Below are 57,671 nucleotides of genomic sequence, written 5' to 3'. Positions count from 1 at the left end.
CCGGCACCGCGACCTGGTTCGACTTGGCCACAGCGGTTTTCACCGAACTCGGCGCCGATCCGGCCCGGGTGCTGCCCTGCGATTCCAGCGCCTTTCCCAGACCCGCACCCCGCCCGGCGTATTCGGTCCTGTCTCCCGCGGCATGGAACGCGGCCGGTCTCACCCCGCTGCGGCCATGGCGTTGCGCACTCACCGCCACACTGCGCCGCTTGTCCGACTAGGCTCCGCAGTCGTGAACGCAGCCGATGCAGCCGATTCTCTTGCCCCCACCGGCCTCGCCGTCGTCACGGTGACCTATTCGCCGGGCGAGCACCTCGAGCACTTCATCACCACCCTGGCCGACGCCACCAGCGAGAAGCCGCAGGTGATCCTGGCCGACAACGGGTCCACCGACGGTGTGCCCGAGCTGGTGGCCGAGGCGAACTCGCACGTGGAACTGCTGCACACCGGCGGCAACATCGGCTACGGCGGCGCGATCAACCGGGCCGTCGCCGAGATCGACCCCTCGATCGAGTTCGTGATCCTGGCCAACCCGGACATCCGCTGGGGCGTCGACTCCATCGACAAGATGCTCGAAGCCGCCAAGCGCTGGCCGCGCGCGGGCGCGATCGGGCCGATGGTCCGTGAACCCGACGGCAGCGTCTACCCCTCGGCCCGCCGCGTCCCCGGCCTCGCCGACGGCGCCGGACACGCCATCCTCGGCTCGATCTGGCCGAAGAACCCCTGGTCGGTGCGCTACCGCCAGGAGAACGAGGAGATCTCCGAGCGGGTGGTCGGCTGGCTGTCGGGCTCGTGCCTGCTGGTGCGCCGCGCCGCGTTCGACACCATCGACGGCTTCGACTCGCGCTACTTCATGTACATGGAGGACGTGGACTTCGGCGACCGCATGGGCAAGGCGGGCTGGCACAATGTGTTCGTCCCGGACGCCGAGGTCACCCATGCCAAGGGCCACGCCGCGGGCAAGCACCCGGAGATCATGCTGCCCGCCCACCACGCGAGCGCCTACCGGTTCCAGGCCGACCGCCATCCGCACTGGTGGCAGGCCCCGCTGCGGGGCGCGCTGCGCGCCGGACTTGCGGTTCGCTCCAGGATTGCGGTTCGATCGGCGCTGCGCGAGAAAGCGCGCACCGGAGCCTGAGCGCTCCGGGTCACTGTGAACAGGGGAAAAACTCGATGGCAGGCAACTCAGGCACCGACGCGGTCATCCTCGTCGGCGGACAGGGCACGCGGCTGCGTCCGCTCACCCTCTCGGCGCCCAAGCCGATGCTGCCGACGGCCGGGCTGCCGTTCCTGACCCACCTGTTGGCCCGCATCGCCGAGGCCGGGATCACCCACGTGGTGCTCGGCACCTCGTTCAAGGCCGAGGTCTTCGAAGAGCACTTCGGTGACGGCGCCGACCTGGGGCTCGAGCTCGAGTACGTCACCGAGACCGAACCGCTGGGCACCGGCGGCGGCATCCGCAACGTGCTGCCCAAGCTGCGCGCCGACAATGTGATGGTGTTCAACGGTGACGTGCTCGGCGGCACCGACCTGGGTGCGATCCTCGACACCCACGAGTCGACCAACGCCGATGTCACCCTGCACCTGGTCCGGGTCAGCGACCCGCGCGCCTTCGGCTGCGTGCCGACCGACGCCGACGGCCGGGTCACCGCGTTCCTGGAGAAGACCCAGGACCCGCCGACCGACCAGATCAACGCGGGCTGCTACGTGTTCCGCCGCGAGTACATCGAGAAGATCCCGTCCGGTCGCCCGGTCTCGGTCGAGCGCGAGGTCTTCCCCGCCCTGCTGGCCGAGGGCGCCCGCGTACAGGGCCACGTCGACGCCTCCTACTGGCGCGACATGGGCACCCCCGAGGACTTCGTCCGCGGCTCGGCCGACCTGGTCCGCGGCATCGCCCCCTCCCCCGCTCTGCCGGGTCAGCGCGGCGAATCGCTGGTCCACCCCGGCGCCGGCGTCGCGCCTGGCGCGCTGCTCATCGGCGGCACGGTGGTCGGCCGCGGCGCGGAAATCGGCGCGGGCGCCCGCCTGGACGGCGCGGTGATCTTCGACGGTGCCGTCGTCGAAGCGGGCGCGACCGTCGAACGCTCGATCATCGGCTTCGGCGCCCGCATCGGCCCCCGCGCCCTCGTTCGCGACGGCGTCATCGGCGACGGCGCCAACGTCGGCGCCCGCTGCGAACTGCTCCGCGGCGCACGCGTGTGGCCGGGCGTCGTCATCCCCGACGGCGGCATCCGCTTCTCCACCGACGTCTGACCTGCTCGACACGGGCCGCCGCCGAATCCTCGGTGGCGGCCCGGTCGGCCGGATGTCCGGTCAGCCGAAGCCGACGGCCTGGTCGCCCCAGGCGGTGTGCAGGTCGGCGTCGGGGTTGTCGACGACGCGGTCGATGGTGTCGATGAGCAGGGTGGTGCGGTCGGCGGGGCGGTAGTGCGGCCAGTGTTTGGAGCCGTCGAGGGCCGCGGGGACGCCGTGTTCGGCGAAGGCGAGCCAGCGGCGCTGCATGCGGCCCGAGACCGCCACCGAGGCCTTGCGGCCGCCCAGCCAGAAGGTGGGGTCGTGGTTGAGGGTGCCGAAATTGCCGAAGACATACGGCAATTCGGTGGCGTGGCCGGCGCCGACGCGGGCTGCCTTCAACATCGGGGTGGCGTAGTCGAAGCGGTACATCCAGGTCGGCGAGTGCTGGGCGTGTCCCTCGGCGACCCAGGCGGCGGGCATCCGGAACGCGGCATCGGTCGACATGGCCAGCGCGCCACGGGTTTTCGTCAGATCCGGGTAGGCGGAGGTGATCTCGGCGATCCGCTCGGGCGACATCTCCGGATGCGAGGCGGCGACATCGTTGAGCATCGCGTTCACCGCGTCGGGCGTCACCGGCATGATCGGTGAGCGCAGCACCCGGAACAGCGAGGCCTCGTCACGATTGGTGCCGATGAGCAGCGGCACCCGGTGCGAGCGGCCGCGCTGGAATCGGTCGATCGGGTAGCCGGGCAACAGATCACCGTCGACGACCGGCGCCGCGGCCAGCCGACCCGGCTCCTTGGTCGGCACCTCGTCGAGCAGCACCGCGCCGATCTCGACCAGCCGCTCGATCGGCAGCTCGAGCAGTTGCCGGGTGTCTCCGGGCCCGAGTTCGAGCAGTTCCAGATAGCGCTGGGCGACGACCGCGGCCCGCTCCTGCCCGAAAACCGTGGTGGCGGGCGGACTCTGGGTGATGGCCTTGTGGAACAGCCCGGCCGCCGCGGGCGAGGTGAGCAGCGCGGTGACGCAGCCGGCACCCGAGGACTCACCGAACAGCGTGACATTGCCCGGATCACCGCCGAACGCGGCGATGTTGTCGCGCACCCACGCCAGCGCCGCGAGCTGATCGCGCAAGCCGAGGTTGGTGGCGAACCCCGCACCGAAGGAGGACAGGTCGAGGAAGCCGAGCACCCCGATCCGGTAGTTCACCGAGACGACGACCACATCGCCCGCCTCGGCCAGCTTGCGCCCGTCGTAGATGGTCTGCGCGGCGGTGCCGAGGCAGTAGGCACCGCCGTGCAGCCACACCATCACCGGACGCGGTTCGTCGTCGCTGGGTTCCGGGCGCGGCGACCACACATTGACCCACAGACAGTCCTCACCCATCTGCAGGTCCGAGTCGACCGGCACCATGGCGCCCATGGCCTGCGGCGCGATGTCACCGAAGACGACGCATTCACGGGTGCCGTCCCAGGGCTGCGGGGGCCGGGGCGGGGCGAATCGGGCGGGGCCTGCGGCAGCGGCGGCGTAGGGCACGCTGCGCCACACGGCGACCGGCCCGTCCCAGGTACCGCTGACCGTGCCGTACTCGGTACGCGCCAGTGGTTCGGCGGTCGGTGTCCGCGTGCCGGGGTCGAGATCGGGCTGAATGCTCATCGCACACCTCCTAGCCTGCGCGACCCGACGGGTGCCTGTGTATTTGCTCCCGCGGGCCGCAGCACCTGGTGACTTCCTACGAGCGTACGTCGACCGGGGCCGGGCGCGCGTCCAACGCACCATTCCCGCAGGTAACGGTTACTCCCGGGTACAGGAGTGAAGGCCCTCCTCGGCGCGTCGCGGGGCGGTCACGATGTGGATTCGGCCACGTGCGCGCGGCCCCGCGACGGGCCAGAACCCGGCTGTCGGTGGCCACTCGAAGCTCCACGTTCGAGTGGCCACCGCCCCCGCGTCGGTTAGCTGGAAATGCGCTGTGACTCGTCGCCGACGTAGGCCGCCCACAGCCGTCGGTACGCGCCCTCGATGGCCAGCAGTTCGGTGTGGGTGCCGACCTGCACCAGTTTCCCGTCACCGACCACCGCGATCAGATCCGCGTCGGCGGCGGTGGCGAGCCGGTGTGCCACCACGATGGTGGTGCGGCCCGAGGTCAGCACGTCGACCGCGGCGCGCACCCGCGCCTCGGTGGCCAGATCCAGCGAGGCCGTCGCCTCGTCCAGGATGAGGATGTCCGGGTCGATCAGCTGCGCCCGGGCCAGCGCGAGCAACTGCCGCTGTCCGGCCGAGAGGTTGCGGCCGTGCGCGCCGATCGACTGGTAGTACCCGTGTTCGAGCGCGGCGATCATCTCGTGCGCGCCCACGGCCCGCGCCGCCCATTCGATCTCGGCGGGTTCGGCCTCGGGTTTGCCGTAGGCGATGGCCTCGCGCACGGTCTCGCCGAACAGGAACGGTTCCTGCGGGACGACGCCGAGCCGCTTGCGGTAGTCGCGCAACCGGTATCGGCGGATGTCGACCCCGTCGACGAGGACCGTGCCCTCGGTCGGGTCGTAGTACCGGGCGAGCAGCTTGACCAGCGTGGACTTGCCGGCACCGGTCTCCCCGACCAGGGCGACCTTCTGGCCGGGTTCGATGCGCAGGTCCAGCCCGTCGAGCACCGTCTTGGTCCGCGACGCGTAACCGAAACTCACCGAACGCAATTCGATCGCGCCGTCGAGTCCGGTGACCGGCAGCGGGTCGTCGGCCTCGGGAGTGTCGACGGGGGTGCGCAGCAACTCGCTGATCCGGTCGACGCCGACGACCGCCTGCTGGTAGCTGTCGAAGACCTGCGAGAGCTGCTGGATCGGGGCGAACAGCAACTCGATGTAGAGCAGAAACGCGATCAGCGTGCCCGCGGTGAGCAGGTCGTCACGCACCTGGTGCACGCCGACCGCGAGCACCGAGGCGGTGGCGATCACCGACATCAGTTCGATGCACGGGAAGAACACCGCCATCAGCACCTGCGAGCGCAGCCGCGCGTTGCGATAGGCCCAGGAGCGGCGCTCGAACTCGGTCTGGTTCACCGCTTCCCGGCGGAACGCCTGGGTGACGGTGATGTTGTCGACGTTCTCCTGCAGATAGGCGTTGACCGCGCTGACCCGTTCCCTGGCCAGGTTGTAGGCGGGCACCGACGCGCGGCGGAAGGCGACGGTGGCCACGGCGAGAATCGGCAGCAGCGCCAGCACCACCACGGCCAGCCCGGCATCGATCACCAGCAGCGCGGTGACCACGCCCGCGATGGTGACGGTGCTGGTGAGCGCGGTGGCCAGCCCGGTCTGCAGGAAGGCCGACAGACCGTCGATATCGGTGGTCATCCTGGTCATGATCCGGCCGCCGAGTTCGCGCTCGTAGTACTGCAGGCCGAGTCGTTGCAGGTGGGCGAAGGTCTTGATGCGCAGCCCGTAGAGCAGCCGCTCCCCCGCCCGCCCGGTGACGCGCACCTGGGCGACGCTGATCGCCCAGTCCACCACCACGACCACGATCGCCAGCGCGGCCGCGCCGATCACCACATCGCGCGCGCCGTCGAGCACGCCGTGGTCGATGCCGTAGCGCACCAGGAACGGGATCAGCACCTGGGCGATGGCGTCGAGGCCGACCAGGCCGAGCCCGGCCAGCAGCGGCCAGGTGAACGGGCGCAGCAGCCGGGGCAGCGAGAACGCGGTGTCGGGGGTGTGCGAGAAGGACTTGTCGACCTCGGGTTCACCCGAGACCGGGGGCAGGCGGTCGAGCAGGGCCATGACGTCACCGCTGGGCGGCGCGCTCGCCATCATGCCGCCGCCCGCGCCACCGCCACCACCGGCGGGCGCACCGGCCGAGCGGCGTGCGAACGCCTTGGCCAGGTGTTCCATGGTGCGGTCGTCGCTTTCGTCGACCTCCGGCGCCACCCACAGTTCCTCGGTGGCCTCGCGCGCGGTGTCGTGGTGCGGGTCGGCGCCGATACCGACCACTTCCGGCGGCGTGAAAAGCGCGCGGAACAGCTCACCGGAGTGCTGCAGTTCGCGCAGGGTGCCCAGTTCGGCGACCCGGCCGCCGTCGAGCACGGCCACCCGGTCGGCCAGTGCCAGCGTCGAGAGCCGGTGCGCGACAACGATGGTGGTGCGCTTGGTCAGCTCCGCGCCGATGCGCTGGTAGATCAGTTCCTCCACCTGGGCGTCGATGGCCGAGGTGGCATCGTCGAGCACCAGGATGGGCGCGTCCGTGAGCAGGGCACGGGCCAGGGCGATGCGCTGGCGCTGCCCGCCCGAAAGGCGTTGGCCGCGTTCGCCGATTGTGGTGTCGATACCCTGCGGCAGGGCGGTGACGAACTCGTCGGCGGCAGCCAGGTACAGCGCGTGCCAGACCTGTTCGTCGGTGGCCTCGGGCCTGCCGTAGGCGACATTGGCCCGGATCGAGTCGGCCATGAGGTGGGTGTCCTCGAAGACCATCGCCACCTGGGACCGCGGATCAGGCAGCTCACGCAGGTCGATGCCGCCGAATCGCACAGTGCCCGAGTCGGGTTCGAGCAGCGCGGGCAGCAACGACACCAGGATCGTCTTCCCGCTGCCCGCCCCGCCCGCAATGGCGACGGTCTCGCCGGAGTCGATCCGCAGATCGAGCCGGTCGAGAATCGGCGTGGCGTCGAAACCGAAACTGACCGCCTCGAATTCGATCGACGGCGGCTCGGCGACTTCGGTTCCGCGGTCGGCCCCCGACGCGGACTCCCGGGTCACAAGCACTTCGGCACCCCGCTCCTCGGCGTCCGGCGCCTCGATCACCTCGCGCACCCGGTCCAGCGACGCCTTGCCCTGCTGACTCACCGTGAGCAGCATCGAGAACTGGCGCACGGGCCCGACGAAGGCGCTCAGATACGTCATGAACGCGAGAAACGTGCCGAGCGTGAGCGATTGGCTCAGCGCGAGCAACCCGCCGACGATCAGGATCAGCGCCTGCCCCGCCGCGGGCACGGCCTGCACGAGCGGGGTGAACCGGCTGGTGATCCGGGCGACCCGCAACCGCGATCGGTACAGCACGCGCGCGCTGTCACTCAGCTGGTCGAGCTCGTAGCGTTCCTGCCCGAACCCCTTCACCACCCGCACACCCGCCACCGCGGCCTCGACCTGCATCGCCACCTCGGCGGCGCGCGCCTGCGCGTCCCAGTTCGCCGGGAACAGCTGACGCTGGCTGCGCCGGGTGACGATCCACAGGCCGGGCAGCACGAGCAACGCGATCAGGGTCAGCGTCGGCGACATCACCGTCATCAATGCCAGCACCGCCACCAGCAGCGCCACATTGCCCGCGATCATCGGGATGAGCTGCAGGAACATCTGGATCAGCGTGACATCGGTGATGGCCCGGCTCACCACCTGCCCGGTCCGCAACTGCGCCTGCTCACGCCCGTTGAGCCGCAGCAGCGCGGCGAACAGGTCCCGGCGCAGATCGTGCTGCACCCCGAGCGAGAGCTCCGAGGACGCGACTCGGCGCGCGAAGGACGCCCCGAACCGGGCCACGCCGAGCACGAGCAGCAGCGCCACCCACGGCATCACCGACGCCGCCGTGGCGCTGAGGGTGTCGACCACGTGCCGCACCACCAGTGGCAGCGTCGCGGTGAGCAACGCGGCCGCGAGCGCACCGGCGTAACTGATGATCACCAGCCGCCGGTGCTCGAGACAGCGGCGGGTCAGGTAGCGGATCCAGTCCGATCTCATCGGGCGGCCACGAGCGCGTCCGCCTCGTCGAACTGGTTGGCGGGCCGGGCGAGCCCGTAGTGACCACGCAGGGTGGTCTCGGTGTATTCGGTGCGGAACAGGCCGCGCTCCTGCAGGATCGGGACCACCTCGTCGACGAAGCGGTCCAGGCCCGAGGGCAGCACCGCGGGCATGATGTTGAAGCCGTCGGCCGCGCCCTGGCGGAACCAGTCCTCGATGGCGTCGGCCACCTGCACCGCGGTTCCGGCGAAGGTGCGGTGTCCGCGGCCGCCGCCGAGGCGGGCGATGAGCTCGCGCAGGGTGAGCCGTTCGCGGCGGGCCAGGTTCACGATCAGGGTGAAGCGGCTCTTGGCGCCCTCGATCTCGTCCTCGGTGGGCAGGTCCTCGGGCAGTTCGCTGTCCAGGTCGAGTTCGTCGATGGGCAGTTTGAAGCGGTCGGCGAGCTGCTTGCGCGCGTACTCGGGCGAGATCAGCCGGGCCAGTTCGGCGTCCAGGGCACGGGCCTCCTCCTCGGTGTCGCCGATGATCGGGACGATGCCGGGCAGGATCTTGATCGTCTCGGGATCGCGGCCCGCGGCGACCGTGCGCGCCTTGAGATCGGTGTAGAAGGCCTTGGCGTCCTCGAGGGTCTGCTGCGCGGTGAACACGGCCTCGGCGTAGCGGGCGGCGAAATCCTTGCCGTCCTCCGAGGAACCGGCCTGCACCAGCAGCGGATACCCCTGGGGCGAGCGCGGCAGGTTCAGCGGGCCGTCCACCCGGAAGTGCTCGCCGCGGTGCAGGATCTTGCGGACCTTGGACGCGTCGGCGTGGATGCCGAGTTCCTTGTCGGCCAGGACGGCGTCGTCGTCCCAGCTGTCCCACAGTTTCGTCGCCACGTCGACGAATTCGGCGGCCTTCTCGTAGCGCAGCCGGTGCTCGGGGGTGTCGTCGAGGCCGAAGTTGCGCGCGGCGTCGGCGCCCGCGGTGGTGACGATGTTCCAACCCGCGCGGCCGTTGCTCGCCCAGTCCACCGAGGCGAAGCGGCGGGCCAGGTTGTAGGGGTCGTTGTAGCTGGTCGAGGCGGTGGCGATGAGGCCGATCCGGCTGGTCTGCACGGCGACGGCGGTCAGGATCACCGTCGGCTCGAGCTTGCCGCTCGGCCTGCGGCCCGGATCACCCATCAGGACCGGACTGTCGGCGAAGAAGATCGAATCGAGCTTGCCGCGCTCGGCGGTCTGGGCCAGGCGCACGTAGTAGTTGATGTCGGTGTGCGCGTGCGGGTCGCTCTCGGGCAGCCGCCAGGCGGCCTCATGATGGCCGACCGACATCAGGAATGCGTTGAGGTGCAGGTGTTTCGACACTTCGTAACCTTTCAGACCGCGACCGGGGCGACGCCGAGCGCGGTGAGCAGTGTGCGACGGATGTGCTGGAATGCGGGCAGACTCGGATCGCGTTCGCCGGGCAGGTCGACCGGGATGTCCACGGTGAGACGTCCTTCGTCGAGCACGATCACCCGGTCGGCCAGCGCGACGGCCTCGTCGACGTCGTGGGTGACGAGCAGGACGGTCGGCCGGTGCCTGCGGATCAGATCGCGCAGCAGGGCGTGCATCTTGATCCGGGTGAGCGCGTCGAGCGCGCCGAAGGGTTCGTCGGCGAGCAGCAGATCGGGCTCACCGACCAGCGAGCGCGCCAGCGAAACCCGTTGCTGCTCACCACCGGAGAGCTCACCGGGCCAGGCGTTCTCGCGACCGGCCAAGCCGACCTCGGAGAGCACCTTCACCCCGGCGTCGCGGCGCGACCGCGGCTGCCCGTAGAGCACGTTGGCCAGTACCCGCTGCCAGGGCAGCAGTCGCGAATCCTGGAACACCACCGAGGTTTTCGTCGGCACGCGCAACGAGCCCTCGCCCGCCACGTCGTAGTCGAGCCCGGCCAGCGCCCGCAGCAGGGTGCTCTTGCCCGAGCCGCTGCGCCCGAGCAGGGCGACGAACTGGCCGTCCGGAATGGTCAGGTCGATCCCGTCGAGCACGGTGCGCTCACCGAACCGGCGGGTCAGCGCGCGGACCGTGACACCGCTGACCTGGGATTTCACTAGCCCGCGATCGTGCGTCGCCATGACAGCACCTTCCGCTCGAGCAGCCGGATTCCCGAATCCGACAGCAGACCGAAGATGCCGTAGACGGCGAGCCCGACCAGGATCACGTCGGCCTGTCCGTAATTCTGCGCGTTGGACATCATCTTGCCCAGGCCGTCGGTGGCATTGACCGACTCGACGACGATCAGCGCCAGCCAGGCGCCGGTGACCGAGAGCCGCAGGCCCAGGAAGAAGCCGGGCAGCGAACCGGGGATCACCACGCGGCGGATGAAGGTGGCCCGCGAAACCCCTTGCACCTCCGACAGTTCCACCAGTTTCTGATCGATCGTGGTGAGCGAGGCGTGGGTCTGGATGTACATGGTGACGATCGCCCCGAGGGTGATCAGCACGACCTTGAACAGCTCGCCGATACCCAGCCACAGGATCATCAGCGGAATCAGGCCGAGCGTCGGGATGGCGCGCTTGAGCTGCACCGGTCCGTCGACGAGTGCCTCACCGAGGCGCGACAGGCCCGAGACCAGCGCGAGCGCGGTGCCGATGACGACACCGATGACCAGGCCGAGCAGCGCCCGCTGCAGCGAGACACCCAGGTGGTTCAACAGCGGACCGTCGACCAGCAGTTCCCAGCCGGTCTGCACGACGGTCCACGGCGCGGCCAGTTTGCGCTGGTCGAGCAGTCCGGACGCGGCGCCCGCGGCCCAGGCGGCCAGCAGCAGCACCACGCCGAGCAGGCGGGCGGCCGGGATGGCCTTGCGCAGGCCGAGTCTGCGCAGGGCGCGGCGTTCGACGAAGCCGTCGTCGCGCGGGAGGGCGGCGGGTATCGCCGCGCGGGTCAGGGCGATGGTCACTGTGCCCCCTTGGTGCGGTATTCGGCGGGCACCGCTTCGGACGCGAGCTTCTCGAAGCGTCGGTCGAACAGTTCCTCGGCGTCGAACGAGTCACCGAAGAAGCCGGCATCGGTGACCAGGTCGATCGTCTCCTGCTCCCAGGTGATCGCGGCGTCCCAATTATCCGGGAAATACGGCTTTTCCACCGAGGTCAGAATGCGACGCCCATCGGCCTCGGAAACCTCCTGGTCTTTGACGTAATACGCATCGATCCATTCTTCGGGATGTTCCCAGGCCCACACTTCGCCGCGCGCCCAGAATTTCACGAATTCGGCGACCGCGGCGGCTTTGGCATCATCGCGCAGGATGGAGGTGGGCGCCCACAGGACGCTGAGCGCGTCGACGGCGGGAGTGGTCAGCGCTTTGGCGCCCTCGACGGCGTACTTGTCGAGATACTTCGTCACGGTGGGCTCACCCAGCGGGGCCACGTCGATCTGCTTGGCCTGCAGGGCGGTGAGGAACTGCGGGCTGTTGATCTCGACCAGTTCCACCTCGTCGGTGCGGATTCCGGCGTCCTTGAGCGTCCGCAGGATCACCACACCCTGTGCCTGTCCCGGCGAGAAGGCGATCTTCTTGCCCCGCAGGTCATCGAGGCTGTCGATCGCGGTGCCGGGTGCGGTGGCCAGCTTGTAGTGGGGTGACTCGCGGTATTTGACGCCGACGATCTTGGCGTCGAAGCCGGTGGCGTGCGCGTGGATCGGCGGGATACCGGCGTTGGTGGCCAGGTCGAGCGAGCCACCGCGGAAGGCCTGGATGACATCGGGACCGGCCTGCACGGCGGGCCAGGAGGTCACCGCGAACGGCAACTTCGCCAGTTCACCGGAAGCGGTCAACGCCACCTTGGCATTGTTGGCGGAGATGGTGAGCGCAACGCCGGGCGGCACCTCGGTGGGCAGGGCGGCGGTGAGAGCGGCATCGTCCCCGTCGGCGGTGGCGCAGGAAACGGCCAGCAGCGAAGCCGCCGCGGCGAGCAGTGCTATTCGTCGAATACTTTTACGCACGGTGATTTTCCGGATCTGATCGAAGGTGTGTTTCGCGGTGAATTCGAACCGCGACAACACAGCGCGTCCGACGCGCTCCGGACGACGCCGGACTGCATTTTGTTCATAACGACAACTGTCGCTTTCGACCGCCGTTCCGGTCAATATTCGACTGTCTTAAAATAACGGCGAATCAAACCGCGTCCGCAGCGATCGAGGTCAGCGGCTCGCTGAACAATTCGTGCAGCACCACACCGGCGGCCGACATGGCCAGCACCTGGCCGGGAAACGCGGTCTCGAACACCACTTCCGCGGGATCGGCGCCCATCGTTGAGTGAGCGCGCACGGCCTCGGCGTAGGCCTCGCGCACGCCGGGCACGGGGGTGAGGGCACGGTCGACCAGCACCACCGCCTCCGGGTCGATCAGGTCGATCAACGCCGCGGCGACCTCGCCCATCGCCGTGGCGCGTTCCAGGAAGAACTCCCGTTCCGGCCCGCCTGCCGCGGCGGCGGCGTCCAGTTCGGTCATGGTGGTCACCCTGCTGTGGACGCGAGCGCGGCTCAGCAGGGCGAGGTCACCGAACTCGTCGAGCGCCGGACCCGCTGTCGCGCCGAGCAGCCGGGCGATCGAACCCGCGCCGGAGCGTGGACCGTAGTGCACCCGGCCGTGCACCGCGATGGCCGCGTCGATGACATTGCCGACGAACAGCACGATCGAACTGGCGGTGCCGCGCAGGTGGCCGTAGAGCTGCTCGACGTGCGCCACGGCACGGGTGTGGCTGTCGACGCTGGTTGGCAATCCCGTTCGGGCGGCCAGATATTCGCGGACCGGGACATCGCGCCAGCGCAGGTAGGAGTGGTCGACGACCGAGCCGGTGGTGGTGTCGACGCGCCCGCCGACCGCCACCCCGAGGCCACGGATCCGCACCTCGGGCGGCACGGTCGCCGCGACCGCGATGATCCGTTCGACGGCGGTGTCGAGGATGTCGTAGGGCGCGTGGGTGCGGTGGGGCACCTTCTCGCTGTGGTGGATCACGCCCGCGATGTCGACCGCGGCGACAGTGATGTGCGCGGCGGCGATGTGCAGGGCCAGCACCACATTGCCCGCGCTGTCGAGCGCGATCGGACTGTGCGGACGGCCGACACCGGTCGGTCCCGCCGTCTCGGGCAGCTCGACGAGCAGTCCCGCGTCCAGCAGCGCCTTGCTCTGCCAGGTTACCGTCGCGGGCGAGACCCCCGCCCGTTTGGCGATGACGCTGCGCGGCGCCGAACCGAGGTCGAGCACCGCCCGCAACACCGCCCCCGCACTGTTGTTCGTCATGCGCTCACCTCGCCCGTCACCGCTGACCGACACGCTACGGAGCCCGTCGCCGGTGGCGAAGCCTTCGGCGCACCGTGATCACAAGCCCGGCGCCTACACTGTGCCGATGCCGAACTACAGCTTCCGGTGCCGTTCCTGTGGTGACACTTTCGAGGTCAACCGGCCGATGGCCCAGTCGTCGGACCCCGCCACCTGCCCCGGTGGCCACGACGACACCGTCAAACTGCTGACCACCTTCGCGACGGTCGGCCGGGGTGCGGCGCCCACACCTGCCCCCGCCCCGCGCCCGGCCGGCGGCGGTTGCTGCGGTGGCGGCGGTTGCTGCTGACACCGGCGCACTCCAGGTCAGCGAACCCGGGCGATTGCTGCTGACGCCAGCGCACCCCGGGGTCGACTAACCCGGGCGATTGCTGCTGACGCCAGCGCGCTCCAGGTCGGCGAACGTGAGCGGTTGCTGCTGACGCCGGCGCACCCCTGGTCGGCGAACGTGAGCGGTTGCTGCTGACGCCGGCGCACCCCTGGTCGGCAAACGCGGGCGGTCGCTGCTGACACCAGCGCACCCCGGGGTCAGCGGCGGTGCGCTCGCTCAGCGGGCGCGATGCTCCGTAGACGAGGCAGCAGCGCCCGAGGGGGATGCGGTTGCGGACGTCGCCGAGCGGCGGTCACCGGAGCGGCGGTCGCGAGGCGCCGACCATGGGTGGTCAATCGCGTTTGTCGGAGTGGCCCAGGTCGCGGTCGGGGGCGATGCGGTCGCGGACGCGCTGCTTGAGGACGGTGATCTCCGGGAAGCCGCCGTCGGCCTTGCGTTCCCAGAGCTGTTCGCCGTCGAGGGTGATCCGGAAGATCCCGCCCTGGCCGGGGACCAGCGCCACCTCGCCGAGTTCGGTGGCGAAGGTGGTCAGCAGTTCCTGGGCCATCCAGCTCGCGCGCAACAGCCAGCGGCATTGGGTGCAGTATTCGATCGCGATCCGGGGCACCCCCGCAGTATCCACCACCTCAGGCGCGGAACGTGCCGTCGACGTACACCCACGCCCCGTCGACCCGCGCGAAAGTACTCACCTCATGCATCGCGTCGCGCACCCCGTCGAGCTTGTAGTGCGCGATGAACTCCACAGTTCCGCTGTCGTCGAACAGCCCGCCCCGCTCGGTCGCGACGATCTCGAGAAACAACCACCGCTGCGCCGAGTCCAGCACCAAGTCCGCAGGGCGCGTCTCCGGATGCCACGACCGCAGCAGATACTCCGTATCGCCCACCACATAGGCGGTGTACCGCGACCGCATCAACCTCTCCGCCGTCGCCGCCGCCCGCTCCCCCGCCAGAATCGGCCCACAGCACTCCTCGAACGACTCCCCCCGCCGACACGGACACAACTTCACATCACCCATCCGCCCATCCTGCCTCGTCGCGGGACTGGATCGACAGCGTGGTCAGCCGAAGGGCTGGTGTGCCAAGGGGGCGAGTTCGAGCGCGCGGACTAAGTCGGTGGTCTGGTCGCGCCAGCGGCGGAGGTCGGTGACGCTGGGCGCCATCTCGTAGTCGAGGTGGTGGGCGGCACGGGACAGCGCGGCCCACAGCGCGCCCACCTGGCCCGCGGTTTCGGGACCGGCGTACACGCGAAGTGCCAAAAGTTGGGCCCGCATCGGGCAGCGCATCAGCTCCGGTGCGATCTGCGCCCACAGCTCGTCCACCGCCTGCTCCAGCGCGAGCCGCAGTATCCACGCGACCGCACGCGACCACACGCCACCGGCGTCCGAAACTCCCCCGGACAACAAATGATCCGCCGCTTCCAGCCGCTCGGCCACCGTGGGCCGCGGCGTGAACTTCGCCCGCGCCGTCCTACCACGACGACTCACGGTCGCACCGCTGCCGGGTCGTGGTCGCGCAGCCAGGTGATGAATCGTTCGGTGTCGCTGATCAATTCGCGCATGGGGCGGTTGATCGGGACGTGGGCGCCCGCGGTGGCGTCGCGCAGGACGCCGACGAGCCAGCGGCCGCCGACGGCGCTCAGGTGTTTGTTGAGGTCGTCGACGCGGGCGCCGGTGCCCATGATGGCCAGGGTGATCATGGCGCGGGTGGTGTGGGCGTTGCGGACGCGGCGTTCCACCTCGGCGTGGTCGAGGCCGAGGGCGAGCAGCTGCCTGCGCGCCTTGGCCAGCCCGGCGGCCTCGATCGCCGAGCGACAGCAGGTGGCGACCAGTTCGTCGGCGATGGCGGGCGGCAGCTGCGGGGTGCGCAGCAGGGAGCGGGCGTCGTCGAGGTAGCGGCGGACCGGATCGCCGGTGACGCGCACCTCCACCACGGACCGATCGCGGCGCTGCACCTCCAGCACCGTGGCGTCGAGCTGCATGCGGCGTACCGCCTCGGCGAGGCGCTCGTCGTGGGTGAACACCACCACCTGCCGCGAGCGGGCCACCTCGGCGAGCACCCTGGCCAGCCCGTCGACCTTCGCCGGATCCATCGCCTGCACCGGATCGTCGATCATCACGAACCGGAACGGACTGTGCGCCACCGTGGCTCGCGGCAGGAACAGCGACAGCCCCAGCGCGTGCAGCTCCCCCTGACTCATCACCCCGAGCGCGGCACCGTCCACCTCGTCGACGGTGACATCGAGCAGCACCCGCCGCGCCGTCCCCGCGTTCCCCTGCAGCCGGATCGCCCCGAGCTCCACATTGCTCTGCTGCCGCAGCGTGCTCCACACCCACCGCGCGGTCTCCTCCAACGGCCGCATCCGCTCGCCCCGGATCGTCGCCGTCGCCGACTTGAGCCAGTCGGCCGCCTTGCGCACCACCCGCAGCTCGTCGGCGTCGGCCGCCACGGCGCGCGCCGGGTCGAGCCAGGCGAGAATCCGCGGCACCAGCGGCGACCACACCGCATCGAGCCGCTCCAGTTCGCTCCGCGTATCCCGTTGCAGTGCAGCCAGTTCGGCGCTGAGCCCGGCATGGACAGCAGAGATCCGGTCCGGCAGTGTGTCGTCGAACTCGACGGCCGCCAAGGCCACCCACTCCGACCAGAGCCCCCGAACCGTTTCCCGACGCTCGGTCAGCGAATCGGACGACCCGGCGGCACGGTGCGAAGCGGCGATCCGGGCGGTGGGGTCTGCCTGGCCGTGCCGGTCACTCGCGAGTTCGGCGGGCACGGCGGTGGGGAGTGCGCGGGCGGCGGCGAGGGCCGCGTCGAACTCGGCTCGGGCGGCGCGCAATGCCGCGAGCCGACCGCCGCGGTGCGCGATTTCGAGGTCGGCGGCGGTGAGCCAGTCGGTGTCGAGGTCGCCGCGGCCGCAGACCGGGCACGCGCAGGTGCCGGCGAGAGCGACGTGTTCTCTTGCACTGGTGAGCAATTCGAGGACGCGTAAATCCGCCTCGGCGTCGGTCGTGGCGTGGCGGGTGAGGTCGGCGGTCGCGTCGGTGAGCCGATGAGCCGCCGCGGCCACTTCGGCGGCGTCGGGCAGGGTCAGGCGCAGGACGGCACGCAAGGCTTCGGGGCCGTCGGCGCCGACCACCGAACCCGCCACCGCGGCGGCCACGGCGTCGAGGTCCGGTTCCGGTGCGCGCAGCAGCTCGGCGACACGGCGAGCGCGATCGTCGTCGACATCGGCGAGCGCGGTCAGCAGGTCGAGCCGGTCCTGGCGCGAATCCTTCACGGCGCGTTCGAGTTCCAGCTTGCGCAACCGGATCTGCTCGGCGACGCCCGCGAGCTCGTCGAGACCGAGCAGGCGGTGCAGGGCGTCGAACAGGTCGCTGGGCTTTCCGTCGACGAGTGCGCCGAGTTCGCTGTAGGACAGGAACGGGCGGTACAGGTCGAGCCGCTGGCGCCGACCGGCCGCGTCGACCGGGACCGGCGGCGCGGTGCCACGGCGTTCGGTCCAGCGCGCGTCGGTCAGCTCGGCCCGCGAGTCCCAGCGGGTGGAGATCGCGAGATCGGGCTCGGCGCCGGTCGTGAGCAGCTCCACCTCGATACTGGCGAGCTCGGGCTCGTGCAGATTGCGCCACCCCTCGCGCCACGCGGTCGAGCGGCCGTCCCAGCGCCGGTTTCCACCGGTCAGCGCGAATTCGGCGGCCTCGGCGAAGCTCGATTTGCCGCTGCCATTGCGCCCGACCACCAGCGTCAGGCCAGGTCCGGGGTTCAGGCGCAGGGTGGCCTCGGCGCCGATGCCACGAAAGCCCTGCACAGTGATCGACCGCAGGAAGACCCCGGTATCACCGGAATCGATGGCGGCCGAATCACTGTCGACTTCCGTGAGCGCGGACAACACGAACTCGGCCACCCGCTCCTCCACAGCGGGGTCGGCGGCGAGCTCGCGCGCGACCACCTCGGCGATCCGATCCGAGCACACTTGCGACATCCCCCTTCACGCCCGCACCGCGGCCGTGTGCTGGCCGACGACCGGTCGATCCTGCCGGAAACGCTACCCGATCGCCGAGCGTTCGCCCAGGGGATGCGCAGGGCCCCAGCGAATCTGCCCGCGGGAGTGGAATGGCCATCGCGGTGCCGCGGCGGGCCCTCGATGTCCACCCCTCGCCCACCCCGGCGGGCAGCTCGATGAGGTGTTCACACCCGGGCTACGCTGCGTTGAGCGGCCCGGGTGGTCCGGCCGAGCCGAACAGGTCAGAATGCCAGACATCGGCGTTCACGGCAAGCCAGGGAACGTGAATCCGCCCCGGCGCCAGGGTTTTCCAGGCGTTTCGACGCCACGAGCGGCAGTTGTCGGTGGGCTGCGGTAGATATTTCGGCGACAGAGAACGGGGGAACCGATGACCGACCGACAGGCGCCGTGGACCGAGGAGCAGGTTCGTGCTCTCGCGCCGGACGCGAGCTCACTGGCTGCCACACGCAAGCTGGCCGGTCGCTGGCGTGCGACCGGTGCGGCCGCGACGGCGGTGTGGGGTCTGTGCCAGGGCAGCGGCGCCAAGCCGTATCAGACGGTCGTCGACCTGGCCGGGCCCGCGTACAAGTGCTCGTGCCCGAGCCGCAAATTTCCCTGCAAGCACGCCCTGTCGCTGCTGCTCGCCTGGTCCGGCGGTGCGGTGCCGCCGGAGGAGACACCGGCCGATTTCGCGGCGGAGTGGCTGGCCGGGCGCGCGGCGAAGGCGGCGGCTCCGCCGAAGCCCAAGACGTCGAACGCGCCGTCGCAGGCGACCGTCGAGCAACGGCGCGCCAGGGTGACGGCCGGGCTCACCGAGCTGGAGGTCTGGCTCACCGACCAGATCCGGACCGGCCTGGCCCAGACCGACCGCTCCTTCGCCGCCTACGAGACGATCGCGGCGCGCATGGTCGACGCCCAGGCGCCCCGCATCGCCGAAGCCCTGCGCCGCCTGCCCGTCGCGGTGGTGACCACCGAGCACTGGCCCGAACTGCTCCTGCGCGAGTACGCCCGCCTGCATCTGCTGGTACTGGCCCACCGCAGGCTCGACGCGCTGCCCGAACCGCTCCAAGCGGTCATCCGAACCCATGTGGGCTACCCGACGCAGGCCGAGACGGTGCTCGCCGAGCCCGCGGTGCGCGACCACTGGCTGGTGCTCGGCATGCGGGTGAGTGAAGAGGAGCGGCTGCACACCCGGCGCACCTGGCTGCGCGGGCGCCGTACCGGCCGGTGGGCCCTGTTGATCGAGCATTCCTTCGGCACACCGAATTTCACCGGCGAGGTGCCCGCACCGGGCAGCCAGGTGGACGCGGACCTGCACTACTACCCTGGCCCCGCGCCTTTGCGGGCGCACTGGGGTACGCGCCACGGTGCGCCCGAACCGTTCACGACCGTGCCCGCGAACGGCACCATCGACGCGGCACTCGAGGCCTACGCCACCGCGCTGAGCAGCGATCCCTGGTTGCGGGCCTGGCCCGCACTGCTCACCGAGGTCGTCCCGGTGCTCGACGAGCACGGCTGGCAGCTCGTCGATGCCGACGGCACCGCACTACCGCTGGCCGCCGGGGTACGGCCGTGGCGGTTGATCGCCATCGCGGGTGGTCATCCGGTGACCGTCACCGGGGATTGGCGCGCCGACGGCTTCGACCCGGTCTCGGTGTTCAGCGCTGGTGAAGTGAGCGACCTGGAGACCGAGTTCCCGACCGAGACCAGGCCGACTCCCGAACTGGCCGAACTGGTTTCGGTCGCCCTGCTCGGCACCGCACGGCGCAGCATCGACAGCGTGCACCTGCCCGCCGCGGTCGCGACCGCGGCACCACAGCATTCCAGCGAGCCCGCTGTCCGCCTGCTCGAGACCGCCGCGCTGCAGGATCTGTACCTGCGCGGCGGACGACTGCCCAGCAGTGCACCGAAACCAGAACCCGCCGCGGATGATCCCCGCCGTCTGCTGCCTCGTCCCGCCGCCGACCGGCTCGGTCGACTCCTGGCCGACAAGTCACCCTTCCTGCCCGAATGGTTCGCTGCCGCATCCCCCTTCGACTTCCGCCTGCCCGATGTGGCCTGTGTACAAGCACTGTCGGTCGCCGCCTCGGACAACACCCTGCGCCCACACCTGCTCCGCTTGGCGGGACGACGCGGCCGCTGGCTCGCGGCCCGCAACCCCGCGTGGGCCAGGCTGGTCGACGAGTTCCCCGCCGACCGCCTCGGACCGAACACCGCTGATCAGCCGGGCCCATCGAGCGGTGCGAGCGGCCTGCCGGAGGTGCCTGCCGGGGCAGAGCCCAGCGATAGCAGCGTCGAGGTAACCACGGAAACCGCGCTTACACAGGACATCTGGCTGTTCGGTACCGCTGGGGAGCGCAAGGACTGGTTCGCGCAGCGGCGCGCGACCGACCCGGCCGCCGCCCTCGCGGTACTCGATGGGGCGTGGGCCAAGGAGTCGGGCCCGATCAAGGCCGAACTACTGGCGCTCCTGGCCGACGGGCTGAACCCGGACGACGAGGCACTGCTGGAACGTGCCCTCGACGATCGACGCGGCGATGTACGGCGCACGGCGGCGGGACTGTTGGCCAGGCTGCCCGGATCGGCCTTCGGACAGCGCATGGCGGCGCTGCTGACGGCGTGGGTTCGAGTGGGCGCGGACAACTCTCTCGAAGTCGATGTGCCCGTCGAAGTCGATGCGTCCACCCGCCGCGACGGCATCACCGACGGCACCGATCAGCCGAAGATGCGCTGGAACACCGCTGATTCGACCGTGCAGACCCTGCACCAGGTGATCACCGCGGCGCCACTGTCGACCTGGACGACCGTCATGGGCGCGACACCGAGCGACACCGCGGCGGCGGCACTGTCGCTGTCACTACCCGTGCGCTACGCCAAGGCGATCGTCGACGGCTGGGTCGACGCCACCCTCGCCGAACGCGACACCGTCTGGGCCCGTGAACTGTTCGCCCACGCGACACCCACCGAGCAGGCGATCCTGCGTCGCCGCGAACTGTTCACCCTGCTCGACACCGCGGACCGGATCGACCACGTGCTCGACCTCGACGCCCACCAGCTCACCGAACTGCAAGCCATTCTGCCCGGCCTCGACCACCCCTGGCCCGAACCGGTGGCCGCCCACCTGGTGCGCCTGCTGAGCGAGCGCGCCCGCACCACCGCGCGAATGCCACACGCCAGCGCCGGTGCCTATGCCGACCGCGCCCTGCTCACCGCCGCGGGCGTCCATCTACCTTCCGCCCTGGCACCACGCATCACCGCGCTGGCCGACTCCACCGACGACCCCGCCTGGCAACAGGCCTTCCACCGACTCGCCCACGATCTCACCGACCGCGCCACCATGCTCGAGGAGCTGCGATGACCACCACCGAACCGGCAACCACCCTGCTGCGTCCCCATGCCGAACAGGCCTTCGCCGAGGAGCTGGCCGCGCTGGCTCGCGTCGACGACCGCCCGCGCCCGCCGTCCTGGAAACTGTCGCCGTGGGCGGTGGTCACCTATGTCCTCGGCGGCACGCTCGACGACGGGACCGTGATCACGCCCAAGTACGTGGGGCCGCGCAGGCTGATGGAGGTCGCCGTCGCCACGCTGGCCACCGACCGGGCGCTCCTGCTGCTCGGCGTACCCGGCACGGCCAAAACCTGGGTGTCGGAACATCTTTCGGCGGCCGTCAGCGGTGAGTCGACGCTGCTGGTGCAGGGCACCTCCGGCACCGCCGAGGAGGCCATCCGCTACGGCTGGAACTACGCGCGACTGCTCGCCGAAGGGCCGAGCGACGCGGCGCTGGTCGCCTCCCCGGTGATGACCGCCATGCGGACCGGGGCGATCGCCCGGATCGAGGAACTCACCCGCATCCCCTCCGATGTGCAGGACGCGCTGATCACCATCCTGTCCGAGAAGACCCTCCCGGTGCCCGAGCTCGGCGCGGAAGTCCAGGCGGCCAAGGGATTCAACGTGATCGCCACCGCCAACGACCGCGACCGCGGCGTGAACGACCTGTCCTCGGCGCTGCGCCGCCGCTTCAACACCGTGGTGCTGCCGCTGCCCGCCGACGAGGACTCCGAGGTCGCGATCGTCAGCCGCCGGGTCGAACAGCTCGGCGCCGCACTGGAACTGCCCACCGTGCCCGCGGCCGCCGAGGAGGTGCGCCGGGTGGTTCGAGTCTTCCGCGAGCTGCGCTCCGGGATCACCGCCGACGGCCGCACCAAGCTCAAGTCGCCCTCGGGCACGCTGTCCACCGCCGAGGCGATCTCGGTGATCACCAACGGCCTCGCCCTCTCCGCCCACTTCGGCGACGGTGTACTCCGCGCCTCCGACATCGCCGGCGCCGTCCTCGGTTCGGTCATCAAGGACCCGGTAGCCGATTCGGTCATCTGGACCGAATACCTGGAAGCCGTCGTCCGCGAACGCCCCGACTGGTCCGACTTCTACCGCGCCTGCCGCGAAATCGCGGGCTGAGCCCGATCCGACGGGGAGGACGGAACACACCGCACACATGGGGTCTTCGATGAACGAACACACACCGGCCGAAGCCAACTCGACCGAGTCGCCGGTCAGCGCGGGTACGGGTGGAGGTGACGCGGTGACGCGGGTTTTCGGCATCCGTCACCACGGTCCTGGCTCGGCACGGTCGTTGCGGCACGCACTGGAGGAGTTCCGGCCCGACGCCATCCTCATCGAAGGCCCCGCCGATGCCGATCCCCTGGTCGGATTCGTCGCCGCCGACACCATGACCCCGCCGGTCGCGCTCCTGGCCTATGTCCCGGATTCCCCGGCACGCGCGGCCTTCTGGCCGTTCGCCACCTTCTCCCCCGAGTGGCAGGCCATGCGCTACGGCGCCGAACATGCTGTCCCGGTCCGCTTCTGCGACCTCCCCGCCGCCACCGTCCTCGCCGTCGACGACGAATCCCGCGGCGACCGCACCGACCCCCTCGGCACCCTCGCCGCGGCGGCGGGCTACGACGATGCCGAGCGCTGGTGGGATGCCGTCGTCGAATCCGTCCCCGACAGCACCGCTTTCGACGCCATCACCGAAGCGATGGCCGCCCTGCGCGAGGACGCTCCCCACCCGTCCCCAACCTCCGGGTCACACCCCGGGCACCCAACAGCACCGAGCCCGACAACCCTGCCGGGCACAGTCGCGCCACCCGACAACTCGGCAGCAACGCACGACCACACGAACCAGTCCGAGCAGCCCACCGACACGGCCCCGCCGAGCAGCACACCGACACCGGGCGGGCAGCCAGCTGACACGGTCCCGCCGAGAAATACTCCGACACCGGGCGGGCAGCACGAAGCCGACGACACCGGCTCGGCGGATTCCTCGCGGGACCGGGGCGCCGACACGGGCGCGGCGCTGGTCGTCGATGACCACACGCTGCGGCGTGAGGCCCATATGCGGCAGGTGATGCGGCAGGTGCTCAAGGGCGGGGCGAAGCGGCTGGCGGTGGTGTGTGGGGCGTGGCATGCACCCGCACTGACGGGGACATTGGGTCCGGCCGCGCCGGATATGCGGCTGCTCAAGGGCTTGCCGAAGACGAAGGCGGCACTGACCTGGGTGCCGTGGACGCATTCGCGGCTGGCGGCGGGGTCGGGATACGGGGCGGGCGTCACCTCACCGGGCTGGTATCACCACCTGTTCACCGAGACCGAGCGGCCGGTGGCGCGCTGGCTGACCAAGGTCGCCGGGGTGCTGCGGGCGCACGATCTGCCGGTGTCGAGCGCGCACATCATCGAGGCCGTGCGGCTGTCCGACACCCTCGCCGCGCTGCGTGGCCGGCCGCTGGCGGGATTGTCAGAGGTCACCGAGGCCGTGCGGTCGGTGATGTGCGGCGGGGACGAGACCATGCTGCGGCTGGTGATCGACGAACTCGTCGTCGGCGAGACGCTCGGCGCGGTCCCCGAGGACACCCCGACAGTGCCGCTGGCCGCCGACCTGCGTGCCCGGAGCAAGACCCTGCGGCTCAAGCAGGAAGCGCTCGCCCGCAACGTCGACCTGGACCTGCGCAAGGATCGCGACGTCGAACGCTCGCATCTGCTGCACCGGCTGCGGCTGCTCGGCATCGACTGGGGCACGCCGACCACCGGCGAGGTCCGCAGCACCGGCACCTTCCGGGAAACCTGGACCCTGCGCTGGGAACCGGAATTCGAGGTCCGCATCGTCGAGGCCGCGGTGTGGGGGACGACGCTGCGCACCGCCGCGGAGGCGAAGATCCTCGACACCGCGAGCCGCGAGGACATCACGGTCACCGCACTCGCCCATGCGCTCGAGCTGGCTCTGCTCGCCGATCTGGGCGGCGCCACCGACGGCTTGATCACCCGGCTCGAGGACGCCGCCGCCCTCGATCACGACGTCACCCACCTGCTCGGCGCGCTCCCCGGACTGACCCGCACACTGCGCTACGGCGATGTGCGCGGCACCGACACCAAGGCGCTCGCCCATGTGGCCGACGGTCTGCTCGTGCGGATCTGCGCGGGCCTGCCCGGCGCCGTCACCGGCCTCGACACCGATGCCGCCGAGGCCCTGCGCGCCCAGATCGACGCCGCGCACACCGCCATCAGCACCCGCGACGACGAACACGCCAGCACCGAATGGCTGGCGACCCTGCAGCGCATCGCCGACCGTGACGACGTGCACGGCGCGATCGGCGGCCGCGCGGTGCGCCTGCTCTGCGACGCCGAACGCATCGACGACGCCGAGTCCGCCCGCCGCCTGGCCGCTGCCCTGTCCATCGGCAACACCCCCGCCGCCAAGGCCGCCTGGATCGACGGTTTCCTGGGCGGGCGCGGCCTGCTCCTCGTGCACGACCGAGAACTGTTGCGCCGCATCGACGACTGGCTCCGCGACCTCGCCGAGGACCAATTCGTCGCCACCCTCCCTCTGCTCCGCCGCACCTTCGGCTCCTTCGAATCCGGCGAGCGCCGTGCCATCGGCCAGGCCCTGCGCGACACCGGATCGGCACCGACCACCCCGGCCGCGCCGACCGACGTCGACCCCACCCGTGGCCAGCTCGCCCTGCGCGCCGCCACCGCCATCCTGGGAGCTGCCGGATGAACACGCCACCCACCCTTCAGCGTGATGACCAGGAGTGCACGCCATGACCGACGAAACACATTCGCGCCGTTGGCGACTGGTGCTCGGTACCGCCGCCGAGGAACAGCTCGGCGGCCTGTCCTCGGGCGCCGATCAGGCGATGGATCAGGCGCTCGCCGCGCTGTACAACACCGGAGAAGCCGGCGGGTCGACGAAAAGGTCTGGTGGACTGGGCGGTTCGGCACCTCGCGTCGCGCGCTGGCTGGGTGACATCCGCACCTACTTCCCCGCGACCGTGGTCGAGGTGATGCAGCGCGACGCCGTGCAGCGGCTCAACCTGACCCAACTGCTGCTGGAACCGGAACTGCTGGAATCGGTGGAACCCGATGTGCACCTGGTCGGCACGCTGCTCGGCCTGAACCGGGTGATGCCGGAGACCACCAAGGCGACCGCGCGGATGGTGGTCGAGAAGGTGGTGCGCGAGGTCGAGCAGCGCATCGCCGCCAAGACCGTCGCCGCCGTCTCGGGGGCGATCAACCGGGCCGCGCGCACGCACCGGCCGAAACTGCGCGACATCGATTTCAATCGCACCATCCGCAAGAACCTCGCCAACTATCTGCCCGAACACCGCACCGTGGTGCCCGAACGGCTCGTCGGCTACGGGCGCAAGGCGCAGTCGATCCAGCGCGATGTGGTGCTGGCGATCGACCAATCCGGGTCGATGGCGGCCAGCGTCGTCTACGCCTCGGTCTTCGGCGCGGTGCTCGCGTCGATGCGTTCGCTGAAGACCTCGCTGGTCGTGTTCGACACCGAGGTCGTCGACCTCACCGATCAGCTCAGCGACCCGGTCGACGTGCTGTTCGGCACCCAGCTCGGCGGCGGCACCGACATCAATCGCGCCATCGCCTACTCGCAGTCGCTGATCACCCGGCCCACCGACAGCCTGTTCGTGCTCATCTCCGATCTGTACGAGGGCGGCGTGCGCGACGAGATGCTGCGCCGGATGAACGCGATGAAGGAGGCGGGCGTGCAGGTGGTGGTGCTGCTCGCCCTGTCCGACGAGGGCGCACCCGCCTACGACCACGACAACGCCGCCGCCCTGGCAGCCCTCGGCATCCCCGCCTTCGCCTGCACCCCGGACAAGTTCCCCGACCTGCTCGCCACCGCTCTGGACCGCGGTGACATCGCCCGCTGGGCCGACACGAACGCCCCTGCGGTGTAAGGGCCGCCACCCGGTGCGGGGGCGACCGGTTCGGGCGGACTCGAGCGCGCGGCGCCGTGCGGCCAACTAGGCTGCGAACGATCGAGTTCGGTGAACGGGGTGAGGCGATGGTGCGGCAGGGGGAGGTGTTCGCCGGTTTCGTCATCGAGCGGGAACTGGGGCGCGGTGGAATGGGCGCGGTGTTCGCGGCCAGGGACCGGCGGCTGCCCCGGCTGATCGCGTTGAAGGTGATGCACCGTGATCTGTTCGCCGACGGGGAGATCCGGGCCAGGTTCGAGCGTGAGGCCGACCTGATCGCCCAGCTCGACCATCCGAACATCATCACCGTCTACGACCGTGGCGTCGACGAGGAACGGCTCTGGATCGCCATGCAGTTCGTCGACGGTATCGACGCGGCGGCGGTGCCGGTGCCCGAGGTCGGGATCGAACGGATCACCCAGATCGCCACCCAGACCGCGAGCGCCCTTGACTACGCGCACCACAAGGGCGTGCTGCACCGCGACGTGAAACCGGCCAACATCCTGCTCTCCCGCACGGCGGGCGTCGGCGCCGGTTTCGACGAACGCGTCCTGCTCACCGACTTCGGCATCGCGAAACTCCTCGACGACACCGGCGGCCTGACCCGCACCGGCCAGTTCACCGCCACCATCGCCTACGCCTCCCCCGAACAGCTCAGCAGCGCGCCGATGGACCACCGCGGCGACCAGTACTCCCTGGCCTGCACGGTCTTCCGCCTCCTCACCGGCACCGGCCCCTTCGACGCCCCCAACCCCGCCACCGTCATGCTCGGCCACCTCAACGAACCGCCACCCGCGGCGAGCACCCGCCGCACCACCCTGCCCGCCGCCGTGGACGCCGTCCTCACCAAGGCCATGGCCAAGGACCCCACCCACCGCTTCCCCACCTGCACCGACTTCGCCACCGCCCTCACCCAGGCACTACACCACCCCCGATCCGGCGCCGCACCGATCGGCGATCCCCACAGCGCCGCCCCCGCACCGACCGGCGCCCAGCCCGCCATCCAACGAGCCGTCGACACCCCGAACGAACCACATCCTGGTCGACGCCTCGACCCGACCATCCCCGCACCGACCGAGACGCCGCACGCACCCACTCCGCGCCCGGCTTCCAGCCGCGTCGATCCCACCGTGCCCCGCATCGACTCCGCCGACACGCACAGCACCGCGACAACACCGGACCGCCGATCGTCCGCCGATCCCGCACGTCCGACAGCCCAACCACCCGAACCGAACTCCGCGGCGGGCGGCAGCCACCGCACACCGCCCCGTTCGACCGACAACCGTCGAGCAAGCCCATCGCACACCGCTGACCTTCCCCGACCGGCCACACCCGAGCGCGACGCCGCAGCGGAATCATCGCCCCGCCCGCCGATGTCACCAGAGCGCAGGCCCGGCACGCGCACGCCATCGGAGGATTGGCCGATCGTCGCTCGTCGTCGTCCCCAGGACAGCGGCTCGTCGGGGACCGAGTCCGCCAGGGTCAGCCGGGACGCGATCCCGACGGCCGCGCCGGTGTGGTTGAACGCCGTGCACGGTTGCCTGGTCGGCGGGGCGATCGGCGACGCGCTCGGCGCCCCGGTGGAAGACCGGACGCTGCAACAGATTCGAGAACGGTACGGCCCAGCCGGAGTGACCGGAGCGGAGACATTGCGGATCTCGGAGGAGACCCAGCTCTCGGCGTTCACGGTGGAAGCGTTGATCCGGGGATCGGTGCGGGCCAGGGCAAAGGGCATCGGTGGCGCGACGATGGGGCTGCTGCAGCAGGGCATGCTCGTGTGGTTACGCGGGCAGGCCGTCGAGCTACCGGAGCAGCCGTTCGCGCTGCACAGCTCGCTCAGCGCGTATCCCGAATTGATCGAGCAACGAGGCGTGGCAAATTCGGTGTACACGGCCCTCCGGAAGGCCGCCGGACGGCAGGCCCCGACGAACCCGCTCGGTACCCGCGACGCGCCGATCAACAACTCCAAGGGCAGCGGTGCGGTGATGCGGGCCGCCCCGTGCGGATTCGGTTACGCCGCGGATCGTTCCGGCGCGGCCCAGGGCGCGATCTTCGAATTGGGTTGCGATGCCGCCGCACTCACTCACGGCCACCCCAGCGGCTGGCTGCCCGCGGGCACCCTGGCCGCGCTGGTCTACCAGCTGTGCCGGGGCACCGACACCGCGACCGCGCTCGACCGGGCCCGCACCGAACTCGCGAGTTATCCCGGCCACGAGGAGACTTCGGCCGCGCTGGCGGCGGCCAGCAGACTGGCCACGCGCATCGCGAGCACCGGCCGCGCCCCCACCCCGGAGGACCTGGAAACCCTCGGCGCGGGCTGGATCGGCCCGGAGGCACTGTCGATCGCCGTGTTCGCGGTCCTCGCCGCGGAAGCCCTCGGCGGCCCGCCCCACCAGATCGTGCGCACCGGCCTGCTCCTGTCGATCAACCACTCCGGTGACAGCGACGCCACGGGCGCCCTCACCGGCAGCCTCCTCGGCGCCCGCTACGGCCGCACCGCCCTCCCCCGCCGCTGGTCGAACACCGTCGACGCCCGCACGGCGCTGGAAGTGCTCGCCACCGACTACTGCACCGAATTCGGCCTCACCCCACCCCGCGACGACCACGGCCAACCACCCCGAACCTGGTTCGACCGCTACCCAGCCTGACCCCACAGACACCGGTCCAGCGCGCGACGATATTGGACCGTTGATCACCAGGCTCCCAGGTAAGTCTCGGTCGAGAAGCCAACGCCACCAGCGCCTGGTGATCAATCGTCCACATCAGATGCTCCCCAAGAGCGGTGCCCCGGCTGGTAGGCCGGGGCACCGCGGGGCCTAGAGATCAGCGATGGCCGCCAAGGGTGGTGTCCGCGCGGCACGCACACCCGGCCACACCGCCGCCAGCACACCCACCACGCCCGAGGCGATCAGCACCGACACCAGCTGGGTCCACGGGATGGTGATCTGGTCGATCCCCATGTCGCGCAGGGTGCGCAGGAAGCCGACGCCGAGGGCGATGCCGAGGATCAGGCCGATGATGGCGCCGAAGATGGCGATCAGCATGGATTCCAGGTAGATCGTGCGGCGTACCTGGGCACGCTGGGTGCCGACGGCGCGCAGCATGCCGATCTCGCGGCGGCGTTCGACCACCGACAGGGCGAGGGTGTTGATGATGCCGAGCACCGCGATCACCACGGCCAGGGCGAGCAGGCCGTAGAGGATGGCGAGCAGGGTGTTGATCTGCTGGCCCTGCGCCCCCTTGAACTCCTCGTGGTCCTGCACCTGCACCACCACGAACGGTTCGGTGGCCTTCTCCAGATCCGCTCGCATGGCGGTGAGATCGGTCCCCGGCGCGGCCTTGACCAGCACGAAGATATTGGTGCGCAGACTCTGTGGCATCAACTGCTCGTAGACGCTCGGATCCACGACCATCGGGCCGAGCAGCGGTGAATCGGCGTAGATGCCACCGACGGTGAGCTCGAGTTCCTTGCCGTCCAGACTCGTGATCGCGATCGCGTCGCCCAGCTTCCAGCCGCGGTCGGCCGCCTCGGTCTCACCGACGAGCGCGCCGCGTTCAGCGATGGTGCTCGAGCCCTCGAGCATGTTGACGTCCATGACCGGGTCGATCGGACCATCCGGGGACGTGGCGCCGAGCTGGTCGTCACCGACCTTGAAGCCGACGAACCGGATCCCGGTGACATCGCTGGCCTCGGGCACCTGCGTGCGCACCGCGTCGACCGCACCGATCGGCGCGCCGATCATCTGCGGCCCGGCGAGCACGTATTCGGCCTTCACACCCTTGTCGATGAGCACACCGACACTGGTTTTCGCCGAGGCGCCGAGGATGCCGATCGCCGAGACCAGCATCAGTCCGAGGGTGAGCGCGAAGGCGGTGGCGGCGGTGCGGCGCGGGTTGCGCACCGCGTTGTTGCGGGCCATCTGCCCGATCGCGCCGAAGGGCTTGGTGAGCACGCCGAGCACGATCACCATCGGCCGCGACAGTGCGGGCGCGGCCAGCAGCACGGCCAGGATCAGCCCGAGCGCACCGAGCCCGACGGTCACCGCCGAGCCCTTGCCCGTGCCCTGCGCACCGAGGTACACCAGCACACCACCGGCCACGGCGAGCACCGCGCCGGCGATCGTCCGCACTCGCAACGAGTCACCGGCACTGGCGAATTCGGAGCGCATGGCCTCCACCGGCGGCACCTTCGCCGCCCGGCGGGCCGGTGCGTAGGCGCTGGCCACGGTGACGATCAGCCCCACCAGCAGCGCGACGATCGCGGTCCGCGGCAGCACCGTCAGCGAACCGGTGGGCAGGCCGAGGTCGAAGGCATTGAGCGCCGCCGACAACCCGAACGCCAAGCCGATCCCCGCGACCAGCCCGAGCACACTGCCGATCACGCCGATCACGATCGCCTCACCGACCACCGAGCGACCGACCTGCTGGCGACTGGCGCCGATCGCCCGCAGCAGCGCCAGTTCGCGCAGGCGCTGGGCCACGATCATCGAGAAGGTGTTGTAGATGATGAACGTACCGACGATCAGCGCGATGGCGCCGAAGGCGAGCAGGAAGTAGTTGATGAAGGTGAGCGCCTCGGAGATCTCCTTCTTCATGTCCTCGCGGACCTCGTCCGCGTTCTGCACCTTGTAGTTGGGCAGTCCGGCGGCGAGCTGGTCGCGCAGGTCGTCGGCGGCGACGCCGGGCGCGGCGGCGATGTCAGCGTAGGCGACATGCGAGCCGTCGGTGAACAACTGGCGGCCCTGCGGTTCGGTGAACATCACCGCCAGCACGCCACCGCCGTCGGTACCGGGCAGCTCGTAGATGCCGCTCAGGGTCACGTCGAACGGTTCGCCCTTGGACGGGATCAAGACCTTCGTCTTGTCGCCGACCTGCAATCCGGCCCGTTCGGCGCCACCGGTGTTGAGCGCGATCTGCCCCGGCTCGGTCGGCGCATGACCCGCGACGAAGGTCTCCGGATCCTCGACCGACTTCTCCGGCGGCAGATACGACACACCGAAACTCGGCGCGCCGCCGGTCTGCACGGCCTTCTTGCCCTCGGGATCGAGCAGCACCACCGGACCGTTCACCGCCGGTGCGACCCGGTCGACACCCTCGGTCTTGGCGAGCGCGTCCACGATGTTGTTCGGCACGCCGAGCGAGCGCTGGTCCTTCGGACCGACCCGCACGTCGACACCCTGCGCCTGACCCTCGAAGATCCCGTCGAAGGTGCGCTGCAACGTATCGGTGAAAACGAACGACCCGGAGATGAAGGCGGTGCCCAGCACCACCGAGAGCAGGGTCAGCGCCAAACGCACCTTGTGCGCGGCGAGATTGCGCAAGGCCACCTTGCGCATCGGATTACTGCGCCCACCCGTCACCCGGCCGCCACCCCTCATCGAACCGCTTCGCGATGCTGTGTTCACTTGTTTTCCAGCGCCTTCATCCGGTCGAGGATCGAATCCTGCGTCGGATCCCGCAGCTCGTCGACAATGCGCCCGTCGGCCAGGAACACCACGCGGTCCGAATAGGCCGCAGCGCGCGGGTCGTGAGTGACGATGACCACGGTCTGGCCGAACTCGTCGACCGAGGCCCGCAGAATCGACAGCACCTCACCCGAGGAATGCGAGTCCAGGTTGCCGGTGGGCTCGTCGCCGAAGATGATCTCCGGCTTGCCCACCAGCGCGCGGGCACACGCGACGCGCTGCTGCTGACCGCCCGACAGCTCGCTGGGCCGGTGGTCGAGGCGATCACCGAGGCCGAGGCGCTTGACCACGGTGTCGAGCCATTCCTGGTCGGCCTTGCGGCCCGCGATGTCGAGCGGGAGGGTGATGTTCTCCAGCGCGGTGAGCGTCGGGACCAGGTTGAACGCCTGGAAGACGAACCCGATCCGGTCGCGGCGCAGCGCGGTCATCTGCTTGTCCGACAGACCGGTGAGAGCGGTGTCACCGATGCGGACCTCGCCCGTGCTGGCGCTGTCGAGCCCGGCCAGGCAGTGCATCAGCGTCGACTTGCCCGACCCGGAGGGGCCCATGATGGCGGTGAACTCGCCCTTGGCGAAGTCGGCCGACACCCCGTCGAGGGCTTTGACCTGCGTGTCTCCCGATCCGTACAGCTTGACCAGGTCTTGTGCGGCGGCCGCGATCTCGGTGGCGGCCGCCGCGTCGACGTCCTCGGTGCCCATGGCGTGCGAAGTCATGGTGTCCAGTCTGGCGGGCCGTGCCGACCCGCGCCATCCGGGAATCCCCCGATACCTACGTGATGACCCAGTCGAACGCTTCGGCTTTCGAGCGTGCGCCCTCAGCGGTACGGGAGCGATTGGGTTCGCCGAGCTCGGCGAGGAGTTCCTCGGTGAGGCCGACGAGGCTCGCCAGGGTGGCCGGGGTGAACCAGTCGGGGCGGGTGGCGAAGGCGATGTCCTCGGAGGCGGTGTTGCCGCTGGCGCCCGGCGCGAACGGGCAGCCGCCGAGGCCGCCGAGGGCACCGTCGACCATGCCCGCGCCCGCGGCGATGGCGGCCAGGGTGTTGGCCACGCCCATCCCCCAGGTGTCGTGACCGTGGAAGACGATGCGGCGCGGTGGTGTGGTCTCGCGCACGGCGGTGACCAGGGCGCTCACCTGGCCGGGATGGGCCTGGCCGAGGGTGTCGGCCAGGACGATGTCGGTCGCACCCTCGGTGCGGGGATCACGGGCGATGGCGAGCACCCGATGCGGGTCGACCGGGCCGTCGAACGGACAGGTGAAGCTGGTGGCCAGGCACAGCTGGATCGCACCGCCCGCTTCCTCGGCCAGCCGGATCGCCTCGGGCATCGCGGCCACCGAGGTCTCGGTGTCGCGGCCGATATTGGCCTTGTTGTGCGCGTCGGACACCGAGAAGCAGTACTGGAAATTCCGCGCACCGGCCGCGGCGGCCTTCTCGACATGGCGTGGCGTGGCCACCCAGACCCAGCACTTCGCCAGCTCGTCGGGGGTCAGTGCCGCGATCAGTTCGAGCGAGTTGGCCATCGGCGGCACCAGATCCGGGCGCGCCATCGAGCCGATCTCCAGCGCGGGCACGCCGGCGGCCAGCAGCCGCCGGACCACGTCGACCTTCTGTTCGGTCGGCAGCACCTTGCCGGTGAGCTGCAAACCGTCGCGCAGGGTCACATCGCGCAGCAGGGCGGTCATCGCCGCTCCGGCTCCTGCGCGGGCACGCACATCACTCCGCCGCACGGTTTGTCGCCCACGCTGGCCGGGGTCGGGTGCACGGTCGGACGCACATGGCCCGGCCCGCGCGGTTCCCACTTGCTGCGGACCGGCGGGCGTCGCCTGCCGTGTACTCGCCTCGTCATGATGCCTCCAGCGCGTCGATCTCGTCGTCACTCATCCCGAGCAGTCCGCCGAGCACCTCTCTGGTGTGCTCGCCGAGGTCGGGGCCGACATTGCGGATCGGCAGCGACTCGCCCCCGATCACCGGGACGATGCCGGGGAAACCCACCTGTTTGGGTTCGGCCTCGCCCACGTCGACGGGGAACGACTGGATCATATTGCGTGCGCGGTACTGCTCGTCGGCCACGATGTCGGCGGCGGTGTAGATCGGGCCGCACGGGATGGCGGCGTCGTCGAGCAATTTCAGTGCCTCGTCGCGGGTGTAGCGGATCGACCATTCCGCGATGGCGGCGTCGAGGCGCTCGCGATGGCGCCAGCGTCCGGCGTTGTCGGCCAGTTCCGGGTCGGCGGCCAGGTCGGGACGGTCGATGACCCGCATGTATCGCCCGAAGATGGCGTCGCCGTTGCCGCCGATGATGATGCTGTAGCCGTCGCTGGTCGGGTAGGCGTTGCTGGGCGCGATGCCCTCCATCCGCCCGCCGACCCGCTCCCGGTTGATGCCGTAGGCGAGGTGATCGGGGACCAGTGATTCCATCACCGACAGGATCGACTCGTTGAGCGCCACATCGATGATCCGCTCCACCTGCGGCACCGGCCCGCTGACCCGTTCCCGCTGGAACAGCGCCATGACGGTGCCGAACGCGGCGTAGATGCCCGCGATCGAGTCACCGATCGACACCCCGACCCGCACCGGCGGCCGATCCGGATCGCCGACCAGCTCACGCAGGCCACCCACCGCCTCGGCGACCGCCGCGAACCCCGGTCGCGCCGACATCGGTCCCGTCTGGCCGTAGGCGGAGATCCGGGTGATCACCAGATTCGGGTTCACCTGCTCGAGCGCCTCCGGCCCGAGCCCCCACTTCTCCAGCATCCCCGGCCGGAAATTCTCCAGCAGCACATCACAGCGCGCCACCAGATCCAGCACGATCGCCCGCCCCGCCTCGGTCCGCAGGTCGAGCACGATCGACTTCTTGTTGCGGTTGACGGTGCGATACAACATCGAGGTATCGCCCCCGTACAACCGCCAATTCCGTAACTCGTCACCCGTGCCGGGGCGTTCCACCTTGATCACCTCGGCGCCGAAGTCGCCCAGAATACGTCCGGCAGTGGGAGCGGCAACATAGTTGCCGAGTTCCAGGACGCGCACTCCGTCCAGCGGCCGAATACTCATGCGCCCAGTATGGCGGCCGAACCCCCACGCCCGACGTCCCCCCTGGTCCCCAACCCCGCACCCGCGACCCCGAGGAGCGGCGGCCACGCAGTGGCCGGTCGCGGCCGGGTCGCCGGTCAGGCGCCGTTTCGTAGGCGACGAAGGAGCAAGAAACGGCGCCTGACCGGTGGCCCCTCGGGGCCGCGACTCGAGCGCGCCAGCGCTCCAACAAACACTGTCACCCCCGACGGATAAGCTGCGCGCGTGCCCGAACTTCCCCCCGTCGCCGACCTGCTCGCCACCGCCGTGCATGCCCTCGGTGGCAAGGAACGTACCGGCCAGACCACCATGGCGAGCGCCGTCGACCACGCGATCGACACCAAGGAGCACCTAGCGGTCCAGGCGGGCACCGGCACCGGGAAGTCGCTGGCGTATCTGGTTCCGAGCCTGCGGCACGCGGTGCGCACCGGGCGCACGGTGGTGGTCTCCACCGCGACGATCGCGCTGCAACGCCAGCTCGTCGATCGCGACCTGCCGCGCCTGTCCGAGGCGCTGAGCAAGCCGCTCGGCCGCACCCCGCAGTTCGCGATCCTCAAGGGCCGCAACAACTATCTGTGCCTGAACAAGATCAACAGCGTCATCCCGGAGGACACCGGCGAGGCCGAACTGTTCGACGCGTTCGCCATCTCCCGCCTCGGCCGCGAGGTCCAGCGCCTCAACGAATGGGCCTCCGACACCGAGACCGGCGACCGCGACGAGCTCGCGCCGGGCGTCACCGACCGGGCCTGGCGGCAGGTCAGCGTGTCCTCGCGCGAATGCCTCGGCAAGAGCCGCTGCCAGTTCGGCCAGGACTGCTTCGCCGAGAAGGCGCGCACGGAGTCGGCGCAGGCCGACGTGGTGGTCACCAACCACGCGCTGCTGGCCATCGACGCGATCAGCGGGATCCAGGTGCTGCCCGAACACGATGTGGTGGTGATCGACGAGGCGCACGAACTGGTCGACCGGGTCACCGGCGTCGCCACCGCCGAACTGGCCGCCCCGGCGATCACCGCCGCCGCCCGCCGCTGCACCAAACTCATCGACGAGCGCGAGGTCGACCGGCTCGAAGGCGCCGCCGAGGGCTTCCACCAGGCGCTGGAGGAACTGCCGCCCGCCCGCTGGGACCGCCTGCCCGACGGCATCGCCCCGGTCCTGGCCCTGGTCCGCGATGCCGCGTGGAACGCGCGCACCGCGATCGCACCGCAGGGCACCGTGAAGACCCAGGACGATCCCGACAACGCCGCCGCCCGCACGATGGCCGTCGCCGCGCTCGACGACGTGCACGATGCCGCGGTCCGCGCGCTCACCGCCTTCGAGGAGCCCGACCCGGCCGCACGCCGCGATGTCATCTGGCTCGCGGCCGACGAACTGCGCGGCGTCGCCCGCCGCACCCTGCGGATGGCGCCGCTGTCGGTGGGCGGGCTGCTGCGCAGCAGACTGTTCGGCACCGCGACGGTGGTGCTCACCTCGGCGACCCTGCAGATCGGCGGTTCCTTCGACGGGCTGGCGATCACCTGGGGCCTGCCCTCCCAGTCCGGCGGCAAGGTCGACCCGGCGCTGGCCAACGGCGCCACCGCGCCCGCCGACCTGGAATCGGTGCGCTGGAGCTCACTCGATGTCGGCTCCCCGTTCGACCACGCCAAGTCCGGCATCCTCTACGTCGCCAAGCACCTGCCCGCGCCCGGCCGCGACGGTCTCTCCCCCACCTATCTCGACGAGATCGAGCAGCTCATCACCGCGGCGGGCGGCCGGACGCTCGGCCTGTTCTCCTCCATGCGCGCCGCCAAGGCCGCGACCGAGGCACTGCGCGAACGCCTCGACACCCCCGTGCTGTGCCAGGGCGACGATTCGATGGGCGCGCTGGTGCGCAAGTTCGCCGACGATCCGGCCACCTCGCTGTTCGGCACCCTCACCCTCTGGCAGGGTGTCGACGTGCCCGGCCCGTCGCTGAGTCTGGTGATCCTGGACCGCATTCCGTTCCCGCGCCCCGACGATCCGCTGCTCACCGCCCGCCAGCGCGCGGTGGAGTCGCGCGGCGGCAACGGCTTCATGAGCGTGGCCGCCAATCACGCCGCGCTGCTGCTGGCGCAGGGCACCGGCAGGCTACTGCGCAGCGTCGACGATCGCGGTGTCGTCGCCATCCTCGATTCCCGCATCGCGACCGCCCGGTACGGCAGCTACCTGCGCGCTTCGCTGCCGCCGTACTGGGAGACCACCGATCCCGAGGTGGTCGCCAAGGCGTTGCGCAGGCTCACCGCCTCGGCCTGACCCGCCGCGACCTCGCCCGCCGAGTCCTGCAATCGGCATGACCACACCGGTGAATCAACTACCGGGCGAACGCATCTCGTGAGAACGTTTGGTGATGACGCACCACGCCGATGGCGAGGTACTCGACGAATATCTGGTCAGCGCAAGATCTTTGGCCGAGTACCGCGCGATGTTCCATCTGTCCGACGACGATCTCACCGGCCGGAAAATTCTCGACTGTCCCGGCGGCGCAGCGAGTTTCGCGGCCGAGGCCAGCGCACTGGGCGCCGAGGTGACCGCGATCGACCCGATCTACGCCGCCGCCCCCGCCGAACTGGCCGCCAGGGCCACCCCCGAAACCGAACGCGCCGTGGCCTGGGCGCACAAGCACGCCGAGCGCTACCGCTGGGACTGGTACGGCGGCACCGCCGAGCACGCCGCGATCCGCCGGGGCGCGGCCGCCCGCTTCGCCGACGACGTCCGCACCACACCGCACCGCTACCTCGCGGGCGCGCTCCCCTCGCTCCCCTGTCCCGACGACGCGTTCGACCTGGCGCTCAGCTCGCACCTGCTGTTCAGCTACGCCGACCGCCTCGACGCCGACTTCCACCTGGCCGCCCTGGTGGAGTTGTCGCGGGTGACCACGGTCGAGGCCAGGGTCTACCCGCTGCTCGACTACACCGGCGCACCCCTGGACGACCTGATCGATCATCTGCGCACCGAACTGCACGACAAGGGCATCGAGACCTCGCTGTGCCGGACCGGCTATGAGTTCCACCACGGCGCCGACACCATGCTCACGCTGCACGCCGCGGCCTGAGCCCGCCCGCGCCGCGTACCGGTCCGGCCAGATCGGTACGCGGCCAGGCGGACCCGCCTTCATAGGGTTCGTCTACCAAAGGTGAGCCGCCGCCGGGCGCCGTGGCGGCGGCGTTGTAGGTTCTTAGACGTGCATACGATGCGAGCCGGTCGGTAGAACGACCGTGGCGGAGAAATCGCGACGCGCGGGCCTGCCGCGCACGACCTTGACGCTCCTGCTGCTCGTCGGTACCGCCGTCTTCGGCGTGACCCTGCTCTTCACCACCATGGATCCCTGGATGATCAACGGCGGCATCTTCGCCGGTGGCCTCGACGTGCACATCTACCGCGACGGCGGCTGGCGGGTGCTCCACGATCGCGCGCTGTATCTGGAACCGACCCACTACGGCCTGCTCTACACCTACACACCGTTCTCGGCGCTGGCCTTCCTGCCGCTGGTGCTGATTCCGTGGGCACACGTCACCACCACGTGGATGGTGATCAATCTCGTCGTGCTGTTCGGCTGCGTCGTCCAGAGCTGGCGGATGCTCGGCTACCGGGTCACCCCGGCCCTCGCCGCGGCCAGCGCCCTGCTCACGCTGGCCTGCACCTTCGCCGAGCCGGTGCGCACCACCCTCTACTACGGCCAGATCAACCTGGTGCTGATGCTGCTGGTGCTGTGGGACTTCTCGCGCGCCGAGAACAGCCGCCTGCGCGGCCTCGGCGTCGGCATCGCCGCGGGCATCAAGCTCACCCCGCTCTACTTCATCGCCCAGTACCTGGCCCAGCGGCGGTGGCGGGCGGCCTGCACCGCCGCGCTCACCTTCGTCGCCACGATCGGCCTGACCGGCCTGGTCCTGCCGCGCGACTCCTACCAGTACTGGACCTCGACGTTCTTCCAGTCCGGCCGCATCGCCCCCGACGTCCACCCGGCCAACCAGTCACTGCGCGGCGCCGTCGCCCATCTCACCCACGGCCCGGCACCCCTGTGGCTGTGGCTGCTGATCGCGATCCCGCTCACGCTGGCCGCGCTGTGGCTGGCCGCGGTCCTGGTGCGCCGCGACGAACCCCTGCTCTCGGTCACCCTCGGTGGCCTCACCGCGTGCGCGGTGTCCCCGTATTCCTGGGGCCACCACTGGGTCTGGTTCGTTCCGCTGCTGGTCTACCTGATCCACCGGGCCCAGACCCGGCAGCGCTGGTGGTTCGCCGCCGCGGCCCTCTACCTGGCCATCGGCGGCTGGACCTACACCTACACCCCCACCTGGATCAGCATCGGCACCTTCCTGCTGCCGCCGTGGTGGCCGCTGTCGGACGTGCTGATCAACATCTACGTGGTCGTCTACCTGATCACCCTGGCAGGCATCGCGATCCTGATCCGTACCGGGTCACCGCGAAAGCAACCCGCCCCGATCGCACCGATCATCATCAATCCCCCTGCCGCCGAGCCGGATTCGCGCATCACCGAACCCATCGTGGTGCCGCAGCGCCGGGGCGGGGTCGCCGACGGGGCACATCCCGACGACGACCGCCCGGCGATGGTGGACTAGCCGCAGGACCAGTCGAACACGCCCGACTCCAGGTCGAGCTGGGCATTGCCGCCGCCGAAGTTCATCCCGGAGACCTCTTCGATCTCCAGGTAGTACGGCGTGAGCCCCTCCGGCAACGCCTGCACCGGGAACGCCGTGCCACCGAGGTGTGAGCGCCCGAACAGCGGTTCGGCCCAGGAGTTCCAGCCGGAGTCGTCGGTGAGCGGATCCTGGTAGCGGGTGTCCGGATCGTATTCGACCGGCGCGATCCCGACATTCGGATCGGCGACCCGTTCGGCGAGCCAGACACCCACCGTGGGATGCACGTCGTCCCAGGCATTACAGCCCTCGTCACTCGCGGCGGGCGTGCCCGGCAGGCGGACATCGTCCGGCGGTGCCACCGGCCCACCGGCGAATTCCCGCTCGGTCAGCCAGATCAGCGCGAAGGCGCCGCCGATCTCGTCGTGCAGGATCCGCAATTGCGCGTGCAGCTTGGTGCCGACCAGATCGCGGGCGACGGGATCGTCCGAGGCGGCATCGGCGACGACCGGCTCGTTGGCATCGGCGAACTGCCCCTCACCCTGGAAGAACGCGATCGCGGGAAAGCCGGGCCCACGCCGCTGGAAATCCGCCGGCAACCGCAGGGTCAGCGCGTGCATCATCGGCAGCCCGGTGACCGGCCCGCGCGGCCAGGTCGCCGGGTCGATGGCCGGACCCTCGCTCCCGATCCACCCGGAGCGCACCGGCGCGGCGAGCGCCAGCGGTTCCCCGCCGGGCGTCTCGGCCAGCTTGTCCGCCGAATCCCCGAACCCCAGGTCATAAGCCTTCATCCCAGCTCTCCTCTTCGACGCGCGGACGATGCGTGGCGCCGCGTCGACCGGCACCGCCGATGAGGGTAATCGGTGCCGCCGACAGCCAAGGAAAAAGGCGGCGCGGTAGCCGGACTCCGGGCACCGCGCCGCCTTCGCGACGGTTGTCGACTCAGCTCACAGCACCGCTTTGAAGATCAGGGTGATGATGCCGGTGACGATGCCGAGCGCGACCGCGGCGCCGCCCCACACCAGACCCTGACGCGCCCACGGGCGCCCATGGTCCAGTGCGAGCCGTCCAGGCCCGGTGAACGCGAGGGTGATCGCGGGGATCGCGTACAGCAGGGCCAGTTCGTAGCCGCCGCTGCCGAGCAGGCCGTCGTCGAGCTTGATGTAGATCGCGTTGACCATGGTGCCGAGGATCGCGGCCGCCGCCAGCGGGGTGAACAGGCCGAGCAGCAGCGCGAGTCCGCCCACGAACTCGGTGAGACCGGCCAGCGTGCCGAACAGTTCGCCGGGGTTGTAGCCCATGTTGGCGAAGCCGGTGATGGTCGCGTCCAAGCCTTTTCCGCCGAACCACCCGAACAGTTTCTGGGCGCCGTGCACGGCGAAGAGGCCGCCGAAGACGACGCGCAGGACGAGCAGTCCGATGTCGCTGCCGAGTACCTGATCGGCGACGGTGGGAGCGGGCGGGGAAGCGGTGGTGCGGGTAGCGGTATCGGTCATCGTGTCCTCATCTGCGATTCGAAACTTGCCCATGACGAGCGAAGAGGCCGCTCCTCGCGGAGCGGCCTCTTCGCCGGTAGTTCAGACCACCGAGCCATTGCGTCTTGTGAACCTTGGCTAGGCTTGCCTAAGTATAGACACAGGATTCGCGGCCACGGTTACTCCACGAGGAAGAAGAAGTAGGCGAGGAACAGCACCATCAGCGCCCACATCACCGGGTGCACTTCCTTGGCACGGCCCCTGGCCACCATCACGATCGGGTAGAAGATCATGCCCATGGCCAGGCCGTTCGCGATGGAATAGGTCAGCGGCATCATGATCACGGTGATGAACGCGGGCACCGAATATTCCAGCCGCTGCCAGTCGATGTCACCGAGTGCTCGCGCCATCAGCACACCGACCACGATCAGCGCGGCCGAGGTCACCTCGGCCGATCCGGCGATCACCGAGAAGACCGGATAGCAGAACATCGCGAGCAGGAACCAGCCCGCCGTCGCTATCGCCGTGACGCCGGTCCGGCCACCCGCCGACACACCGGCGGTCGACTCCACGTACACGGTGGTGGTCGAGGTGCCGATGATGGCGCCCGCGGTGGTGCCGACCGCATCGGCGGCCATCGCGCTGCGCGCCCGCGGCAGCGTGCCGTCTTTCTTCAGCAGACCCGCCTGGTTCGCGACGCCGATCAGCGTGCCCGAGGCATCGAAGAAGTCGACGAACAGCATGGTGAGCACCACGATGATCATCTGTCCGGTGAAGGCGTCGGGCAGATGGATGATCGCCTGACCGAAGGTCTGATCGAGACCCTTCGGCAGTTCGGCGATCCCGGTCGGCACGCCGACCAGCCCGGTCACCATGCCCAGAATCGTGGTCGAGACGATGCCGTAGAGCACCGCGCCGTGCCAGCCGAGCACCAGGAAGACCACGGTGACGACCAGGCCGAACAGCGCGAGCAGCGTGGTGCCCTTGGTGAAGTCACCGAGGGTGACCAGGGTGGCATCGCTGTTGACGACGATGCCCGCGTTCTTCAAACCGAGGAACGCCACGAACAAGCCGATGCCCGCGCCGACCGCGAATTTCAGCTGCAGCGGAATCGCGTTGAGGATCTTCTCCCGGATCTTGGTGATCGACAGGACGAAGAACAGCACGCCCGAGATGAGGGTGCCCGACAGCGCCACCTGCCAGGGAATCCCCATGCTCAGCACCACGGTGTAGGCGAAGAACGCGTTCAGGCCCATCCCGGGCGCGAGCGCCATCGGGTAGCGCGCCCAGATGCCCATGACCAGCGTGCCGAAGACCGCGGCCACCGCCGTCGCGGTGAACACCGCCTGCATCGGGATGCCCTTGTCGCCCAGCGCGCCCTCGTCGCCGAGGATCGACGGGTTCACCGCAAGCACATACGACATGGCCAGGAACGTGACCGTGCCCGCCATCGCCTCGCGCCGGAAGGTGGACCCGCTCGACGTGACACCGAAGTATCCGTCGATGCGCCCTCGGGCGCGGGTGAGGACATCGCTGGCCATGACTCTCCAGTCCGGGGTTTCAGAGAAGAAGGATGCCCAGGAACGGTAGCGGAAAGTTCACTGAATCGAACAACCCGACCACCGTGTCAGGCCGTCCTGGTCACGCGCCTGCGACGGACACCACACCCAGCTCCGCGTCGCCCGAGAGCAGCGCGTTGTGCGGCAGCACACGAACCGTGTACCCGACCGCACCCGAGAGCGGGACCGGCGCCTGTACGGAGTACAGCTCGGCGCCGTCGTCCGCGCCGGTGTGCGTCATCTCGATGGTGGTGGTGTCGGACAGGTCGTCGGTCGGCGAGACCCGGCCGAGCACCGCCTGCACGACCACGTCCGCGGGGGTGAGGCCGCCCAGTTCGATGCGCGCGTGCAGGGCCAGCTCGGCGCCGATCACCGGGGTGTCGGGCAGCCCCGAACTGTCGACCTGCGCCACCCGCACCGACGGCCAGGCCGCGTCGACCCGGCGCCGGTACTCGGCGACCTGGCGCGCACCGGCGAAGTCGTCGCCCGCCACCCGCCCGAAGGCGGCGGCGGCCGGTCCGTAGTACTGCTCGGCGTAGTCGCGGACCATGCGCGAGGCCAGCACCTTGGGGCTGGTGGTCTGCAGGGTGTGGCGCACCATCTCGGTCCAGCGAACCGGCACCCCGTCGGCGTCGCGGTCGTAGAAGCGGGGCGCGACGGTGCGTTCGACCAGTTCGTACAGCGCCGAGGCCTCGAGATCGTCGCGGCGGTGCTCGTCGCGCACGCCGTCGGCGGTGGGGATGGCCCAGCCGTTCTCGCCGTCGTACATCTCGTCCCACCAGCCGTCGCGGATGGACAGGTTGAGCCCGCCGTTGAGCGCGGACTTCATCCCCGAGGTGCCGCAGGCCTCGAGCGGGCGCAGCGGATTGTTCAGCCACACATCGCAACCCCAGTACAGGTAGCGGGCCATCGACATGTCGTAATCGGGCAGGAAGACGATGCGATGGCGCACCTCGGGGTCGTCGGCGAAGCGCACGACCTGCTGGATGAGCGCCTTGCCGCCGTCGTCGGCGGGGTGGCTCTTGCCCGCGACCACCAGCTGCACCGGCCGCTTCGGGTCGAGCAGCAGCGCGCGCAGGCGTTCGGGGTCGCGCAGCATCAGGGTGAGGCGCTTGTAGGTCGGCACCCGGCGAGCGAAGCCGACGGTGAGCACGTCCGGGTCGAAGACGTCGTCGATCCAGCCCAGTTCGGCCTCGGCGGCGCCGCGTTGCCGCCACGAGTCGCGCAGCCTGCGCCGCACCTCGTCGATGAGCACGCCGCGCAAGGTGTTTCGCGTCGACCACAGCTGCCCGAGGTCGACATCGCTGAGCTTCTCCCAGCCGCGCGCCTCCTCGACCAGCTCGGGCCCGACGAGTTCGCGGGCCTTGTCGATCCATTCGCGCGCGGCCCAGGTCGGCGCGTGCACCCCGTTGGTGACCGAGCCGATCGGCACCTCGGCCGCGTCGAAGCCCGGCCACAGCGCGGCGAACATCTCCCGGCTGACCTCACCGTGCAGCTTCGACACGCCATTGGCGCGCTGCGCCATGCGCAGACCCATGTGCGCCATGTTGAACACCGAGGGGTCGGACTCCCGGCCGAACGCGAGAATCCGGTCGACCGAGAGCCCCGGCAGCAACGCCGATTCGGATTCACCGTGCGCGCCGCCGAAGTACCTGCGCACCAACGGCATCGGGAACCGGTCGATCCCGGCGGGCACCGGGGTGTGCGTGGTGAACACGGTCCCCGCCCGCACCGCCGCGAGCGCGGTGTCGAAATCCAGTCCGCCCGCGACGAATTCGCGAATGCGCTCGACGCCGAGGAAACCGGCGTGGCCCTCGTTCATGTGGAACACATCGGGATCGGGCAGCCCGTTGGCGCGGGTGTAGGCGCGCACCGCGCGAACGCCGCCGATGCCGGCCAGGATCTCCTGCTTGATCCGGTGATCCTGGTCGCCGCCGTAGAGCCGGTCGGTGACCGCGCGCAGTTCCGGATCGTTCTCGGCGATGTCGGAATCGAGCAGCAGCAACGGAATCCGGCCGACCTGCGCGATCCACACCCTGGCCCGCAGCACGCGACCCTCCGGCATGCCCACGTGGATCAGCACCGGCGACCCGTCGCTGGTGAGCAGCCGCAGCGGCAGGCCCTGCGGGTCCAGTGCCGGGTAGTGCTCCATCTGCCAGCCGTCGGCCGACAGTGACTGCCGGAAGTACCCCGAGCGATACAGCAGGCCGACGCCGATCAGCGGCAATCCCAGATCCGAGGCCGCCTTGAGGTGGTCACCGGCCAGGATGCCGAGACCACCGGAGTAGTTGGGCAGCACCTCGGTGACACCGAACTCCATGGAGAAGTAGGCGATCCCGGCGACCTGCGTGCCGGTCTGCTCCTGGAACCAGCGCGGCCGGGCGAGGTAGTCGCGCAGTCCCGCAGCGGCCGCGTCGACGCGCGCGAGGTACCCGGGATCGGTGGCGAGCTCGTCGAGCCGCTCGGCGGGCACCTCCCCCAGCATCCGCACCGGATCCTGACCGACCGTGCGCCACAGCTCCGGGTCGAGCTCGGCGAACAGATCCTGCGTGGGGCCGTGCCACGACCACCGCAGGTTCGTCGAGAGCTCGCCCAGCGCGGCGAGCCGCTCCGGCAGATGGGCACGGACAGTGAACCGACGAAGTGCCTTCACCCGCCGAAGACTAGCTGTTCCGCCTCCCCGCGACCATTGCGGGCCTTCCGGTAGCCCGGCCGTTGGCAGTCGGGCTCGCGTTGGGTCCGGGACAGCTGGGAGGTGGCTGGGGAGTTACCCATGTCCTCGCGTGATCAGGGAGTTGCGGCGGTACCCGGGGCGAACTGCGCGAGGAACTCGGGGCTCGGTGGGATCTCGGTGATGACGTCGATCAGGACGCCCGCGGGATCGGCGACGATGAAGTGGCGCTGACCGAAGTCCTCGCTGCGGATCTCCAGTTCGGCCGCCAGCCCACCGGCCACGACGAGGCGTTCCCATTCGGCGTCGACGTCGTCGACCTCGAAGTTCAGCAGCAGGCCCTGCACCGGCTTGCCGTATCCGGCCGGGATGGTCGGGTGGGTGGGATCGAGCAGGGCGAGCTCGTAGTCGGGAGCGCCGTCGCCGCCCGGTCGTTTCAGGCTGATGTACCAGTCCGCTTCGAACGTGATCTCGAAGCCGAACCAGGACGTGTAGAAGTCGCGCGAGGCGGGGAGGTCGGAGGTGGCGAGGACGGGGTAGAAGCCGCTCAGTTTCATGACGTTCACCTTTCACATACCGTTGGTATGTGTCGTAGAGTAGTTCACATACCACCGGTAGGTCAATGGGAGGAATCCGGATGCCATCGACAGCGCGAGCGCGGCAGCGCGAGGAGACCCGGCGCACCCTGCTGCGCGAGAGCAGGCGCCTGTTCGCCGAGAAGGGCTACGCGGCCGTCGGCCTGGCGGAGATCGTCACCGCGTCCGGCGTCACGAAAGGCGCCCTCTACCACCACTTCGACAGCAAGGCCGACCTGTTCCGCGCCGTCCTCACCGCGCTGCAGCAGGAGGTCGGCGAACAGGTGGCGACCGCCGCGGACGCCGACGCCGACGCGTGGACCCAGCTGACCACCGGATGCGCCGCCTTCCTGCGCGCCACCGCCGACCCCCTGGTCCAGCGGATCATGCTGATCGACGGCCCGTCCGTCCTCGGCTGGCACGAATGGCGAGCTCTGGACGAGGCCAATTCCGCCCGGCACCTCAACGAGGCCCTCCAGGCCCTGATCGACGCGGGCACCCTCCCGCCTCAACCGGTAGCCCCCCTCACCCGCCTGCTGTCGGGCGCGATGAACGAAGCAGCCCTCTGGCTGGCCACCACCCCCGACCCGACCGCCCTGTCCCACACCATCACGGCCCTCGACCGCCTGCTCGCCGGCCTGCGTGCCCAGTGAAGACCCCCGCTTCCGGTCGCTCGAATCCACCGCGGGCCGCATCGCGGCCCGCCCTGCCTGCCCGCGCGCTCGAGCACGCCGGTGCTCCACCCATGCAGTACGTTTGTCCAGTGACCGGCCGGATAGCCATCGACGACATCGCCCCATCCATCCCCGGCGGCCGCCCGGCCAAAGCCGCCGTCGGCGAAGTCTTCCCCGTCCGCGCCGTCGTCTGGCGCGAGGGCCACGACGCGGTAGCCGCCACCCTCGCCGTCCGCGCCCCCGGCTCCTCGCGCATCACCCGCGTCCGCATGACCCCGGACTACGAGCCCGACGTCTTCAACGCCGTCTTCACCCCCAACGTCCCCGGCATCTGGACCTTCCGCATCGAAGGCTGGAGCGACCCGATCGCCACCTGGCGCTCGGCCGTCGAGGCCAAGCTCGCGGTCGGCCAGTCCGCCGCCGATCTGGCCAATGACCTGGAGATCGGCGCCACCCTCTTCGAGAAGGCCGCCCAGGCCGTCCCGAAGAAGCAGTTCGAACGCCTCCGCGCGGCCGCGACGGCCCTGCGCGGTGACGAGCAGCTCCCGGCCCGCGTCGCCCCTGCCTTCAGCGCGGAGGTCGCCGAGATCCTGCGCGCGACCCCCCTGCGCGAGATGGTCACCCGCGGCACCCAGCATTCGGTGCTGGTCGAACGCCGCCGCGCCCTGATCGGTTCCTGGTACGAGTTCTTCCCCCGCTCGACCGGCGGCCGCGACGCCGCCGGCGACCCCGTGCACGGTACCTTCGCCACCGCGGCGAAAGAACTCCCCCGCATCGCGGGCATGGGCTTCGACGTGGTCTACCTGCCGCCGATCCACCCGGTCGGCGAGATCAACCGCAAGGGCCGCAACAACACCCTCACCACCGAGCCGGGCGATGTGGGCTCGCCGTGGGCGATCGGTTCGGCCGAGGGCGGCCACGATGCCGTCCACCCGCTCCTCGGCACCGAGCGGGACTTCGCCGAGTTCGTCACCACGGCAACGGAACTCGGCCTCGAAGTAGCTCTCGACCTGGCCCTGCAGTGCGCCCCCGACCACCCGTGGGTCGCCGCGCACCCGGAATGGTTCACCACCCTCCCCGACGGCACCATCGCCTTCGCCGAGAACCCGCCGAAGAAATACCAGGACATCTACCCGGTCAACTTCGACAACGACCCGGACGGCCTCTACGCCGAGGTCCTGCGGGTGGTCCGGCACTGGATCTCGTTGGGCGTCACCATCTTCCGCGTCGACAACCCGCACACCAAGCCCGCCGACTTCTGGGAGTGGCTGATCACCCAGCTGCGCCGCACCGATCCCGACGTGATCTTCCTGTCCGAGGCGTTCACCCGCCCGGCCCGCCTCTACGGTCTGGCCCGGCGCGGATTCAGCCAGTCCTACACGTATTTCACCTGGCGCGTGCACAAGTGGGAGCTCACCGAGTTCGGCAACGAACTGGCCGCCAAGGCCGACGAGGCCAGGCCCAACCTGTTCGTGAACACCCCCGACATCCTGCACGAGAGCCTGCAGCACGGCGGCCCCGGCATGTTCGCCATCCGCGCCGCCCTCGCGGCCACCCTCGCGCCCACCTGGGGCGTGTACTCCGGTTTCGAGCTGTTCGAGCACGAGGCGGTGCGACCGGGCAGCGAGGAATACCTCGACTCGGAGAAGTACGAACTGCGCCCCCGTGATTTCGCCGGCGCGCTGGCTCGCGGCGAATCGCTGGAGCCGTGGCTGACCAGGCTCAACGAGATCCGGCGCAATCATCCCGCGCTACAACAGTTGCGCTGCATCCACTTCCACCACGTCGACAACGACGCGCTGATCGCCTACTCCAAGTTCGACCCGGTCAGCGGTGACGCCGTCCTGGTGATCATCAACCTGAACCCGTATGCCGCCGAGCAGGGCCACATCTCACTCGACCTGCCCTCGATCGGCCGCGAGTGGCACGATCACCCGGTGGTGTTCGACGAGGTCAGCGGCGAGGAATACCACTGGGCGCAGCGCAATTTCGTCCGCCTCGACCCGGCTCGCGCCGTCGCACACATCCTCGCGCTGCCCGCGATCCCCGCCGCCGCCCGCGCCTCACTGGCCCATCGCAGGACCCTGTGATGAAACGGCGCGACCTGCTGCTCCTGGCGGCGGGCACCCACCCCGACCCGCACACCGTCCTCGGCGCGCACCCGCATGCCGACGGCACCGCGGTGCGCGTGCTGCGCCCGCACGCCGACGCGGTCTCGGTGCTGGTCGGTGACGCCGAGCATCCGCTGAAGTCGCTGGGCCACGGCGTCTTCGCCGCGACCCTGCCGTACCCGCGCATCGACGACTACCGCGTGCGCACCGCCTACCCCGGCGCCCCCACCGTGATCTCCGCCGACGGTTACCGCTTCCTGCCCACCGTCGGCGAGTTCGACCTGCACCTCATCGGCGAGGGCCGCCACACCCGGCTGTGGGAGGTGCTCGGCGCGCATCCACGCCACTACACCACCCTCGACGGCGAGGTCGACGGCACCTCGTTCGCGGTGTGGGCCCCGAATGCCCGCGGGGTCACCGTCTTCGGCGATTTCGACCACTGGGGCGGTACTTCCACGCCGATGCGCGCCCTCGGGACCTCCGGGGTGTGGGAGGTGTTCGTCCCGGGCGTCGGTCCCGGCACGCGCTACAAGTACCGGATCCACGGCGCGGACGGTCGCGTCGTGGATCACGCCGACCCGCTGGCCTTCACCGCCGAGGTCCCGCCCGCCACCGCGTCGGTGGTGGCCCGCGCCGATCACGTGTGGACCGACGGCGACTGGCTCGACCGCCGCGCCCGCACCGACGCCACCCGCTCCCCCATGAGCATCTACGAGGTGCATCTCGCGTCGTGGCGCCCCGGCCTCGGCTATCGCGAAATGGCCGAACAGCTGGCCGATTACGTGCGCACCACCGGCTTCACGCACGTGGAGCTGCTGCCGGTCGCCGAGCATCCGTTCGGCGGTTCCTGGGGCTACCAGGTCACCTCCTATTACGCGCCCACCTCCCGATTCGGCAGCCCCGACGATTTCCGCTTCCTCGTCGACCACCTGCACAACGCCGGAATCGGCGTTTTGCTGGACTGGGTCCCCGCGCACTTCCCGCGCGACGAGTGGGCCCTGGCCCGCTTCGACGGCACCCCGCTCTACGAGCACCCCGATCCGCGCCGCGGCGAGCAACTCGACTGGGGCACCTACGTTTTCGACTTCGGCCGCAACGAGGTGCGCAACTTCCTGGTCGCCAACGCGGCGTTCTGGATCGAGGAGTTCCACATCGACGGCCTGCGCGTCGACGCGGTGGCCTCCATGCTGTACCTGGACTATTCGCGCCCCGACGGCGGCTGGGAACCCAACATCTACGGCGGCAGAGAGAATCTGGAAGCCGTCGACTTCCTGCAGGAACTCAACGACACCGTGCACCGCGCGCACCCCGGTGTCGTCACCATCGCCGAGGAGTCGACCACCTGGCCCGGCGTCACCCGCGGTACCGATGTCGGCGGGCTCGGTTTCACCATGAAGTGGAACATGGGCTGGATGCACGACACCCTCGGCTACCTGGGCCGCGACCCGATCCACCGCTCCTGGCACCACAACGAGATGACCTTCTCGCTGGTCTACGCGTGGAGCGAGAACTACGTCCTGCCGATCAGTCACGACGAGGTGGTGCACGGCAAGGGCACCCTGTGGACCCGCATGCCCGGCGACGACTTCGCCAAGGCGAGCGGCGTGCGCGCCCTCCTGGCCTACATGTGGTCCCACCCCGGCAAACAACTGCTGTTCATGGGCCAGGAGTTCGGCCAGTTCCGCGAGTGGGACAACGACCGCGGCCTCGATTGGCACGAACTGGAAAACCCACTGCACCAGGGCATCTCGACCATGGTCACCGACCTCAACCACACCTACACCGCGCACCCGGCCCTGTGGAGCCAGGACACCACCCCCGGCGGGCATTCCTGGCTCGAGGCCGACGACAGCACCGCCAACGTCTTCGCCTTCCTCCGCTGGTCCACCGATGGCGCCGCCGTGGCCTGCGTCTTCAACTTCTCCGGCTCGACCCGCGAGAACTACCGCATCGGCCTGCCCCACCCCGGCCCCTGGCGCGAGATCCTCAACACCGACGCCACCGCCTACGGCGGCTCCGGCATCGGCAACCTCGGCACCGTCACCGCCGAGCAAACCCCCTGGCACGGCCAACCGGCCTCGGCAACAGTCACTCTCGCGCGCCACAGCGCCCTGTGGCTCACCTAGCGCCGGCCTTACGCGCGACGTAGTAGGTGTTGAGTGGATCGCCGTCGACGTGGCTGGTCGTCACCTCGGTGAAACCCGCGTCGGCCAGCATCGACAGCGCGCGCTGTTCGCCCCAGACCGTGCCGAGCCCATCGCCGCCCTGACCGAGCGAGACCGACATGCAGTGCATCGTCGAGATGGTGTAGAGGAAGGGGCCGAGCGGCAGGTCGATGTTCTCCTCGAGCGTGCTGGAGGCGTGGATGTCGACCATCAGGAACACACCATCGGCGCGCAGCGCTTCGGCGATGTTCGCCAGCACCCGAGCCGGATGCGCCTGATCGTGGATAGCGTCGAAAACCGTGATCAGGTCACAGGATTCGGGAGCGTGCAATTCGGCGACATCGCACACCGCGAACGTCACGTTGGTCAGCCCCATGGCCTCCGCCTCGGCGATACCCACCTCGACCGCGTCGGCGGAGAAGTCGTACCCGGTGAACCGGCTCGCCGGGAAGGCCGCGGCCATCAGATTCACGGCATGTCCACTGCCACAGGCGATATCGGCCACGTCGATGCCCGCACGCAGCCGTTCCGGCAGCCCCGGCGCCATCGGCAGGATCACGTCGAGCAGGGCGGCGTCGAAGACCTCCGCGCTCTCCTCGGCCATCAGCGCGTGGAACCGCCCGTAGTCCTCGTAGGACAGACCGCCACCGGTGCGGAATCGTTCGACGATCTTCGGCTCCACCTCGCCGAGCTGGGCGATGAACTGCATGACCCGCGCCAGATTGTCCGGCCCGGCCGCCCTGGTCAGGCTGGCCGCGTGCGCGGGCGGCAGGGTGTAGGTGGTGGTGACCGGGTCGTAGTCGACGATGCCCGCGGTGGTGACGGCGCCGAGCCATTCGCGCACATAGCGCTCGTCGAGATCGGCGGCGGCGGCGAGCCGCGCACTGGTCGCGCCGGGGACCGCCGCCATCGCGTCGAACAGGCCGACCTGATGGCCCATGCTGATCATCAACGCGGCGCTCGCGTGATCGAGCATCTCGATCATGGTGCCCGCGAAGGCTTCCACGGCGGCCGGATCGACCGCTGCCGAGTGGTCGAGTGAGGTCATGGTGTGCTCCTCGAGTCAGCTCGCGGCGGGCTGCCGCGGGTCTGTGAGGAGATACGGCGAGGCCGCCCCGGCGGTTCGGCCGGGGCGGCCTCGATACGAAGTGGGTCAGTACAGGGCGGTCGCGAGCTTGCGCCGGGCCGCGATCACGAAGGGCTCGGCCGGGTCGAACAGCTCGAACAGTTCGAGCAGGCGGGTGCGGGCCCTGGTGCGGTCGTCGCCCGCGGTGCGCTTGACGATGGCGATGATGCGGTCGAAGGCCGCCTCGGGGCGCTGTTCGAGCAGTTCCACGTCGGCGGCGTCGAGGGCGGCGTCCAGGTCGGCCGGGTCGGCGTCGGCGGTGGCGACCACGGCCGGGTCGAGCTGCTGGGCCCTGGTCAGGAAGCGCAGCTGGCGCAGGGCCGCCTTGGCTTCCTCGTTGGCCGGTTCCTCGGCCAGGATGGCCTCGTAGGCCGCCTCGGCGCCCGCGATGTCACCCTCGGACAGCGCGTCCTCGGCGGCGACGAAGCGCGGGTCCTCGACCTCGGGCTCGGGTTGGGCGCCGGCGTCGCCCTCCAGCTTGCCCGCGGTCGCGTCGAGCACCGCGTCGATCCACTGGCGCACCTGAGGCTCCGGCTGGGCGCCTTCGAAATCGGCCAGCGGCTGGCCGCCCGCCACCGCGATCACCGTCGGGATCCCCTGCACGCGCAGCGCCTGGACGATGTTCATGTTGGGTTCGGCTTCGATGGTCGCCAGGTCCCAGGAACCGCCGTCGGCGGCGTTGAGCCGCTCCAGCGTGCGGACCAGCTCGACGCTGCCCGGGCTGCGCTGCGAGTACAGCGCGACCACCACGGGCACCTGCGTCGAGCGGCGGATCACCTTGCTCTCGAAATCCGCCTCGGTGACCGTGTGGTTCCCCGGGGTGGCAGCCGCCCCGCCGGGCGCGGCGGGCGGCTGCTTCAGCGCGGACAGATCCACCGCACCGGACATGGCAGCGGCGGCGGCGGGCGAAGGACGACGGGCAGCGGGTCGAGTCACGCTCCCCAGTTTGTCACGAAGCGGCAGGCGTGGCTGCCGCGGAGCCCTTGCTCGCGTCAGCGCTCAGTTCACCGAGCTGACCGGTGCGCACCGCCCACACCTCGAACAGCACGGTGGCCAGCGGCGGAATGCTCGACAGCAGCGCCAGGACGGTGGTCTTCCAGCCCCAGCTCAGCTCGCGCGCGGTCAGCAGCGCGGTGATCACGAACAGCACGAAGATCGCACCGTGCACCGGCCCGAAGATCTTCACGCCGATCTCGTTGCCCTCGGCCGGGATGTACTTGAACGCCATACCGGTCAGCAGACCGATCCACGACAGCGCCTCGAGCACCGCGAAGAACCGAAACCGACTGGCCGTGGACCGCAAATCGAAGAAACCCATGCCGCCCATTGTGCAGCATGACCTACGACACGTCGTAGTTGGACCGGTCACACCGAAGGGCCCCGGTACGAATACCGGGGCCCTTCGGGTGTTCAGCAGGTTCAGGCAGGCACGCGGATGATCAGGGCGTCGCCCTGACCGCCGCCACCACAGAGTGCGGCAGCGCCCACGCCGCCACCGCGGCGCTTGAGCTCCAGCGCCAGGTGCAGCAGGATGCGCGCACCGGACATGCCCAGCGGGTGACCGATCGAGATCGCCCCACCGTTGACGTTGACCTTCTCCGGGTCGTAGCCCAGCTTCTTGGTCGAGGAGACACCCACGGCCGCGAACGCCTCGTTGATCTCGATCAGGTCCAGCTCGGCAGGCGTGATGCCCTCCTTCGCGCACGCGGCGAGAATGGCGTTGGCCGGCTGGTCCTGCAGCGTCGAGTCCGGACCGGCGACCTGACCGGCCGCACCGATCTCGGCGATCCACTCCAGGCCCAGCTCCTGCGCCTTGGCCTTGCTCATCACGACCACCGCGGCCGCGCCGTCGGAGATCTGCGAGGCGGTGCCCGCGGTCACGGTGCCGTCCTTGCGGAAGGCCGGACGCAGCTTGCCCAGCGACTCGACGGTGGTGTCGGCGCGAATGCCCTCGTCTTCGGTGACGTAGATCGGGTCGCCCTTGCGCTGCGGCACGGCGACCGGCACGACCTCGTCGTCGAACACGCCGTTCTTCCACGCGGCGGCGGCGCGCTGGTGCGAGGCCGCGGCCAGCGCGTCCTGCTCCTCGCGGGTCACCTTGTCCAGGTCGTTGCGCTCCTCGGTGAGCAGGCCCATCGCCTGGTCGGTGATCACGTCGTGCAGGCCGTCGTAGGCCATGTGGTCGACCAGGGTGGTGTCGCCGTACTTGAAGCCCTCACGGCTCTTGGGCAGCAGGTGCGGAGTCTGGCTCATCGACTCCATGCCACCGGCCACGATGATCTCGTGCTCACCGGCGCGGATGAGCTGGTCGGCCAGCGCGATCGCGTTGATGCCCGACAGGCAGACCTTGTTGATCAGCAGCGAAGGCACATCCAACGGGATGCCACCGGCGAGCGCGGCCTGGCGCGCGGGCAGCTGCCCGGCACCGGCCTGCAGCACCTGGCCGAGGATCACGTAGTCGACCTGCTCGGGCGCGACGCCGCCCTTCTCGAGCGCCGCCTTGATCGCCACACCGGCCAGATCCGAGGCCTTGAAGCCCTTCAGGCCGCCCAGCAGCCTGCCGACCGGGGTACGCGCACCGGACACGATGACAGAAGTCGTCACGAAAGCCTCGCATTCATAGAGTCGAACCTCGCCGCGACGCCAACGGCGGGACCGTCGGCGTCAAGGGTTGCACTCAACGGTAACCGGTATCGGCGCGTGCCCGGCACGCAGGTGCGGGCTAACTTCGTGGGGTGAGCAACGTGAACTTCATTCCCGCCGACTACGTCATCGCCGTCGACCACGTGGGCATCGCCGTGCCCGATCTGGACGCCGCCGTGGCCTGGTACACCGACAACCTCGGCATGGTCGAGACCCATCGCGAGGTCAACGAGGCCCAAGGCGTCGTCGAGGCGATGCTCTCGTGCCCCGCGGCGGCCGACCGCGCGACCGCCCTGCAGTTGCTGGCACCGCTGACCCCCGAGTCCACGATCGCCAAGTTCATCGACCGCAGCGGGCCGGGCCTGCAGCAGCTGGCCTACCGGGTCACCGACATCGAGGCGGTTTCGGGTTTCCTGCGCGATCGCGGGCTCCGTTTGCTGTACGAAGCACCTCGTCACGGCACCGCGGATTCCCGCATCAACTTCATCCATCCGAAGGATGCTGGGGGTGTGCTGGTCGAGCTCGTCGAGCCGAACCCGAATGTTACGCACTAGTAGGCGGATAGGCTCGGTAAATCTCGGCGAGATCACAATCACGGTCGAGTCTCCATAGCCTCGCTCGAGGCTGTATTTTGTGTGCCATGTCGTCACCTGAGTCCGATCGCAATCGCTTCGTTGCACTGCCCTTCACCGTTGTGCGCAAGGGTTATGCGCAAGACGAGGTGCGCAACTACTTCGACCGCTTCGACGCTGAGCTCCGCGTCACCGCCACCGACCGGGACGCTGCCGCCGCGCAGGCCCGCAATCTCGCCAGCCAGCTGGAAGACGCGCGTGACGAGATCGACGAGCTCCGCAAGGAGGTCGACCGGCTTTCCGTGCCGCCGACCACCGCCGAAGGCATGTCCGACCGCATCTCGCGCATGCTGCGCCTCGCCTCGGACGAAGCGTCCGAGGTCCGCGCGCTGGCGCAGGCCGAGGCCGCCGAGATGGTGTCGATCGCCGAGCAGCAGGCCACCGAGATGCGTGGCAAGTACGAGTCGCTGCTCGCGGAGACCAAGGAGAAGCGCGAGGCGCTCGAGATCGAGTTCGAGCAGACCCTCGCGAACGCGCGCACCGAGTCCGCCAAGATCATCGAAGCCGCCCAAGCCGATGTCGAACGCCTCGGCAAGGAGGCCGAAGCCAAGCGCAAGGCCACCCAGCAGGACTTCGAGGCCACCATGAACGATCGGCGCACCAAGCTGACCCGTGCCATGGAGGAGCTCGAGGCCACCAGTCGCGCCGAGGCCGCCCAGCGGATCAAGGACGCGACCGATGAGTCGAACCGCCTGATCAGCTCCGCCACCCAGACCTCCGAGCGCAAGATCGCACACGCGAAGGAACTGGCCGAGGAGATGCGCGTGCTGCGCGGCCGGGTACTGGCCCAGCTGCTCGGTATCCGTGGTCAGCTCGACTCGGTGCCCGCCATGCTCGCCGCGGTCAACCGCGAGAGCGAGCTGCTCGACGGCGCCCCCGAGCGCAAGTCGATCAGCAACAACAACGGCAACAACAAGTCGGTGTCGGGTTCGCGCCAGAACAAGGCCATCCCCGAGGTGGCCGACGCCGACGAGGACATCGTCGACGAAGACCGCGAAAACGCCGACATCAGCAACTGACGTCGGGCCTGCGACGACATCGTCTTCACTGGAAAACCGAAGGCCGCCTCGAATCATCGAGGCGGCCTTCGGTTTTCGCTGTGTGTTCAGGACCAGCGGCGGGTGATCCCCCTGGTGCGCCTGCCGTTCCAGCAGCCCTGGTGCCAGTGTCTTCGGTCGTCCTCGCCGCCCTCGGCCGCCCAGGCGACGATGTGGGCGACACCGGGCGCGATCTCGTGGTCGCAGCCGGGGCACCGGTAGGTCTTCACGGCCCGCGCACCGGGCACGGTTCGGACGATATAGGTCTCGTCGTCGCGCGGCCCCGCCTCGGTCCGCCCGTAGACGTCACCGAGCGGCGCCGGGCCGCTGCGGCGATCGTGGCGTGGTTTGCGTCGCGGCATGGTGGCGTTTCCTAGAACAGGCGGAAAACGTTGCTCTCCGTGCCACGCAGCTCGTCGTAATCGAGCGTGAGGCAGCGGATTCCCCGGTCCGCGGCCAAGATCTTGGCCTGCGGCTTGATCTGCTGCGCCGCGAACACCCCGGCCACCGGCGCCAGCAGCGGGTCGCGGTTGAGCAGTTCCAGATAGCGGGTGAGCTGTTCGACGCCGTCGATGTCCCCGCGCCGCTTGATCTCCACCGCCACGGTCGCGCCGTCGGCGTCGCGGCACAGCAGGTCGACCGGCCCGATCGCGGTCATGTACTCACGCCGGATCAGGGTGTATCCCTCGCCGAGTTTCGTCACGTGCTCGGCCAGCAGTTCCTGCAGATGCGCCTCGACCCCGTCCTTGACCAGACCGGGATCGATGCCGAGTTCGTGCAGCGAGTCGTGCTCGATGTCCTCGATGGTGATCCGCAGTTCCTCGCCGGCCTTGTTCGTGACCACCCACAGCGCCTTGATGCTGTCCGGCAGGCTCGTCTTGCCCTCCCGCAGCACCGCTACGCCGTCGGGGAGCTCAGCGGGCACCAGCGTGGCGATATCCCGCTCCTCCAGCCAGCACGGCGGACTCATCCAGTTCAGCGGCTTGTACGAGCCACCATCGGAATGCACCAGCACCGACCCGTCGGCCTTGATCATCAACAGCCGACGAGCCATCGGAAGGTGAGCGGTCAGCCGACCGACATAATCAACCTGGCAACGAGCAATCACAAGGCGCACCCGAACACTGTAAGCGACCCCCTCCGGCAACGACCAAACCCGCCCCGCCGAGCCGAACCTCAGCCCGTGAAGGGCACGAAACAGTAGGTGGACCCTTCCCGCTTGTCGATGAAGTGCATGGTTGTGACGGAGATGTAACTCATCTTGATGGCGATATCCGTCGACGTCGTCTCACACACCGACGTATCGGTGACGCCGGGCAGGACCCGGTCGAGCTGAGCGACGATGCTCCCGTCCACGCACCCACTCACATGCTGAAAACCGCCGATTCCGCCCGAATAGCATCGACCGACCTCGAGGTTCGGCGCCGCACACGCGTGCACCACCGTGTAGTCGCCGTCCACCCGCCCGTCGACGATCAGCAGCTTGTCCGGCGTCGAGCATTCGGCGGCGACGTCGCCGTCCGCCGCAAGCTCCGACACGACAACCTTCATCGTCGCCGCCGGATCCGAACAGTCGAGGACCACGGCCGACCAGTCGACGATCGTCTCCGTCGCCGCGGTGCACTGCCCGATCTCGGGCCGCACGAGCTCCTGTGTGTTCAACGAGAACGGATTGTCGTCGCTCGTCACATTCTTGACGATGACGAAGAGCGCGCCGGAGACGATGATTCCGACACCGACCAGACAGAGGACGATGATGAGCACCACCCGGCTACCGCTCCTGTTGGGTGGTGCCGGTGGATAGTACGGCTGCGGCGCGTAGTTCGACTGCGGCGGATAGTAATTCATGGTTCCCCCCTGGACCGGTGACGATGCGACAGGTAGACCATAAACACAAAAAGGCCCCCAGCATAAATGCTGGGGGCCTTTCGCAATGATGTTCCGGCGGTGTCCTACTCTCCCACACCCTGTCGAGTGCAGTACCATCGGCGCAGGTGGCCTTAGCTTCCGGGTTCG

General features: G+C 69.8%; 44 protein-coding genes (1 of these 44 running past the window's edge). 17 read left to right on the top strand and 27 right to left on the bottom strand.

Annotated features, from left to right (window positions below; translation table 11 throughout):
* The 3 genes in view from rfbD to ACFVVM_RS33755 are tightly spaced (at most 35 nt apart) and all read left to right on the top strand, a layout consistent with a single transcriptional unit that may run on beyond the window.
* A protein-coding gene (gene rfbD, locus ACFVVM_RS33765; protein ID WP_387626694.1) for a dTDP-4-dehydrorhamnose reductase crosses the window boundary here: on the top strand, positions 1 to 221 show its 3' portion. The gene continues 604 nt to the left of window position 1, outside the view; the window shows 221 of its 825 coding nt (coding positions 605-825); its start codon lies beyond the left edge, outside the window; its stop codon occupies positions 219 to 221.
* A gap of 11 nt (positions 222 to 232) precedes the next feature.
* Positions 233 to 1,138 carry a glycosyltransferase family 2 protein gene (locus ACFVVM_RS33760; RefSeq protein WP_387626644.1) on the top strand — a complete coding sequence of 302 codons (906 nt, stop codon included), beginning with the start codon at positions 233 to 235 and terminating at the stop codon, positions 1,136 to 1,138.
* 35 nt (positions 1,139 to 1,173) lie between these two features.
* A complete protein-coding gene (locus ACFVVM_RS33755; protein WP_387626642.1) occupies positions 1,174 to 2,253 on the top strand; it encodes a sugar phosphate nucleotidyltransferase in 1,080 nt (359 codons plus the stop codon).
* A gap of 60 nt (positions 2,254 to 2,313) precedes the next feature.
* On the opposite strand, the gene ACFVVM_RS33750 is transcribed toward ACFVVM_RS33755, so the two are convergent.
* The 7 genes from ACFVVM_RS33750 to ACFVVM_RS33720 all read right to left on the bottom strand — a co-directional run bounded on the left by ACFVVM_RS33750 (position 2,314) and on the right by ACFVVM_RS33720 (position 13,208).
* Entirely contained in the window at positions 2,314 to 3,891 is a 1,578-nt protein-coding gene (locus tag ACFVVM_RS33750; protein ID WP_387626640.1) for a carboxylesterase/lipase family protein, read from the bottom strand.
* A gap of 296 nt (positions 3,892 to 4,187) precedes the next feature.
* A complete protein-coding gene (locus ACFVVM_RS33745) occupies positions 4,188 to 7,949 on the bottom strand; it encodes an ABC transporter ATP-binding protein (protein WP_387626638.1) in 3,762 nt (1,253 codons plus the stop codon).
* Positions 7,946 to 9,289, bottom strand: coding sequence for an LLM class flavin-dependent oxidoreductase (locus tag ACFVVM_RS33740; RefSeq protein WP_387626636.1), 1,344 nt, complete (start codon positions 9,287 to 9,289; stop codon positions 7,946 to 7,948). The genes ACFVVM_RS33745 and ACFVVM_RS33740 overlap by 4 nt, the downstream gene beginning before the upstream one ends.
* Before the next feature lie 11 nt (positions 9,290 to 9,300).
* Complete coding sequence (locus ACFVVM_RS33735) at positions 9,301 to 10,041, bottom strand: ABC transporter ATP-binding protein (protein WP_387626634.1); 741 nt, start codon at positions 10,039 to 10,041, stop codon at positions 9,301 to 9,303.
* Positions 10,017 to 10,868: an ABC transporter permease gene (locus ACFVVM_RS33730; RefSeq protein WP_387626632.1), complete on the bottom strand. Its 852-nt coding sequence runs from the start codon at positions 10,866 to 10,868 to the stop codon at positions 10,017 to 10,019. Before ACFVVM_RS33730 ends, ACFVVM_RS33735 begins: the two co-directional genes overlap by 25 nt.
* Entirely contained in the window at positions 10,865 to 11,968 is a 1,104-nt protein-coding gene (locus ACFVVM_RS33725; RefSeq protein WP_387626630.1) for an ABC transporter substrate-binding protein, read from the bottom strand. Before ACFVVM_RS33725 ends, ACFVVM_RS33730 begins: the two co-directional genes overlap by 4 nt.
* Before the next feature lie 112 nt (positions 11,969 to 12,080).
* Entirely contained in the window at positions 12,081 to 13,208 is a 1,128-nt protein-coding gene (locus tag ACFVVM_RS33720; RefSeq protein WP_387626628.1) for an ROK family protein, read from the bottom strand.
* A gap of 106 nt (positions 13,209 to 13,314) precedes the next feature.
* On the opposite strand from ACFVVM_RS33720, the gene ACFVVM_RS33715 reads away from it, so the two are divergent.
* Complete coding sequence (locus ACFVVM_RS33715; protein ID WP_387626626.1) at positions 13,315 to 13,536, top strand: zinc ribbon domain-containing protein; 222 nt, start codon at positions 13,315 to 13,317, stop codon at positions 13,534 to 13,536.
* A gap of 373 nt (positions 13,537 to 13,909) precedes the next feature.
* On the opposite strand, the gene ACFVVM_RS33710 is transcribed toward ACFVVM_RS33715, so the two are convergent.
* The 4 genes from ACFVVM_RS33710 to ACFVVM_RS33695 are packed head-to-tail and all read right to left on the bottom strand — an operon-like array spanning position 13,910 to position 17,542.
* The gene (locus tag ACFVVM_RS33710; RefSeq protein ID WP_387626624.1) at positions 13,910 to 14,185 is read right to left on the bottom strand and encodes a SelT/SelW/SelH family protein; all 276 of its coding nucleotides are present in this window, start codon (positions 14,183 to 14,185) and stop codon (positions 13,910 to 13,912) included.
* A 19-nt stretch (positions 14,186 to 14,204) separates the two neighbouring features.
* On the bottom strand, positions 14,205 to 14,594 hold the full coding sequence (locus ACFVVM_RS33705) for a YchJ family protein (RefSeq protein WP_387626622.1): 390 nt from the start codon (positions 14,592 to 14,594) through the stop codon (positions 14,205 to 14,207).
* A gap of 42 nt (positions 14,595 to 14,636) precedes the next feature.
* Positions 14,637 to 15,062, bottom strand: coding sequence for a hypothetical protein (locus ACFVVM_RS33700; protein WP_387626620.1), 426 nt, complete (start codon positions 15,060 to 15,062; stop codon positions 14,637 to 14,639).
* The gene (locus ACFVVM_RS33695; protein WP_387626618.1) at positions 15,059 to 17,542 is read right to left on the bottom strand and encodes an AAA family ATPase; all 2,484 of its coding nucleotides are present in this window, start codon (positions 17,540 to 17,542) and stop codon (positions 15,059 to 15,061) included. Before ACFVVM_RS33695 ends, ACFVVM_RS33700 begins: the two co-directional genes overlap by 4 nt.
* A 418-nt stretch (positions 17,543 to 17,960) precedes the next feature.
* On the opposite strand from ACFVVM_RS33695, the gene ACFVVM_RS33690 reads away from it, so the two are divergent.
* From ACFVVM_RS33690 to ACFVVM_RS33670, 5 genes are all read left to right on the top strand, one after another.
* On the top strand, positions 17,961 to 20,930 hold the full coding sequence (locus ACFVVM_RS33690) for a DUF5691 domain-containing protein (protein WP_387626616.1): 2,970 nt from the start codon (positions 17,961 to 17,963) through the stop codon (positions 20,928 to 20,930).
* Positions 20,927 to 22,027, top strand: coding sequence for an AAA family ATPase (locus ACFVVM_RS33685; protein ID WP_387626614.1), 1,101 nt, complete (start codon positions 20,927 to 20,929; stop codon positions 22,025 to 22,027). The genes ACFVVM_RS33690 and ACFVVM_RS33685 overlap by 4 nt, the downstream gene beginning before the upstream one ends.
* Before the next feature lie 49 nt (positions 22,028 to 22,076).
* Entirely contained in the window at positions 22,077 to 24,623 is a 2,547-nt protein-coding gene (locus ACFVVM_RS33680) for a DUF5682 family protein (RefSeq protein WP_387626612.1), read from the top strand.
* Between the two features lie 43 nt (positions 24,624 to 24,666).
* Positions 24,667 to 25,824 (top strand): VWA domain-containing protein, encoded by a 1,158-nt coding sequence (locus ACFVVM_RS33675; protein ID WP_387626610.1) that lies wholly within the window; start codon positions 24,667 to 24,669, stop codon positions 25,822 to 25,824.
* Positions 25,825 to 25,931: 107 nt separating this feature from the next.
* On the top strand, positions 25,932 to 28,490 hold the full coding sequence (locus tag ACFVVM_RS33670) for an ADP-ribosylglycohydrolase family protein (protein ID WP_387626608.1): 2,559 nt from the start codon (positions 25,932 to 25,934) through the stop codon (positions 28,488 to 28,490).
* Positions 28,491 to 28,658: 168 nt separating this feature from the next.
* Here the strand turns inward: ACFVVM_RS33670 and ACFVVM_RS33665 are convergent, their stop codons facing one another.
* The 4 genes from ACFVVM_RS33665 to ACFVVM_RS33650 form a co-directional block, all read right to left on the bottom strand.
* Positions 28,659 to 31,178: an ABC transporter permease gene (locus tag ACFVVM_RS33665; RefSeq protein ID WP_387626606.1), complete on the bottom strand. Its 2,520-nt coding sequence runs from the start codon at positions 31,176 to 31,178 to the stop codon at positions 28,659 to 28,661.
* Positions 31,179 to 31,243: 65 nt separating this feature from the next.
* Positions 31,244 to 32,020 (bottom strand): ABC transporter ATP-binding protein, encoded by a 777-nt coding sequence (locus ACFVVM_RS33660; RefSeq protein WP_387626604.1) that lies wholly within the window; start codon positions 32,018 to 32,020, stop codon positions 31,244 to 31,246.
* A gap of 55 nt (positions 32,021 to 32,075) precedes the next feature.
* A complete protein-coding gene (locus ACFVVM_RS33655; RefSeq protein WP_387626602.1) occupies positions 32,076 to 32,987 on the bottom strand; it encodes a hydroxymethylglutaryl-CoA lyase in 912 nt (303 codons plus the stop codon).
* A 160-nt stretch (positions 32,988 to 33,147) separates the two neighbouring features.
* On the bottom strand, positions 33,148 to 34,359 hold the full coding sequence (locus ACFVVM_RS33650) for a CaiB/BaiF CoA transferase family protein (RefSeq protein ID WP_387626600.1): 1,212 nt from the start codon (positions 34,357 to 34,359) through the stop codon (positions 33,148 to 33,150).
* Between the two features lie 243 nt (positions 34,360 to 34,602).
* Between ACFVVM_RS33650 and ACFVVM_RS33645 the strand changes: the two genes are divergently transcribed.
* The 3 genes from ACFVVM_RS33645 (at position 34,603) to ACFVVM_RS33635 (ending at position 38,969) form a co-directional block, all read left to right on the top strand.
* A complete protein-coding gene (locus tag ACFVVM_RS33645) occupies positions 34,603 to 36,645 on the top strand; it encodes an ATP-dependent DNA helicase (protein WP_387626598.1) in 2,043 nt (680 codons plus the stop codon).
* Positions 36,646 to 36,739: 94 nt separating this feature from the next.
* Complete coding sequence (locus ACFVVM_RS33640; protein WP_387626596.1) at positions 36,740 to 37,444, top strand: hypothetical protein; 705 nt, start codon at positions 36,740 to 36,742, stop codon at positions 37,442 to 37,444.
* 163 nt (positions 37,445 to 37,607) lie between these two features.
* On the top strand, positions 37,608 to 38,969 hold the full coding sequence (locus ACFVVM_RS33635; protein WP_387626594.1) for a glycosyltransferase 87 family protein: 1,362 nt from the start codon (positions 37,608 to 37,610) through the stop codon (positions 38,967 to 38,969).
* Here ACFVVM_RS33635 and ACFVVM_RS33630 read toward each other — a convergent pair.
* The 5 genes from ACFVVM_RS33630 to ACFVVM_RS33610 form a co-directional block, all read right to left on the bottom strand.
* Positions 38,966 to 39,778 (bottom strand): hypothetical protein, encoded by an 813-nt coding sequence (locus ACFVVM_RS33630; protein ID WP_387626592.1) that lies wholly within the window; start codon positions 39,776 to 39,778, stop codon positions 38,966 to 38,968. The genes ACFVVM_RS33635 and ACFVVM_RS33630 overlap by 4 nt on opposite strands.
* A gap of 156 nt (positions 39,779 to 39,934) precedes the next feature.
* Entirely contained in the window at positions 39,935 to 40,483 is a 549-nt protein-coding gene (locus tag ACFVVM_RS33625; protein WP_387626590.1) for a DoxX family protein, read from the bottom strand.
* A gap of 158 nt (positions 40,484 to 40,641) precedes the next feature.
* Entirely contained in the window at positions 40,642 to 42,003 is a 1,362-nt protein-coding gene (locus ACFVVM_RS33620; RefSeq protein WP_387626588.1) for an NCS2 family permease, read from the bottom strand.
* Positions 42,004 to 42,103: 100 nt separating this feature from the next.
* Positions 42,104 to 44,674, bottom strand: a complete 2,571-nt coding sequence (gene glgP / locus ACFVVM_RS33615; RefSeq protein WP_387626586.1) for an alpha-glucan family phosphorylase — start codon at positions 44,672 to 44,674, stop codon at positions 42,104 to 42,106.
* 134 nt (positions 44,675 to 44,808) lie between these two features.
* Positions 44,809 to 45,249, bottom strand: coding sequence for a VOC family protein (locus tag ACFVVM_RS33610; RefSeq protein WP_387626584.1), 441 nt, complete (start codon positions 45,247 to 45,249; stop codon positions 44,809 to 44,811).
* Positions 45,250 to 45,329: 80 nt separating this feature from the next.
* Between ACFVVM_RS33610 and ACFVVM_RS33605 the strand changes: the two genes are divergently transcribed.
* From ACFVVM_RS33605 to glgB, 3 genes are all read left to right on the top strand, one after another.
* Entirely contained in the window at positions 45,330 to 45,920 is a 591-nt protein-coding gene (locus tag ACFVVM_RS33605; RefSeq protein ID WP_387626582.1) for a TetR/AcrR family transcriptional regulator, read from the top strand.
* Positions 45,921 to 46,030: 110 nt separating this feature from the next.
* Complete coding sequence (locus ACFVVM_RS33600) at positions 46,031 to 48,031, top strand: maltotransferase domain-containing protein (protein WP_387626580.1); 2,001 nt, start codon at positions 46,031 to 46,033, stop codon at positions 48,029 to 48,031.
* Positions 48,031 to 50,178, top strand: coding sequence for a 1,4-alpha-glucan branching protein GlgB (gene glgB, locus ACFVVM_RS33595; protein ID WP_387626578.1), 2,148 nt, complete (start codon positions 48,031 to 48,033; stop codon positions 50,176 to 50,178). Before ACFVVM_RS33600 ends, glgB begins: the two co-directional genes overlap by 1 nt.
* Here glgB and ACFVVM_RS33590 read toward each other — a convergent pair.
* The 4 genes from ACFVVM_RS33590 to ACFVVM_RS33575 form a co-directional block, all read right to left on the bottom strand.
* Positions 50,171 to 51,265 (bottom strand): class I SAM-dependent methyltransferase, encoded by a 1,095-nt coding sequence (locus ACFVVM_RS33590; protein ID WP_387626576.1) that lies wholly within the window; start codon positions 51,263 to 51,265, stop codon positions 50,171 to 50,173. The genes glgB and ACFVVM_RS33590 overlap by 8 nt on opposite strands.
* A 105-nt stretch (positions 51,266 to 51,370) precedes the next feature.
* Positions 51,371 to 52,231 (bottom strand): tetratricopeptide repeat protein, encoded by an 861-nt coding sequence (locus tag ACFVVM_RS33585; protein WP_387626692.1) that lies wholly within the window; start codon positions 52,229 to 52,231, stop codon positions 51,371 to 51,373.
* 61 nt (positions 52,232 to 52,292) lie between these two features.
* Positions 52,293 to 52,661: a DUF3817 domain-containing protein gene (locus ACFVVM_RS33580; protein ID WP_387626574.1), complete on the bottom strand. Its 369-nt coding sequence runs from the start codon at positions 52,659 to 52,661 to the stop codon at positions 52,293 to 52,295.
* A 101-nt stretch (positions 52,662 to 52,762) separates the two neighbouring features.
* Positions 52,763 to 53,947, bottom strand: a complete 1,185-nt coding sequence (locus ACFVVM_RS33575) for an acetyl-CoA C-acetyltransferase (RefSeq protein ID WP_387626572.1) — start codon at positions 53,945 to 53,947, stop codon at positions 52,763 to 52,765.
* 131 nt (positions 53,948 to 54,078) lie between these two features.
* Here ACFVVM_RS33575 and mce point away from each other — a divergent pair, with 131 nt between their 5' ends.
* Positions 54,079 to 54,540 (top strand): methylmalonyl-CoA epimerase, encoded by a 462-nt coding sequence (gene mce, locus ACFVVM_RS33570; RefSeq protein WP_387626570.1) that lies wholly within the window; start codon positions 54,079 to 54,081, stop codon positions 54,538 to 54,540.
* An 86-nt stretch (positions 54,541 to 54,626) separates the two neighbouring features.
* Complete coding sequence (locus ACFVVM_RS33565) at positions 54,627 to 55,637, top strand: hypothetical protein (RefSeq protein WP_387626568.1); 1,011 nt, start codon at positions 54,627 to 54,629, stop codon at positions 55,635 to 55,637.
* 86 nt (positions 55,638 to 55,723) lie between these two features.
* Here the strand turns inward: ACFVVM_RS33565 and ACFVVM_RS33560 are convergent, their stop codons facing one another.
* Genes ACFVVM_RS33560 through ACFVVM_RS33550 form a run of 3 tightly spaced genes read right to left on the bottom strand, consistent with a single transcriptional unit; the run spans position 55,724 to position 57,422 of the window.
* The gene (locus ACFVVM_RS33560; protein WP_387626566.1) at positions 55,724 to 56,017 is read right to left on the bottom strand and encodes an ATP/GTP-binding protein; all 294 of its coding nucleotides are present in this window, start codon (positions 56,015 to 56,017) and stop codon (positions 55,724 to 55,726) included.
* 11 nt (positions 56,018 to 56,028) lie between these two features.
* A complete protein-coding gene (gene nucS, locus ACFVVM_RS33555) occupies positions 56,029 to 56,772 on the bottom strand; it encodes an endonuclease NucS (protein ID WP_387626690.1) in 744 nt (247 codons plus the stop codon).
* A gap of 59 nt (positions 56,773 to 56,831) precedes the next feature.
* Positions 56,832 to 57,422, bottom strand: a complete 591-nt coding sequence (locus ACFVVM_RS33550) for a hypothetical protein (protein ID WP_387626564.1) — start codon at positions 57,420 to 57,422, stop codon at positions 56,832 to 56,834.
* Between the last annotated feature and the right edge of the window lie 249 nt (positions 57,423 to 57,671).

It is taken from the genome of Nocardia sp. NPDC058176, from assembly GCF_042883805.1.
Classification (GTDB): domain Bacteria; phylum Actinomycetota; class Actinomycetes; order Mycobacteriales; family Mycobacteriaceae; genus Nocardia.
Note: the sequence above shows the minus strand (reverse complement) of the source record. Positions and strands in the feature narration are given on the sequence as shown.

What these genes read in the sequence shown, in the direction of transcription:
- ACFVVM_RS33755 (WP_387626642.1), top strand. Translation starts at nt 1,174, where the DNA reads ATGGCAGGCAACTCAGGCACCGACGCGGTCATCCTCGTCGGCGGACAG.
- ACFVVM_RS33750 (WP_387626640.1), bottom strand. Translation starts at nt 3,891, where the DNA reads ATGAGCATTCAGCCCGATCTCGACCCCGGCACGCGGACACCGACCGCC.
- ACFVVM_RS33745 (WP_387626638.1), bottom strand. Translation starts at nt 7,949, where the DNA reads ATGAGATCGGACTGGATCCGCTACCTGACCCGCCGCTGTCTCGAGCAC.
- ACFVVM_RS33735 (WP_387626634.1), bottom strand. Translation starts at nt 10,041, where the DNA reads ATGGCGACGCACGATCGCGGGCTAGTGAAATCCCAGGTCAGCGGTGTC.
- ACFVVM_RS33720 (WP_387626628.1), bottom strand. Translation starts at nt 13,208, where the DNA reads ATGACGAACAACAGTGCGGGGGCGGTGTTGCGGGCGGTGCTCGACCTC.
- ACFVVM_RS33715 (WP_387626626.1), top strand. Translation starts at nt 13,315, where the DNA reads ATGCCGAACTACAGCTTCCGGTGCCGTTCCTGTGGTGACACTTTCGAG.
- ACFVVM_RS33705 (WP_387626622.1), bottom strand. Translation starts at nt 14,594, where the DNA reads ATGGGTGATGTGAAGTTGTGTCCGTGTCGGCGGGGGGAGTCGTTCGAG.
- ACFVVM_RS33690 (WP_387626616.1), top strand. Translation starts at nt 17,961, where the DNA reads ATGACCGACCGACAGGCGCCGTGGACCGAGGAGCAGGTTCGTGCTCTC.
- ACFVVM_RS33685 (WP_387626614.1), top strand. Translation starts at nt 20,927, where the DNA reads ATGACCACCACCGAACCGGCAACCACCCTGCTGCGTCCCCATGCCGAA.
- ACFVVM_RS33680 (WP_387626612.1), top strand. Translation starts at nt 22,077, where the DNA reads ATGAACGAACACACACCGGCCGAAGCCAACTCGACCGAGTCGCCGGTC.
- ACFVVM_RS33675 (WP_387626610.1), top strand. Translation starts at nt 24,667, where the DNA reads ATGACCGACGAAACACATTCGCGCCGTTGGCGACTGGTGCTCGGTACC.
- ACFVVM_RS33670 (WP_387626608.1), top strand. Translation starts at nt 25,932, where the DNA reads ATGGTGCGGCAGGGGGAGGTGTTCGCCGGTTTCGTCATCGAGCGGGAA.
- ACFVVM_RS33665 (WP_387626606.1), bottom strand. Translation starts at nt 31,178, where the DNA reads ATGCGCAAGGTGGCCTTGCGCAATCTCGCCGCGCACAAGGTGCGTTTG.
- ACFVVM_RS33660 (WP_387626604.1), bottom strand. Translation starts at nt 32,020, where the DNA reads ATGACTTCGCACGCCATGGGCACCGAGGACGTCGACGCGGCGGCCGCC.
- ACFVVM_RS33655 (WP_387626602.1), bottom strand. Translation starts at nt 32,987, where the DNA reads ATGACCGCCCTGCTGCGCGATGTGACCCTGCGCGACGGTTTGCAGCTC.
- ACFVVM_RS33650 (WP_387626600.1), bottom strand. Translation starts at nt 34,359, where the DNA reads ATGAGTATTCGGCCGCTGGACGGAGTGCGCGTCCTGGAACTCGGCAAC.
- ACFVVM_RS33640 (WP_387626596.1), top strand. Translation starts at nt 36,740, where the DNA reads ATGACGCACCACGCCGATGGCGAGGTACTCGACGAATATCTGGTCAGC.
- ACFVVM_RS33630 (WP_387626592.1), bottom strand. Translation starts at nt 39,778, where the DNA reads ATGAAGGCTTATGACCTGGGGTTCGGGGATTCGGCGGACAAGCTGGCC.
- ACFVVM_RS33625 (WP_387626590.1), bottom strand. Translation starts at nt 40,483, where the DNA reads ATGACCGATACCGCTACCCGCACCACCGCTTCCCCGCCCGCTCCCACC.
- ACFVVM_RS33620 (WP_387626588.1), bottom strand. Translation starts at nt 42,003, where the DNA reads ATGGCCAGCGATGTCCTCACCCGCGCCCGAGGGCGCATCGACGGATAC.
- ACFVVM_RS33610 (WP_387626584.1), bottom strand. Translation starts at nt 45,249, where the DNA reads ATGAAACTGAGCGGCTTCTACCCCGTCCTCGCCACCTCCGACCTCCCC.
- ACFVVM_RS33605 (WP_387626582.1), top strand. Translation starts at nt 45,330, where the DNA reads ATGCCATCGACAGCGCGAGCGCGGCAGCGCGAGGAGACCCGGCGCACC.
- glgB (WP_387626578.1), top strand. Translation starts at nt 48,031, where the DNA reads ATGAAACGGCGCGACCTGCTGCTCCTGGCGGCGGGCACCCACCCCGAC.
- ACFVVM_RS33590 (WP_387626576.1), bottom strand. Translation starts at nt 51,265, where the DNA reads ATGACCTCACTCGACCACTCGGCAGCGGTCGATCCGGCCGCCGTGGAA.
- ACFVVM_RS33585 (WP_387626692.1), bottom strand. Translation starts at nt 52,231, where the DNA reads ATGTCCGGTGCGGTGGATCTGTCCGCGCTGAAGCAGCCGCCCGCCGCG.
- ACFVVM_RS33580 (WP_387626574.1), bottom strand. Translation starts at nt 52,661, where the DNA reads ATGGGTTTCTTCGATTTGCGGTCCACGGCCAGTCGGTTTCGGTTCTTC.
- ACFVVM_RS33565 (WP_387626568.1), top strand. Translation starts at nt 54,627, where the DNA reads ATGTCGTCACCTGAGTCCGATCGCAATCGCTTCGTTGCACTGCCCTTC.
- ACFVVM_RS33560 (WP_387626566.1), bottom strand. Translation starts at nt 56,017, where the DNA reads ATGCCGCGACGCAAACCACGCCACGATCGCCGCAGCGGCCCGGCGCCG.